This is a genomic window from Pseudomonas sp. GW821-FHT09E12, assembly GCF_059416085.1.
This window is the reverse complement of sequence record NZ_JBWKOM010000009.1, coordinates 164,742-221,521: the sequence shown is the minus strand read 5'-3', so window position 1 is coordinate 221,521 and position 56,780 is coordinate 164,742. Positions and strand designations below refer to the sequence as shown.

53 protein-coding genes (2 of these 53 cut by a window edge) are annotated in these 56,780 nt (G+C 62.5%); 21 read left to right on the top strand and 32 right to left on the bottom strand.

The features are described 5' to 3' along the window. On the bottom strand, positions 1-161 hold the 5' end (the start) of the coding sequence (gene ribF / locus AC07PQ_RS25115; protein ID WP_007924736.1) for a bifunctional riboflavin kinase/FAD synthetase. Its footprint begins 784 nt before the window's first position; 161 of the gene's 945 nt are visible here — the first part of the coding sequence; it begins with the start codon at positions 159-161; its stop codon lies beyond the left edge, outside the window. A gap of 129 nt (positions 162-290) precedes the next feature. Further along, positions 291-1,829 (bottom strand): murein biosynthesis integral membrane protein MurJ, encoded by a 1,539-nt coding sequence (gene murJ / locus AC07PQ_RS25110; RefSeq protein ID WP_009045707.1) that lies wholly within the window; start codon positions 1,827-1,829, stop codon positions 291-293. A gap of 253 nt (positions 1,830-2,082) precedes the next feature. Here murJ and rpsT point away from each other — a divergent pair, with 253 nt between their 5' ends. Then, a complete protein-coding gene (gene rpsT / locus AC07PQ_RS25105) occupies positions 2,083-2,361 on the top strand; it encodes a 30S ribosomal protein S20 (RefSeq protein WP_007924739.1) in 279 nt (92 codons plus the stop codon). A gap of 152 nt (positions 2,362-2,513) precedes the next feature. On the opposite strand, the gene AC07PQ_RS25100 is transcribed toward rpsT, so the two are convergent. The 5 genes from AC07PQ_RS25100 to rplU all read right to left on the bottom strand — a co-directional run bounded on the left by AC07PQ_RS25100 (position 2,514) and on the right by rplU (position 6,252). Next, positions 2,514-2,978, bottom strand: coding sequence for a CreA family protein (locus AC07PQ_RS25100; protein ID WP_007924741.1), 465 nt, complete (start codon positions 2,976-2,978; stop codon positions 2,514-2,516). 10 nt (positions 2,979-2,988) lie between these two features. Continuing rightward, positions 2,989-4,107, bottom strand: a complete 1,119-nt coding sequence (gene proB, locus AC07PQ_RS25095; protein WP_493186526.1) for a glutamate 5-kinase — start codon at positions 4,105-4,107, stop codon at positions 2,989-2,991. A 121-nt stretch (positions 4,108-4,228) separates the two neighbouring features. Next, complete coding sequence (gene cgtA / locus AC07PQ_RS25090; RefSeq protein WP_493186527.1) at positions 4,229-5,452, bottom strand: Obg family GTPase CgtA; 1,224 nt, start codon at positions 5,450-5,452, stop codon at positions 4,229-4,231. Positions 5,453-5,647: 195 nt separating this feature from the next. Beyond that, positions 5,648-5,905 carry a 50S ribosomal protein L27 gene (gene rpmA, locus AC07PQ_RS25085; RefSeq protein ID WP_003228360.1) on the bottom strand — a complete coding sequence of 86 codons (258 nt, stop codon included), beginning with the start codon at positions 5,903-5,905 and terminating at the stop codon, positions 5,648-5,650. A gap of 35 nt (positions 5,906-5,940) precedes the next feature. After that, the gene (rplU, locus tag AC07PQ_RS25080; RefSeq protein ID WP_007924746.1) at positions 5,941-6,252 is read right to left on the bottom strand and encodes a 50S ribosomal protein L21; all 312 of its coding nucleotides are present in this window, start codon (positions 6,250-6,252) and stop codon (positions 5,941-5,943) included. Positions 6,253-6,493: 241 nt separating this feature from the next. Between rplU and AC07PQ_RS25075 the strand changes: the two genes are divergently transcribed. From AC07PQ_RS25075 to AC07PQ_RS25065, 3 genes are all read left to right on the top strand, one after another. Further along, a complete protein-coding gene (locus AC07PQ_RS25075; protein ID WP_007924747.1) occupies positions 6,494-7,462 on the top strand; it encodes a polyprenyl synthetase family protein in 969 nt (322 codons plus the stop codon). A 150-nt stretch (positions 7,463-7,612) separates the two neighbouring features. After that, positions 7,613-7,954, top strand: a complete 342-nt coding sequence (locus AC07PQ_RS25070) for a zinc ribbon domain-containing protein YjdM (protein WP_007924748.1) — start codon at positions 7,613-7,615, stop codon at positions 7,952-7,954. Between the two features lie 207 nt (positions 7,955-8,161). Then, positions 8,162-8,434 (top strand): PA4570 family protein, encoded by a 273-nt coding sequence (locus tag AC07PQ_RS25065; RefSeq protein ID WP_007924750.1) that lies wholly within the window; start codon positions 8,162-8,164, stop codon positions 8,432-8,434. 98 nt (positions 8,435-8,532) lie between these two features. Here AC07PQ_RS25065 and bamJ read toward each other — a convergent pair whose 3' ends face one another. From bamJ to AC07PQ_RS25050, 3 genes are all read right to left on the bottom strand, one after another. Then, complete coding sequence (gene bamJ / locus AC07PQ_RS25060) at positions 8,533-9,150, bottom strand: BamJ family beta-barrel-assembly machinery protein (protein ID WP_007924751.1); 618 nt, start codon at positions 9,148-9,150, stop codon at positions 8,533-8,535. 131 nt (positions 9,151-9,281) lie between these two features. Beyond that, the gene (locus AC07PQ_RS25055) at positions 9,282-9,584 is read right to left on the bottom strand and encodes a DUF6482 family protein (RefSeq protein WP_009045713.1); all 303 of its coding nucleotides are present in this window, start codon (positions 9,582-9,584) and stop codon (positions 9,282-9,284) included. Between the two features lie 135 nt (positions 9,585-9,719). Next, the gene (locus tag AC07PQ_RS25050; RefSeq protein ID WP_007924753.1) at positions 9,720-10,208 is read right to left on the bottom strand and encodes a TIGR00645 family protein; all 489 of its coding nucleotides are present in this window, start codon (positions 10,206-10,208) and stop codon (positions 9,720-9,722) included. A 159-nt stretch (positions 10,209-10,367) separates the two neighbouring features. Here AC07PQ_RS25050 and AC07PQ_RS25045 point away from each other — a divergent pair, with 159 nt between their 5' ends. After that, entirely contained in the window at positions 10,368-12,200 is a 1,833-nt protein-coding gene (locus AC07PQ_RS25045) for a hypothetical protein (protein ID WP_493186528.1), read from the top strand. A gap of 32 nt (positions 12,201-12,232) precedes the next feature. On the opposite strand, the gene AC07PQ_RS25040 is transcribed toward AC07PQ_RS25045, so the two are convergent. Continuing rightward, entirely contained in the window at positions 12,233-12,544 is a 312-nt protein-coding gene (locus AC07PQ_RS25040; protein WP_007924756.1) for a PA4575 family protein, read from the bottom strand. A 210-nt stretch (positions 12,545-12,754) separates the two neighbouring features. Further along, a complete protein-coding gene (locus AC07PQ_RS25035; RefSeq protein WP_007924759.1) occupies positions 12,755-15,193 on the bottom strand; it encodes a Lon protease family protein in 2,439 nt (812 codons plus the stop codon). A 273-nt stretch (positions 15,194-15,466) separates the two neighbouring features. On the opposite strand from AC07PQ_RS25035, the gene AC07PQ_RS25030 reads away from it, so the two are divergent. The 4 genes from AC07PQ_RS25030 (at position 15,467) to AC07PQ_RS25015 (ending at position 18,921) form a co-directional block, all read left to right on the top strand. Continuing rightward, positions 15,467-15,955: a DUF3015 domain-containing protein gene (locus AC07PQ_RS25030; protein ID WP_007924760.1), complete on the top strand. Its 489-nt coding sequence runs from the start codon at positions 15,467-15,469 to the stop codon at positions 15,953-15,955. A gap of 94 nt (positions 15,956-16,049) precedes the next feature. Next, the gene (locus AC07PQ_RS25025; protein ID WP_493186529.1) at positions 16,050-17,903 is read left to right on the top strand and encodes a DUF7840 domain-containing protein; all 1,854 of its coding nucleotides are present in this window, start codon (positions 16,050-16,052) and stop codon (positions 17,901-17,903) included. 94 nt (positions 17,904-17,997) lie between these two features. After that, a complete protein-coding gene (locus tag AC07PQ_RS25020; RefSeq protein WP_009045718.1) occupies positions 17,998-18,354 on the top strand; it encodes a hypothetical protein in 357 nt (118 codons plus the stop codon). Positions 18,355-18,426: 72 nt separating this feature from the next. Next, the gene (locus AC07PQ_RS25015; RefSeq protein ID WP_007924763.1) at positions 18,427-18,921 is read left to right on the top strand and encodes a GreA/GreB family elongation factor; all 495 of its coding nucleotides are present in this window, start codon (positions 18,427-18,429) and stop codon (positions 18,919-18,921) included. Here the strand turns inward: AC07PQ_RS25015 and gdhA are convergent. Both gdhA and ettA read right to left on the bottom strand, forming a co-directional pair. Continuing rightward, a complete protein-coding gene (gene gdhA / locus AC07PQ_RS25010; protein WP_274304684.1) occupies positions 18,918-20,255 on the bottom strand; it encodes an NADP-specific glutamate dehydrogenase in 1,338 nt (445 codons plus the stop codon). The two genes, AC07PQ_RS25015 and gdhA, sit on opposite strands and share 4 nt — an antisense overlap. 260 nt (positions 20,256-20,515) lie before the next feature. Continuing rightward, a complete protein-coding gene (gene ettA, locus AC07PQ_RS25005) occupies positions 20,516-22,180 on the bottom strand; it encodes an energy-dependent translational throttle protein EttA (protein ID WP_007924767.1) in 1,665 nt (554 codons plus the stop codon). A 285-nt stretch (positions 22,181-22,465) separates the two neighbouring features. Between ettA and AC07PQ_RS25000 the strand changes: the two genes are divergently transcribed. From AC07PQ_RS25000 to AC07PQ_RS24980, 5 genes are all read left to right on the top strand, one after another. Further along, positions 22,466-26,305, top strand: coding sequence for a sensor domain-containing protein (locus tag AC07PQ_RS25000; RefSeq protein ID WP_493186530.1), 3,840 nt, complete (start codon positions 22,466-22,468; stop codon positions 26,303-26,305). A gap of 237 nt (positions 26,306-26,542) precedes the next feature. Then, positions 26,543-27,796, top strand: coding sequence for a serine hydroxymethyltransferase (glyA, locus tag AC07PQ_RS24995; RefSeq protein WP_007924771.1), 1,254 nt, complete (start codon positions 26,543-26,545; stop codon positions 27,794-27,796). A gap of 356 nt (positions 27,797-28,152) precedes the next feature. Further along, positions 28,153-29,466, top strand: coding sequence for a C4-dicarboxylate transporter DctA (locus tag AC07PQ_RS24990; protein WP_007930043.1), 1,314 nt, complete (start codon positions 28,153-28,155; stop codon positions 29,464-29,466). 83 nt (positions 29,467-29,549) lie between these two features. Continuing rightward, entirely contained in the window at positions 29,550-30,254 is a 705-nt protein-coding gene (locus tag AC07PQ_RS24985) for a FadR/GntR family transcriptional regulator (protein WP_007930042.1), read from the top strand. A gap of 44 nt (positions 30,255-30,298) precedes the next feature. Beyond that, positions 30,299-31,009: a GntR family transcriptional regulator gene (locus tag AC07PQ_RS24980; protein ID WP_492571860.1), complete on the top strand. Its 711-nt coding sequence runs from the start codon at positions 30,299-30,301 to the stop codon at positions 31,007-31,009. 81 nt (positions 31,010-31,090) lie between these two features. Here the strand turns inward: AC07PQ_RS24980 and yjiA are convergent, their stop codons facing one another. The 3 genes from yjiA to AC07PQ_RS24965 all read right to left on the bottom strand — a co-directional run bounded on the left by yjiA (position 31,091) and on the right by AC07PQ_RS24965 (position 34,493). Continuing rightward, positions 31,091-32,062, bottom strand: coding sequence for a GTPase (gene yjiA / locus AC07PQ_RS24975; protein WP_053262749.1), 972 nt, complete (start codon positions 32,060-32,062; stop codon positions 31,091-31,093). A gap of 151 nt (positions 32,063-32,213) precedes the next feature. Continuing rightward, a complete protein-coding gene (locus AC07PQ_RS24970) occupies positions 32,214-32,411 on the bottom strand; it encodes a YbdD/YjiX family protein (RefSeq protein WP_007930039.1) in 198 nt (65 codons plus the stop codon). Positions 32,412-32,426: 15 nt separating this feature from the next. After that, positions 32,427-34,493: a carbon starvation CstA family protein gene (locus AC07PQ_RS24965; protein ID WP_007930038.1), complete on the bottom strand. Its 2,067-nt coding sequence runs from the start codon at positions 34,491-34,493 to the stop codon at positions 32,427-32,429. Between the two features lie 209 nt (positions 34,494-34,702). On the opposite strand from AC07PQ_RS24965, the gene AC07PQ_RS24960 reads away from it, so the two are divergent. Then, positions 34,703-35,164, top strand: coding sequence for a methyltransferase family protein (locus AC07PQ_RS24960; RefSeq protein WP_007930037.1), 462 nt, complete (start codon positions 34,703-34,705; stop codon positions 35,162-35,164). A gap of 53 nt (positions 35,165-35,217) precedes the next feature. After that, entirely contained in the window at positions 35,218-35,586 is a 369-nt protein-coding gene (locus AC07PQ_RS24955) for a PilZ domain-containing protein (RefSeq protein ID WP_007930036.1), read from the top strand. A 25-nt stretch (positions 35,587-35,611) separates the two neighbouring features. On the opposite strand, the gene AC07PQ_RS24950 is transcribed toward AC07PQ_RS24955, so the two are convergent. The 4 genes from AC07PQ_RS24950 to katB all read right to left on the bottom strand — a co-directional run bounded on the left by AC07PQ_RS24950 (position 35,612) and on the right by katB (position 40,063). Then, positions 35,612-36,340: a hypothetical protein gene (locus AC07PQ_RS24950; protein ID WP_493186531.1), complete on the bottom strand. Its 729-nt coding sequence runs from the start codon at positions 36,338-36,340 to the stop codon at positions 35,612-35,614. Between the two features lie 29 nt (positions 36,341-36,369). After that, entirely contained in the window at positions 36,370-37,737 is a 1,368-nt protein-coding gene (radA, locus tag AC07PQ_RS24945; RefSeq protein WP_007930034.1) for a DNA repair protein RadA, read from the bottom strand. 46 nt (positions 37,738-37,783) lie between these two features. After that, positions 37,784-38,332 (bottom strand): ankyrin repeat domain-containing protein, encoded by a 549-nt coding sequence (locus tag AC07PQ_RS24940; RefSeq protein WP_493186532.1) that lies wholly within the window; start codon positions 38,330-38,332, stop codon positions 37,784-37,786. Between the two features lie 189 nt (positions 38,333-38,521). After that, a complete protein-coding gene (katB, locus tag AC07PQ_RS24935) occupies positions 38,522-40,063 on the bottom strand; it encodes a catalase KatB (protein WP_493186533.1) in 1,542 nt (513 codons plus the stop codon). A 286-nt stretch (positions 40,064-40,349) separates the two neighbouring features. On the opposite strand from katB, the gene mscL reads away from it, so the two are divergent. After that, on the top strand, positions 40,350-40,763 hold the full coding sequence (mscL, locus tag AC07PQ_RS24930) for a large-conductance mechanosensitive channel protein MscL (protein ID WP_007930031.1): 414 nt from the start codon (positions 40,350-40,352) through the stop codon (positions 40,761-40,763). A 53-nt stretch (positions 40,764-40,816) separates the two neighbouring features. On the opposite strand, the gene AC07PQ_RS24925 is transcribed toward mscL, so the two are convergent. Beyond that, positions 40,817-41,593: a ferredoxin--NADP reductase gene (locus AC07PQ_RS24925; RefSeq protein ID WP_493186534.1), complete on the bottom strand. Its 777-nt coding sequence runs from the start codon at positions 41,591-41,593 to the stop codon at positions 40,817-40,819. A 228-nt stretch (positions 41,594-41,821) separates the two neighbouring features. On the opposite strand from AC07PQ_RS24925, the gene AC07PQ_RS24920 reads away from it, so the two are divergent. Continuing rightward, positions 41,822-42,946, top strand: coding sequence for a methyltransferase (locus AC07PQ_RS24920; RefSeq protein ID WP_493186535.1), 1,125 nt, complete (start codon positions 41,822-41,824; stop codon positions 42,944-42,946). A gap of 212 nt (positions 42,947-43,158) precedes the next feature. Here AC07PQ_RS24920 and AC07PQ_RS24915 read toward each other — a convergent pair whose 3' ends face one another. The 3 genes from AC07PQ_RS24915 to AC07PQ_RS24905 form a co-directional block, all read right to left on the bottom strand. Continuing rightward, positions 43,159-43,326, bottom strand: coding sequence for a DUF2474 domain-containing protein (locus AC07PQ_RS24915; protein ID WP_023969448.1), 168 nt, complete (start codon positions 43,324-43,326; stop codon positions 43,159-43,161). A gap of 91 nt (positions 43,327-43,417) precedes the next feature. Further along, a complete protein-coding gene (gene cydB, locus AC07PQ_RS24910; RefSeq protein ID WP_053262756.1) occupies positions 43,418-44,425 on the bottom strand; it encodes a cytochrome d ubiquinol oxidase subunit II in 1,008 nt (335 codons plus the stop codon). Positions 44,426-44,428: 3 nt separating this feature from the next. After that, positions 44,429-45,865, bottom strand: coding sequence for a cytochrome ubiquinol oxidase subunit I (locus AC07PQ_RS24905; RefSeq protein WP_493186536.1), 1,437 nt, complete (start codon positions 45,863-45,865; stop codon positions 44,429-44,431). Between the two features lie 501 nt (positions 45,866-46,366). Between AC07PQ_RS24905 and AC07PQ_RS24900 the strand changes: the two genes are divergently transcribed. Next, positions 46,367-47,620, top strand: a complete 1,254-nt coding sequence (locus AC07PQ_RS24900; protein WP_493186537.1) for an MFS transporter — start codon at positions 46,367-46,369, stop codon at positions 47,618-47,620. Between the two features lie 22 nt (positions 47,621-47,642). Here AC07PQ_RS24900 and AC07PQ_RS24895 read toward each other — a convergent pair whose 3' ends face one another. From AC07PQ_RS24895 to AC07PQ_RS24885, 3 genes are all read right to left on the bottom strand, one after another. Then, a complete protein-coding gene (locus tag AC07PQ_RS24895) occupies positions 47,643-47,939 on the bottom strand; it encodes a hypothetical protein (RefSeq protein WP_007930022.1) in 297 nt (98 codons plus the stop codon). 322 nt (positions 47,940-48,261) lie between these two features. Then, positions 48,262-48,813, bottom strand: coding sequence for a DJ-1 family glyoxalase III (locus tag AC07PQ_RS24890; RefSeq protein ID WP_493186538.1), 552 nt, complete (start codon positions 48,811-48,813; stop codon positions 48,262-48,264). Positions 48,814-48,882: 69 nt separating this feature from the next. Next, positions 48,883-49,332, bottom strand: coding sequence for a DUF4879 domain-containing protein (locus AC07PQ_RS24885; protein ID WP_037035572.1), 450 nt, complete (start codon positions 49,330-49,332; stop codon positions 48,883-48,885). A 206-nt stretch (positions 49,333-49,538) separates the two neighbouring features. Between AC07PQ_RS24885 and AC07PQ_RS24880 the strand changes: the two genes are divergently transcribed. Continuing rightward, positions 49,539-50,834, top strand: coding sequence for an NCS2 family permease (locus AC07PQ_RS24880; RefSeq protein ID WP_007930015.1), 1,296 nt, complete (start codon positions 49,539-49,541; stop codon positions 50,832-50,834). Continuing rightward, positions 50,831-51,910: a tRNA (uridine(54)-C5)-methyltransferase TrmA gene (gene trmA / locus AC07PQ_RS24875; protein ID WP_493186539.1), complete on the top strand. Its 1,080-nt coding sequence runs from the start codon at positions 50,831-50,833 to the stop codon at positions 51,908-51,910. Before AC07PQ_RS24880 ends, trmA begins: the two co-directional genes overlap by 4 nt. 172 nt (positions 51,911-52,082) lie before the next feature. On the opposite strand, the gene AC07PQ_RS24870 is transcribed toward trmA, so the two are convergent. The 4 genes from AC07PQ_RS24870 to AC07PQ_RS24855 all read right to left on the bottom strand — a co-directional run. Further along, positions 52,083-53,426, bottom strand: a complete 1,344-nt coding sequence (locus AC07PQ_RS24870; RefSeq protein WP_493186540.1) for a TolC family outer membrane protein — start codon at positions 53,424-53,426, stop codon at positions 52,083-52,085. Further along, a complete protein-coding gene (locus AC07PQ_RS24865) occupies positions 53,423-54,775 on the bottom strand; it encodes an HlyD family type I secretion periplasmic adaptor subunit (protein WP_007928859.1) in 1,353 nt (450 codons plus the stop codon). Before AC07PQ_RS24865 ends, AC07PQ_RS24870 begins: the two co-directional genes overlap by 4 nt. Further along, entirely contained in the window at positions 54,772-56,559 is a 1,788-nt protein-coding gene (locus AC07PQ_RS24860; protein WP_493186541.1) for a type I secretion system permease/ATPase, read from the bottom strand. Before AC07PQ_RS24860 ends, AC07PQ_RS24865 begins: the two co-directional genes overlap by 4 nt. A 218-nt stretch (positions 56,560-56,777) precedes the next feature. Continuing rightward, on the bottom strand, positions 56,778-56,780 hold the 3' end of the coding sequence (locus tag AC07PQ_RS24855) for a heme acquisition protein HasA (protein ID WP_007928863.1). It continues 618 nt past the right edge of the window; only the last 3 of its 621 coding nucleotides appear in the window; the start codon falls outside the window, past its right edge; the stop codon is at positions 56,778-56,780.

The window sequence follows — 56,780 nt, the reverse complement described above, 5'->3', positions numbered from 1 at the left end:
AATATCACCACGCAGCTGGGCACGCCCAACTCAAGCGCACGCTCACGCAGCCGGCCCAGGATAGCCTGGTGGCCACGGTGAACACCGTCGAAGTTGCCAATAGTGGCGACACAGCCCCGATGCTGGGGGCGCAGGTTGTGGAGGCCTCGGACCAGCTGCATAACGCGCTTCTTGCTCATAAAGTGGTCGATTATAACCACACCCGACGGCCGGTGACAGGCAACAGCACGCGCCAAAGTGATCGAACCGACAAAACCACTGCCTCGCCGGCGTCCAAGTGCCTCAGGACCTCAGTGCAACGCCTTGCGATTGAAGTCGCGCAGACGGAAGCCGAACAACGCCAGCATGCCGAAATAGGCCACCACGCCCGCCACCACCAGCACACCCAGACGCAGGAAGCGTGCGAGCATATTCCCCTGATCCCAGGCCGGCATGAACTGCATCAGCCCCAGCAACACCGCCGACATCACGCTCACCGCGACGACCAGCTTGAGGGCAAACTTGCCCCAGCCAGGTTGCGGCAGGAACATCTGCTGCTTGCGCAGCTGATAGAACAGCAAACCCGCGTTGATACAGGCCCCGGCGCTGATCGCCAGCGCCAGGCCCGCATGTTTCAGCGGGCCGATGAACGCCAGGTTCAGCAGTTGCGTGACGATCAGGGTGAAAATCGCAATTTTCACCGGGGTACGGATGTTTTGCTGGGCATAGAAACCCGGTGCCAGCACCTTGATCACAATGATCGCGAGCAAACCGACCGAATACGCGACCAGCGCACGCTGGGTCATCGAGGCGTCGAAGGCGCTGAACTGGCCGTACTGGAACAGCGACACCGTCAATGGCTCCGCCAGAATCCCCAGGGCCAGCGCGCAAGGCAGCACCAGCATGAAGCACAGGCGCAGGCCCCAATCGAGAATCCGCGAATATTCATGCCGATCCTTGTTGGCGTAAGTCTTGGCCAGCGTCGGCAGCAGGATCGTGCCCAGCGCCACTCCCAGAACCCCCGAAGGCAGCTCCATCAGGCGATCCGCGTAATACATCCAGGACACCGAGCCAGCCACCAGGAACGAGGCGAAGATGGTATTGATGATCAGCGAGATCTGGCTCACCGAGACCCCGAGAATGGCCGGCAGCATCTGCTTCAGCACCCGCCAGACCCCAGTGTCGCGCAGGTTCAGGCGCGGTAGCACGAGCATGCCGATCTTTTTCAGGTGCGGCAGCTGATACAGCAACTGCGCCAGGCCACCCGCCAGAACCGCCCAGCCCAGGGCCATGACTGGCGGATCGAAATAAGGTGTCAGGAATACCGAGAAGACGATCATGGCGACGTTCAGCAACGTCGGCACGAACGCCGGGACCGAAAAGCGGTTCCAGGTATTGAGGATCGCCCCCGCCAGAGAGGACAACGAGATCAGCAATATATAAGGAAAGGTCACGCGCAACAGATCGGTGGTCAGCGTGAATTTTTCCGGGGTGTCGACAAAACCTGGCGCCGTCGCCCAGATCACCCAGGGCGCGGCGATGATCCCCAGCGCCGTCACCAGCGCCAGCACCAGGGTCAGCAGGCCGGACACATAGGCAATAAAGGTCCGGGTCGCCTCCTCACCCTGCTGGCTTTTGTATTCCGCCAGGATCGGCACAAAGGCCTGGGAAAAAGCCCCCTCGGCAAAGATGCGACGCAGCAGGTTGGGCAGCTTGAAGGCGATGAAAAAGGCGTCCGTCGCCATTCCGGCGCCGAATGTACGCGCAATGATGGTATCGCGCACGAACCCCAGAACCCGGGAAAGCATGGTGATAGAGCTGACAGCGGCCAACGACTTGAGCAGGTTCATGGAAAGGTTTTTTGCCTGTAGATAAACAGCAGGCGAACAATGCGCCCACTTGTGCGATACTCCGCGCCGCAACAGCACAGAGCCAAAGCTCGCGAGTTTACAGGTCAAGCGCCGGAAATAAATATCCCGCCTCTTCAGATCCAACCACTCAGCGGAACGCATCACCTGCCCTTGACAAGCCTTCAACTCATCGGCATGATTCGCGGCCTATTTTGTTTGCTATTTCCCAAAAAGTCTTTCGAGGAGCTCGACGGTGGCCAACTCACCTTCCGCCAAAAAACGTGCAAAACAGGCTGAGAAGCGTCGCAGCCACAACGCCAGCCTGCGTTCCATGGTTCGTACCTACATCAAGAATGTAGTTAAGGCCATCGACGCAAAAGACGCTGAAAAAGCGCAAGCTGCTTATGTTCTGGCCGTGCCAGTTATCGACCGCATGGCCGATAAAGGCATCATCCACAAGAACAAAGCTGCTCGCCATAAAGGTCGTCTGAATGGCCACATCAAGGCTCTGAACCTTGCTGCTGCAGCCTAAGCGACACGCTTGTTAAAAAACCGACCTCAGGGTCGGTTTTTTATTGCCTGCGATTTACTGCCTTGACCAGCAAACCACTATCGCCAGTAATCGAACATCGACCGGCAGCCCCCACAGGGAATAACCACTGCAGGAGCCAGCCCTAAAGACCGTTACGGAGTCTGCGCCCAAGGCAGGATCGGAATCGCCGTCACCGCATTCTGCGGACTGCCCTCGATCAACCGATCGCTATAGACCAGGTACACCAGGGTATTGCGCTTCTTGTCGAGGAAACGCACCACCTGCATGGTCTTGAACACCAGCGAAGTGCGCTCCTTGAATACCTCTTCGCCATCCTTGAGCTCACCCTTGAAGCTGATCGGGCCGACCTGACGACAGGCAATGGAGGCTTCGGCGCGATCTTCCGCCAGACCCAACCCACCCTTCACGCCACCGGTCTTGGCGCGCGACAGGTAGCAGGTCACGCCCTCCACCTTCGGATCGTCGAAGGCCTCGACCACAATGCGGTCATTAGGCCCGACAAATTTGAACACCGTCGACACCTGGCCGATTTCTTCAGCGCAGGCCAGCAGCGGCATCGCCAACAGCAACCCCAACAACCCTTTTGCTACACGCATTGGTTTTTCCTTAGACCAGAATCAGGTTGTCACGGTGAACCAGCTCGGGCTCAGCCATGTACCCCAACAAACCGACAATCGCATCAGAGGACTGACCGATGATTTTTTGCGCTTCCAGGGCGCTGTAGTTGGCCAGGCCGCGGGCGATTTCACGCCCGTCCGGCGCCACGCATACCACCATCTCGCCACGACGGAAGCTGCCCTGAACCAGCTTGACCCCCACCGGCAGCAAGCTTTTGTTGCCTTGGGACAAGGCCGACACCGCACCATCGTCCAACACCAGGGTGCCACGGGTTTGCAGGTGCCCAGCCAGCCATTGCTTGCGCGCCGCCAGCATGCCGCGCTCAGGCGACAGCAAGGTCCCCAGGCGCTCACCCGCCTTGAGACGATCCAGCACACGCTCCAGACGCCCACCGACAATGATGGTGTGCGCCCCGGAACGGGCTGCCAGACGCGCCGCGCGCAGCTTGGTCTGCATACCGCCACGCCCCAGCGCGCCACCCGTGCCACCCGCCACTGCGTCCAGCGCCGGATCGTCGGCACGCGCCTCGTAAATCAGCTGAGCATCGGGATTATTACGGGGGTCCGCATCGAACATGCCGTCGCGATCCGTGAGAATCACCAGCAGATCGGCCTCGACCAGGTTGGCCACCAGGGCCGCCAGGGTGTCGTTGTCGCCGAAGCGGATCTCATCGGTAACCACGGTGTCGTTTTCATTGATGACCGGAATCACCTTGAGCTCGACCAGCGCACGCAAGGTGCTGCGGGCATTGAGGTAACGCTTGCGGTCGGACAGGTCGTCATGGGTCAGCAGAATCTGCGCGGTGTGCAAGCCGTGCTCGGCAAAGCTCGACTCCCAGGCCTGCACCAGGCCCATCTGGCCAATGGCCGCGGCCGCCTGCAGCTCATGCATCGCACTCGGTCGTGCGGTCCAGCCCAGGCGGCTCATGCCGGCCGCGACCGCGCCGGAGGAAACCAATACCAGCTCGACACCGGCCCCATGCAAGGCCACCATCTGCTCGACCCAGACACCCATTGCCGCGCGATCCAGCCCTTTGCCGTCCGCCGTCAGCAGCGCACTGCCGATCTTCACGACCCAGCGCTGCGCACCTGTCACCTTACTCCGCATCTTCTTCAACCTTAGCTTGAGAGCCACGCGACCGAGCGCGCCCATAAAGTTATTCGTGGCTACGTTTCCCGGATACTAAAACGCCGCTCAGTGAGCGGCGCTTGTAGTTTACTGCAACGAATCAGTCGCGGACGTAAATGATTTCCGGACCATCTTCGTCATCCACATCTTCCTCATCCCAATCATCGTCGCCGATGTCGTGCACGCTCTTCACGCCGCTGCGGCGCAGGGCACGCTGGTCGTCCAGAGCCTGCAACTGGGCACGCGCCTCGTCCTCGATACGCTGATCGAGCTCAGCCAATTCGTCGGCGTAGGCCGGGTCGGCCGCCAGACGATCGGCACGATCTTCCAGATACCGCATGATGTCGCGACTCAGGCGCTCGGTACCGTCTTTGGAAATAGCCGAGATCACGTACACCGGACCGGTCCACCCCAGGCGATCGACGATCTCCTTGACCCGCGCCTCATGCTCTTCCTCGAGGATCTGGTCGCATTTGTTCAGCACCAGCCAGCGATCACGCTCAGCCAGGGACGGGCTGAACTTGGTCAGCTCATTGACGATCACTTCCGCCGCATCGGCCGGACTGCTTTCATCCAGTGGCGCCATGTCCACGAGATGCAACAGCAGACGAGTGCGCGCCAGGTGCTTGAGGAAACGGATCCCCAGGCCCGCACCATCCGAAGCGCCTTCGATCAGACCCGGAATGTCGGCGATCACGAAGCTCTTCCAGCGGTCGACACTGACCACGCCCAGGTTCGGCACCAAGGTCGTGAACGGATAGTCAGCCACTTTCGGCTTGGCCGCGGACACCGAGCGAATGAAGGTGCTCTTACCGGCATTCGGCAAGCCCAGCAGACCAACGTCCGCCAGCACTTTCAGCTCCAGCTTGAGGTCACGCTGCTCACCCGGCTTGCCCGGCGTGGTCTGGCGCGGCGCGCGGTTGGTACTGGACTTGAAACGGGTGTTACCCAGACCGTGCCAGCCGCCCTGCACCACCAGCAAACGCTGACCAGCCTTGGTCAGGTCACCGATCACTTCCTGGGTCCCGGCGTCGATCACCGTGGTGCCGACCGGTACGCGCAGCTCGAGATCCTCACCCTTCTTGCCAGTGCAATCGGTACTGCCGCCATTGGAGCCGCGCTCGGCATCGAAATGACGGGTGTAGCGGTAGTCCACCAGGGTATTGAGGTTTTCGTCGGCGATCATGTAGATCGAGCCGCCATCGCCACCATCACCACCGTTCGGACCACCGTTTTCGATGAACTTTTCCCGACGGAAACTCATGCAGCCATTGCCGCCGTCGCCAGCTTTTACTCGGATCGAAACTTCATCAACGAACTTCATAACAAAACGCCTCTCGCCGCACGGGCGAGCCGAAAAACACTAAGACATAAGACTCTTGCAAAAATGAGCGCAGCGACCCCGATCAACGGCCGTAACATCCAGCGCTGGCAGCCCATACAAACAGTTTTGCAAGAGACTCACCCCACAAACGAAAAAGCCCCGTCGCGAGACAGGGCTTTTCCAGCGATCGCGCAATTAAGCCGCGACGACGCTCACGTAACGACGACCGAAGGCGCCTTTTACTTCAAACTTGATCACGCCTTCGATTTTCGCGAAGAGGGTGTGATCCTTACCCATGCCAACGCCGTAGCCAGCGTGGAATTGGGTGCCGCGCTGACGCACGATGATGTTGCCGGCCTTGATGACCTGGCCGCCATACATCTTCACGCCAAGGCGTTTGGCTTCTGAGTCGCGACCGTTACGGGTACTACCACCAGCTTTTTTGTGTGCCATGAGTTCAATTCTCCTAGTGAGGAATTAGGCTGAAATTAAGCCTGAATACCGGTGATTTTGATCTCGGTGAACCACTGGCGGTGGCCCATACGCTTCATGTGGTGCTTACGGCGACGGAACTTGATGATGCGGACTTTATCGTGACGACCTTGGGAGATCACTTCAGCCTTGACGGTTGCGCCAGCAACAACAGGTGCGCCGATGTTCACGTCGTCGCCATTGGCAACCAACAGAACGCGGTCAAAAGTCACGGATTCGCCAGTGGCGATTTCCAGTTTTTCGATCTTCAGGTATTCACCTTCAGCGACCTTGTATTGCTTACCGCCGGTAACGATTACTGCGTACATGGTATTTCTCCGATAATCCTGCTCACCCAGCTCTTTATAAGAAGAGGTATTGGCTGGCATGGCTGCATGGGGCTGGAACGGCCCAAGTGCAATTGCGTAAGGCAGGTGCTGCCCAGGAAGTTCAGGGTGCGCGATTGTACGCAAGCTGTCTTGGCGATGCAAGGGGCCGTCCATCGCGCCTTGACAGCCCCGGACGTGGGTCCTAGCATGCCGCGCAACCCTTCTGGAGCACCTGTCGCTGATGCAACCCCAAGCTTTCTACCGCGCGGTGGCGGACGATTTTAGCGCCGTCGACGGCATCATCAAGAAGCAGCTGACCTCCCGAGTGCCGCTGGTATCGAAAATCGGCGACTACATTACCTCGGCCGGGGGTAAACGCCTGCGTCCTTTATTGGTGCTGCTGTGTGGCAAGGCCCTGGGTCGCGAAGGCGACGACCTGCGCCTGCTGGCCGCCACCATCGAATTCCTGCACACCGCCACCCTGCTGCATGACGACGTGGTCGACATGTCCGGCATGCGCCGCGGCCGCTCGACCGCCAACGCCATGTGGGGCAACGCCCCGAGCGTGCTGGTGGGCGACTTCCTGTACTCGCGCTCCTTCGAGATGATGGTCGAGCTGGGCTCGATGCCGGTGATGAAAATCCTTTCGCAGGCCACCCGCATCATCGCCGAAGGCGAAGTGCTGCAGCTGTCGAAAGTCCGTGATGCCAGCACCACCGAAGAAACCTACATGGAAGTCATCCGCGGCAAGACTGCGATGCTCTTCGAGGCCTCGACCCACAGCGCCGCCGCCCTGGCCGGCGCCACCGAAGAGCAGAGCGAAGCCCTGCGCACCTTCGGCGATCACCTGGGCGTGGCCTTCCAACTGGTGGACGACCTGCTCGACTACCGTGGTGACGCACAAACCCTGGGCAAGAACGTCGGCGACGACCTGGCCGAAGGCAAGCCGACCCTGCCGCTGATCTACACCATGCGCGAAGGCACGCCGGAACAGGCTGCCCTGGTGCGCCAGGCGATCCAGAAAGGCGGTATCGAAGACCTGGAAAGCATCCGCGCTGCCGTGGAGGCCTCCGGTTCCCTGGACTACACCGCGCAACTGGCCCGCGACTATGTCGCTCGCGCCATTGCCTGCCTGGAAGCCCTGCCGCCGAGCGAATACCGCGACGCGCTGGTGGAACTGAGCGAATTCGCCGTAGCCCGCACCCACTAAGATCCGACTGCACACAAGCCCGCTCCTGCCCTGCGCAGGAGCGGGCTTGTTCGTGATGCTTTCCCCCTCGATCCCCCGCTATACCCCTTCCCCAAGCAAAACCCTATATAATGTGCGCTTTTTTAGCCTTCCTGAATCCGAGGAGCCTTAGTGAGCACGCTGCCACCCTGCCCGAAATGCAATTCCGAATACACCTATGAAGACGGCGCCCAACTGGTCTGCCCGGAATGCGCCCACGAATGGTCCGCCAACGGCGAAGCCGAGGCCGCATCCGATGAAACCGTGAAAAAGGACTCGGTCGGTAACGTCCTGCAAGACGGCGACACCATCACCGTGATCAAGGACCTCAAGGTCAAGGGCACCTCGCTGGTGGTCAAGGTCGGCACCAAGGTCAAGAACATCCGCCTGTGCGATGGCGACCACGACATCGACTGCAAGATCGACGGTATCGGCCCGATGAAGCTCAAGTCCGAGTTCGTCCGCAAGGTCTGATATTCCGGCTATCGCCCCGTGCCAGGCACGGGGTGAAGCCCTCCCCGCTCCCGCTAGGCTCCCCTCATTTCCCGCTAAATATCAAAAGGCCAGCCCTTTTGACCCACAATAATTTCCACACAGAAAAAAGCAGAAACCGCCAATAGGTACTTGCTATTCATTGAATAAGAATTATTCTCATTGAAACCCATCAAGGAGATGAGACCCATGACTTATTTGATCGACGCATGGCTGGACCGCCCACACCCTTACCTGAGAATCCTGCATCGGGAAACCGGGGAAGTCTGTGCGGTACTGGAAGAAGAAGCCTTGAACGAGCTGCAGGATCAGGGCGACCTGGACCTCAACGGCCTGAGTTCCAGCGAACCAGTGGTGCTCAAGGAACTGGTGCGCAACCTGTTTCTGTTCTGCTATGCACGGGCCTTGCGCCCTACTGGAACAGCCGAAGGGCAAGGCCTGAGCGCAAAAATACGTCTATGACCCCACCTGACCCCTCTGCCAAGGCAAGCCTTCTCGCGATCCCTACACCGCAAACACGGCGTATGGATCGCGAGCAAGCTCAACCCGGCAGCTGAGGCTTACAGAACGTCGAGCAACTCGACGTCAAACACCAGAACGCTGTGCGGCGGGATGCTGCCAACGCCTTGCGCGCCGTAAGCCAGCTCGCTCGGCACGTACAGACGCCATTTGCTACCGGCATTCATCAGTTGCAGCGCCTCGGTCCAGCCAGCGATCACGCCGCCGACCGGGAATTCCGCAGGCTGGCCGCGCTCGTAGGAACTGTCGAACACGGTGCCGTCGATCAGGGTGCCGTGGTAGTGGGTACGCACGCTGTCTTCACGGGATGGCTTGGCGCCTTCGCCCTGGGTCAGCACTTCGAACTGCAGGCCGGAGGCCAGAGTGGTGATGCCTTCACGCTTGGCGTTTTCAGCCAGGAAAGCCAGGCCCGCACCAGCAGCGGCTTCAGCCTTGGCAGCGGCTTCGGCCTGCATGATTTCGCGGATCACCTTGAAGCTGGCGGACATTTCTTCCTGGCCTACACGGCTAGGCTTGCCGGCGAACGCGTCGGTCAGGCCAGCCAGGATGGCGTCCAGGCTCACGCCCGGTGGCGGGTTGTCACGCAGCTGGTCGCCCAGCTGACGGCCGATACCGTAGCTGACGCGGGTTTCGTCGGTGGACAGATTTACTTCGGACATGACACTGCTCCGCTGTGCGGACGGCTCGGAAATCCGCCGTGCGGACACAGCGCATCCCGGGACGCCCGGAACCAAAAGGGCGAGCAGACTAGCACAGATGCCATGGCGATGATGAACGTGCGTCCCGCCTGTCAGGCCGAGCGGACGGCGAGGGGCACCCGCAGGCTGTCATCGGTACCGGCCGAGAGGCCACACATCTCGTCATGCACTGAGGCATGGATCAGGTTGAAGGGCAGCTTGGGAAAGGCGTGCAACACTTCCCGGGCATGCTCCACCGAACGCAGATGCAACATCTGACCGTGGGCATCGCTCAACGGATAGGCCGCCCCATGCATCCGCGCCTCGAGCAGATAGATGCCGCCTTCGAGGGAGATCAGGTTCAGCTCGTCGATTTTTCCGGCGACGGCATAAGCATTCAACTCGTGCAGGTTCATGAGTGCACCTCGCGCAGTTCAAGCCCGTGACCTTTACAGGGATATGCCTCGGCCGGTAAAAGCACAAGCCACAAACGACGCCGCCCGTCCGTTTCACAACGGCCGGGCGGCGCGGCTACAGCGGTGACCAGGCGATCAGTGCTTGGTCAGCTTGTCCAGGTAGCCCATGGCGAAGGCCGAAATCACAAAGGTCATGTGGATGATCACGTACCACATCAGGTACTGCGGCTCGATGTTCTTCGCATCCATGAATACCCGCAGCAGATGGATCGAGGAGATCGCCACAATGGACGCGGCCACCTTCATCTTCAGAGAGGAGGAGTCCATCTTGCCCAGCCAGTTGAGCTTTTCCTTGTCCTCGTCGATGTCCAGCTGGGACACGAAGTTCTCGTAGCCGGAGATCATCACCATCACCAACAGGCCACCGACCAGCGCCATGTCGATCAACGACAGCAGCACCAGGATCAGATCGGACTCGGCCATGCTGAACACGTTGGGAATGACGTGGAAGACTTCCTGGAAGAACTTCAGGGCCAGGGCCAGCAGCCCCAACGACAGACCAAAGTAGATCGGCGCCAGCAGCCAGCGCGAGGCGTACATTGCATTCTCGATAAAACGTTCCATTGAATCTCACACAGGTCTGAAAACGGCGGCGAGTATATCAGCCGGCCAAAAGCCCATAAACCGCAACCAAATCCATTACCTGCGCGTCTGCCAAAGCGTTTTCTGCTAGTGTCGGAATCACGTGAACAGCTCAATGACATCGGACAGGAAGCCTGGAGAATGGATTTGCGATTGCCTTTGGCGGGTACCGGCCTGTGTATCGCGGTACTGCTCAGCAGCGGCTGCTCGCCCAGCGACGAGAAGCAGCAAGTCAGCCTGGAACAGAAAACCGCACAGTTCGAACAATCCCTGGACGCTATCCAGGACCCCAAGCTCAAGGACGCCATCGCCGATCTGGGCGGTTCGCTGTTACTGCTCGAACGCGCGCAACTGCGGCTCCAGAACAAGTCCATCGAGACCGAATACGGCGATGACGCCCTGGCCCTGCTCAAGCACTACCCCAGCCCGCAGGCGCTGGTCGACACCTACCTCAACGGCCTGTTCGTACTACGCAAGACCTCCAATTCCGACTACCTGACCGACCTGCAGCCGGTGTTTCCCTTCAGCTTCAACATGCCGGCGCAATTCCCCTTCCCCCACGGCCTGGAATGGCAATCCGTAACCCTGAGCAACGGCAAGGTCATCGCCTTCCAACCCGAATGGTCGGAAACCGATCCCGGCATCCAGTTGAGCCCGTCCAGCTCCAACCTGACCAACCCGGATGACCTGACGGTGACCTACCCGTTCATCGAAGGCCTGGAAGTCGAAAACAAGAACCAGCCCCAACCCGTGACGCTGCAAGGCAAGGCCGAAGTGATCGCGCCACACCAGGTCCTCACCTTCGAACTGGGCAAGGCCGATATCGGCAAGCAACGCAGCGACAAGAATGTCAGCGTGAAACTGCTGTCCCTGGACAAGAACAGCGCCGAAATCGAGTTGACCAACAGCGCCCCATTGTCGCCCGAACTCAGCGAGACGCCGCTCAACCCATTGCTGGTGCAGGCACGGGACACTACCGGGCAGATCCTTTCGCGCTCCGGGTCGATCAACGAAAACAGCCAACAGATCGCCTTCTACACCAAACAGCTCAGCGAAATGCAGAGGCAGAAGGCCTGGAGCCAAGCGTTCGAGCAGCAGCTCGAAAATGAGCGCAAAGCCTTCGAGCGCGAGCAGCACAGCCATTACACCAAGGTGTATTTCAACGGCCTGATCGACAAGCTCGAAGTCAATGTGCTGGACTTCTCCGCAGCCACCATCACTCGCAAAGACCTCAATCTGCCGGTGCGACGCTTCGACCCTCTGACCACCGACAGCAAGATCCAGCCCCTGCCCATGCCGGTAGTGGTGTATGACGATCAGGCACCGAACTACCTCAAGGGCGCCAATCTCGACCAAGAAACCTTGAAGAAAAGCGTGGTCGTTCATCAATCCACCGAAGACGCCAGCGCGGCGCGGATCGAGTTCGACCACCCGAGAACCTTCAATGACGAGTTGCTGGGCACGTCCTTTTCCACCGGCGACAGCCCCGTGACCTTCTTCACCCAGAACGAAAACGGCAAACGCGGCGAGCCCATCGAACTGCCATCGGAGGCAGTCGAGGTCGATCCGATGCGCAGCTCGATCACTTACGACCTGACCCTGTTCCCGGAAACCCCGGCTTACGCCGTCGGTGCGATCCCGCTGTTCCTGGCCAGCATCGAGAAGAAAGCCCTGCCCGTCAGCCAACTACCCAAAGGCCTGGAGCTGCGGGGCAATGCGCTGATCGTCGACCAGCGCCTGTTCCCGGCCGAGGCCTGGCGTTTCTACGCCAAGGAAGCCAGCGGCCAGTACCTGAAGGAGATTCTTGCAGTCAGCCATGAGGCGCCGGCAAACGGCCCGGCCTTGTTCGACGTGCATTACTTCTATGGACAGCCCACCGAGCTGGAAACCTACCAGCGCAGCGAACTCAATACCGTCGAATATGGCTTTGAGGTCAAGCTCGACAAGCTGGAGAACCCACCACCCGCCGAGTAGGACTCAGCGGTAGGGATTAATGGGAGATTGCGTCAATGGCGGCAGCGTTCGCCATTGATCTGCCGTAGTTGCGCCTGAAGGTGCAGGCACCAGATCTGCGGATCGTCGGCCAGCTCATAACCATGGGTGGTCAGGCTTTCGACGATGGAATCAAGGATGGATTCAGCCACGCTGGGACCGCAGAAAGGTCCCTGGGCCTTGATGGCCGAAGGTTGCTCGCCAGCCATTCCGGCCGCGAACAGTAGGGTCCACATTCCGTTATCTCCCGCCAGCGGGCGGATACTGCATTCGATACGGGTGACCAGGCCAAGACACTGGCGGGTAAGGCAGAGGTTGCGCGACATGGCGGCGACCCTCGGTAGATCCGGTATTCAGCCCTCATGTGAAGACTGTTTCGATCCAGTGACGACTGTCGTTCTCCTTGCCTGAGAATAGGAAGAAAAGCCTGAGAAGCAAAGTTGACCGGCTGAACAGGCGCCGAATGGTCTATTCACGAAAGTTGACGCCAGCGGACCGGCGCCGCGACGAAGGCCAAGCCCTCGCCGCGGCAAGGCTCATGCCGGCTTGGTTTGCGCCAATGCCTCTTGCGCCTGCTCTTTTTCCGCTTCCTTGAGGTCCTCCTCGCTGACCATTTCAGCGATGACCCGCAGGCGCTCCACCACCCGCGCGTTGACGCTGCCTTCCGGGAACTGGCCATCCGCATCCGGCTCGCCCGCGGGCTCGCCGACCAGCAGGCTCAGGGCCTCGTCAGCCTGGCGCACGGCATACACATGGAATTGCCCGGCGCGGACCGCCGCCAGCACCTTCTCATCGAGCATCAGGGTGGCGACGTTGGCGTGAGGAATGATCGCACCTTGCTCGCCCGTCAGGCCCCGAGCTTCGCAGAGGCGGAAGAAGCCTTCGATCTTCTCGTTGACCCCGCCAACCGCCTGCACTTCGCCGAACTGGTTGATCGATCCGGTAATGGCAAAACATTGCTTGAGCGGGGTTTTCGACAAGGCCGAGATCAGCGTGCATGCCTCGCCCAGCGACGCACTGTCGCCATCGACGTAACCGTAGGATTGCTCCAGCGCGATGCTTGCCGAGATCGCCAGGGGGAATTCCTGGGCGTAACGACTGCCCAGGTAGCCGGTGAGAATCATCACGCCCTTGGAGTGAATCGGCTGGCCGAGATTGACCTCGCGCTCGATGTCGACGATACCGCTGCCCCCCGGGTAGACCGTGGCGGAAATCCGCGCCGGCACGCCAAAGGCCGAGTCGCCCACTTCCAGCACCGTCAGCCCGTTGCACTTGCCCACGGCGGCGCCATCGGTGTCGATCAGAATGATCCCCGCCAGCATGTCGTCGAGAATCCGCGCCGAAACCCGCCCGGTACGGGTGGCCTTGGCTTTGAGCGCCCGTTCGATGTGCCCGGCATCGGTCATCTCGTCCGAGGCCAGGTGACGGATGAAGTCCGCCTCGCTGACCAGCTGGAACAGATCGCCAATACGCGCTGACAAGCGCCCCTGGTGCTCCGCCAGCCGGGCGCTGTAGGTTGCCAGACGCGCCACCGCATCCGCGGTCAGCGGCGCCATGCCTTCTTCGGAGGTGCGGGTTTTCAGCAACTGGGCGAACTGTTCGAGGCTCTCGTCCACCATCGGGATGTCTTCGTCGAAGTCCACCAGTACGCGGAACATTTCCTGGAAGTCCGGATCCAGGTCCTGCAGCGTGTAGTACAGCTGGCGGGCACCAATGATCACGACCTTGACCTGCAACGGGATGTGTTGCGGGGTCAGGGTCACGGTGGCCAGGCGCCCCAGTTCGCCCAGCGGCGACTCCATCTTCAGCTTGCGCGATTGCAGGGCCCGCTTGAGGGCATCCCAGACAAAGGGTTCGCTGAGCATCTTCTCGGCTTCGAGAATCAGGAAACCGCCATTGGCCCGATGCAGGGCACCCGGACGCAACTGCCGGTAAGTGGTGTAGAGCGCGCCCTGGTCGGTGCTGTATTCGATGCGACCAAACAGGTTGTCGTAGGTCGGGTGCGGCTCGAACACCACCGGCGCGCCGCCACTGGCCGGGTGACCGACCACCAGGCTCGGGCCGTACTGTTCTTCCAGCAGCTTGCGGGCCACTGCGTCGGTCTTGCTGTCGTCCACCAGTTGCTCGACCACAGTCTTGAGCAGGTACACCTGCATGGCTTGCAGGTAACCGCATACACCGGCGTTTTCCGCGTACTTCTCGGACAGCGGCGCCAGCAGCGGCTGCAAGGCCAGGGTGATGGTTTCTTCGTTGAGGTGACGCAGCTGGTTGCTCGACTCGCGCTTCCACTGCGGCAGGCTCGCCAGTTCTTCGTTGAGGCGCTCTTCCAGGGCGGAAATGTCCTCATGGAAACGCTCGCGATCGGCTTCGGGCAATTGCGCGAACTCGGCCTCGTCCAGCGCCTTGCCGTCGAGCATCGGGGTGAAGGCGATATTGCTGCTGTCGCGGTACAGCGCGACGTCCTTCTCCAGCGCCAGGCGCTCGATAACGTCGAGGGCACGGTCGTAACGCTGGTTGAACGCGCGGTCGATGGCGCTTTTCTTCTGTTGATAGGACGGATGCTCGAAGACCGCCGGAAAGGTCGCCAGCAAATTGTCGATCAGGCCGTTGATGTCACTGATGAACGCACCCGCGGCCCCCGAAGGCAGCTCCAGCGCGCGTGGCTCGCGCGGCTCATCGAAATTGTTGACGTAGACCCAGTCGGACGGGGTCTGCAGACGTTTGCCTTCAGCCTTCAGGTAGCGTTTGACGAAAGAGAAGCGGCCAGTGCCGGGCTCGCCCATGACAAAGACGTTGTAACCGGGGCGTGGCATGGCCACACCGAACTGCAAGGCTTCGACCGCACGTTCCTGGCCAAGCACACCGCGAAAGGGCTCCAAATCATTGGTGGTCGAGAAGCTGAACTGTTCAGCGGAAAACGGACGGGTCAGCGCTTCGGGCGCTAGACGCAAGCTGGCAGCAACAGGATCAGGCATCGGGCTTCCTTACATCAGGCGGGGCAGATGGGGCATTCTGGCGCCGGGTACAGCGGCTGGCAAGGCGCGACGCAGCGAAAGCGCGGGCAAATCCCCGGCCCCACGCAGACAGCATAAAAACCGTCTATTTCAAGGAATGTCATGCAAAAAAACACGGAACCCTTGGAATCTGCCTAAACTCCAAGCTGCGCGGCTGGACTAATAACCGGCCCACTGGCGCCGACATGGGCCAGAACCCTTGTCCATTGGTTTGCACATAAAGAGAACAAAGCTATGAAACGGATTCTTCTCGGTACTCTCTTCACCGCTGTTTCCATCAATGCAATGGCCCAAGCGCCAGGCGGTCCGGATTGTGGGTGGGGCAACCTGCTGTTCGAAGGACAGCGCGGCACTCCGGCTCACTTCCTGGCCTCCACCACCAACGGCACCTCCGGTAACGCGACCTTCGGTATGACTTCCGGCACCAACGGCTGCTCGACCAACAGCGCGCTGACTTACGGCGGCAAATCCTGGTTTGCCATGAATGGCATGATGAACGAGCTCTCCGAAGACATGGCCAAAGGTGAAGGCGAAGCGCTGACCACCTACGCCGTGGTCCTGGGCGTCGCTCCTGAAGACCGCGCGCACTTCGCCGCGGTCACCCACGAGCACTTCCAGCAGATCTTCAGCAAAGCCGATGTGACCGCGGAAGATGTGCACACCAACACCCTGGCCGTGCTGAAAAGCGATGCACGCCTGGCCAAGTACGCCACCCCGGCTTAATCTCGACCCGCCCGCTCTTCTCGGGGAGCGGGCTTTTGTTTTTCGGACATGACCCCTCCCGGGTCTTTGTTTTTTCCGACTCAAGTTGCCCACCATGCTCAAACGCCTTGCCTCCCTGGCGCTCTGTGTCTGCGCCCCGCTGTCCGCCGCGCCACAAATCGACCACTCACGTTTGCAGCAACTGGCCAGCGATCCGTTCTGGATTTCCCTTGGCCACTACGAAACCGCCAAGCTCGGTGGCTGGCGCAGCTATGTCAGCGACCCGAAGTTTTTCCTCGCCAAAGACGGTGCCGAACACCCCGACGCCGAACTCAAGGCCACCCTTGACGCGCTCTACGCCCCCGCCAGCAGCGGCAACCAGCATGCTCAATGCGTGTACCCCGCCCGCACCCGCTGGCTCAAGGCCCAGCTGCGCCTGAGCGATCTGCCGGCGGTGGACTGCAATGAGTTCAACCAGTGGTTCAAGGACGTCTCGCCCCACAGCACGGTGATGATTTTCCCGGCGGCCTACCTGAACAGCCCGTCGTCGATGTTCGGCCATACCCTGCTGCGCATCGACCAGGCCGACGTCCAAAGCAACCACACCGCCCTGCTCAGCTACGCGATCAACTTCGGCGCCTATATCGAAGGCTCGGACAACAGCATTCTCTATGCCTGGAAAGGCCTGATGGGCGGCTATCCCGGCCTGTTCGCCCTGGTGCCCTACCAGGAAAAGCTCTCGGAGTACCGCAGCCTGGAAAACCGCGACCTGTGGGAATACCGGCTGAACCTGACCCAGGCCGAAACCGAACGCATGGTCGAGCACGTCTGGGAACTGAAGCAGATCAAGTTCGACTACTTCTTCTTCGACGAGAACTGCTCCTACCGCTTGCTCGAGCTGCTGCAGGTCGCCCGTCCGAGCCTGCGCCTGACCGGGCAATTCCCGCTGACGGCGATTCCTACCGACACCGTCAAGGCGGTGAAGGAAGCCGGCCTGGTGGAGAAGATCGAATATCGTCCGTCCCGCGAACGTGAGCTGCTCGAGCGCGCCAAGCCGCTGAGCAGCGACGAACAGCAATGGGTGCTGAAGGTCAGCGCCGACCAGCAACAGTTGCAGGAGCCGGCCTTCAAGGCCCTGCCACGAGACCGCCAGGCGTTGATCATCGATGCGGCCTATCGCCTTGAGCGCTACCGGGCCAACGGTCAAGAGCGCGATCCGCAACGGGCGCAGCGCAGTTTCGAGCTGTTGCGGGCGATCAACCGCAACCCGCCGCCCGAACTGTCCATCGAACGCCCTGGCCTGCCGGAAGACGGCCATGAATCGCGCACCTGGCAGGTCGGCGTGGGCACCCGCGGCGACCAGGCCTTTGGCGAATACGGGCTGCGCATGGCCTATCACGACCTCAATGACAACGCCGAAGGTTTCCCCCTGGGCGCACAGATCGAAATCCTGCAGATGAAGCTGCGCCAGTACGAAGGCAACAATTGGCAGCTACAGCAACTGGACCTGGCGACCATTCGTTCGCTGACGCCGCGTAACGAACTGCTGCAACCCTGGTCCTGGCAGGTCACCGGCGGCCTGGAGCGGGTGCCGGGCAAACACGACGATGAAACCCTGGTCAGCCATGTCAACGGTGGCGGTGGCGGCACCTGGCAGCTCAGCGAGAACATGCTCGGCTTCGCCCTGGGCACCGTGCGCGTCGAGCACAACGCCGATTTCGCCGGTTTCATCACCCCGGCGGCCGGCTTCAACACCGGCCTGCTGTGGAAAAACCCGTTGGGCAATTTCAGCGTCGAAGCCAAGGGCGATTACTTCACCAATGGCGAGGTGCGTCGCAGCCTGAGCCTCAACCAGCAATGGGAGCTGTCGCGCAACCTGGGCCTGCGCCTGAGCGCCCAGCGCGAGTTCAGCCACTTGGCCACGGCGGAAAACGAGGTGATGCTGGAACTGAAGTGGTACCACTACTGACGCCCGGTAGCATTCTCACCGTGCTTTCACAGACCACTGACGAATCCCCTTCTAGACTTTCTCTATCAGCCGTTGAACGGCGTGGGAGTCAGAGATGTGGCGGTATGCGGTAGTGGCAGCGTTGCTGGCGTTGATGACCGGTTGCGAGACGACCCACGAGCAGTTGCTCAAGCAGGGTTATCCGCCGGCCTTCGCCGACGGCTTCGATGATGGCTGCGCCAGCGGTCGCCAGGCCGCCGGGGCGATCAACGGCGAATTTCGCAAGAACGTGCCGCGCTACCTCAAGGACCCGCAATACGCCGAAGGCTGGAGCGACGGCTTTCGCCAGTGCCAGGCCATGCTGGAAAACCAGGACCGCAACGATTATCGGGAACGTCACTGGGACGAACGCGAACGCGCCTGGCAAGAAGAAAAAGACCGCGACGCCGCGCGAGCCTATCGCTCACAGTAAGTCGCTTTCAGGCATGGCCAGAAACCAAAAGGCTGCGACCATGGCCCACACCTCCATTACGGGAAAACGCCCATGAGCCGAGCCTTCGTCAATGAGGAACTGACTGCCGCCCAGGCCGACCAACCCGTGGAACGGCAGATCAGCGCGCAGCCCAACTACGTCACCCCGCAGGGCCTGAGCGAACTGCAGGCCAAGGTCGCGTTCCTACAAACCCGGCACAACGAACAATCGGCGCTGGGCGACCAGGCGGACCCACAGCAGCTGGCCGATATCGAACGCGACCTGCGCTACTTCAACCAGCGCCTGCAAAGCGCCCAGGTGGTTCCCCAGGCGACATCGCGGTCGAAAGTGCAGATCGGCAGCCGGGTCATCTTCGCCGACGAGCACGGCACCGAGCAGTGTGTGCAACTGGTGGGAGAGGATCAGGCCGATGTCGCCAAGGGCCTGATCAATTGGGGCTCGCCGCTGGGCCGGGCGCTGCTGGGCACCCAGCTTGGCGATGAAGTGCTGTGGCAGCGGCCGGCGGGCGATCAGTTGATCGAGGTGATCCGCATCGACCCGGCTTAAACCACGCCCTGGGCCAGCATGGCATCGGCGACCTTGACGAAGCCGGCGATGTTGGCCCCTTTGACGTAGTTGATCCGGCCGTTTTCTTCGCCGTAATGCACGCAGGCGTGGTGGATCGACTGCATGATGCCGTGCAGCTTGCTGTCCACCTCGCCGGCGCTCCACAGCAGGCGCATGGCGTTCTGCGACATCTCCAGCCCGCTGACCGCCACGCCACCGGCGTTGGACGCCTTGCCCGGGGCGAACAGAATGCCGGCCTCGATAAAGATATCCACAGCCTCCAGGGTGGTCGGCATGTTCGCCCCTTCAGCCACGCACATGCAGCCGTTGCGCAGCAGCGTGCGTGCCGACTCGGCGTCCAGTTCGTTCTGGGTGGCGCACGGCAGCGCGATGTCGCACGGCAACTCCCAGGGGTGCTGTCCGGCAAGGAACTCGAGGTTGAACCGCGTCGCCAGCTCGCTGATGCGCCCGCGCTTGACGTTCTTCAGCTCCAGCACCGCCTGCCATTGCTCCTCGGTCAGCCCGGCCTCGCAGTACAGCGTGCCTTCGGAGTCCGACAGGGAGATCACCTTGCCGCCCAGGTCCATGACCTTGCGCGCGGCGTATTGCGCCACGTTGCCGGAGCCGGAAATCGCCACGCGCTTGCCCTCCACCCGCTCGTCACGGCGCTTGAGCATTTCTTCGGCGAAGTACACGCAGCCAAAGCCGGTAGCCTCCGGACGGATCAGGCTGCCGCCGTAACTCATGCCCTTGCCGGTCAGCACCGAAGTGAACTGATTGCTCAGGCGCTTGTACTGGCCGAACAGGAAGCCGATTTCCCGGGCGCCCACGCCGATATCCCCCGCCGGCACGTCCACGTCCGAACCGATATGGCGATACAGCTCGCTCATGAAGGCCTGGCAGAAGCGCATCACCTCGGCGTCGCTCTTGCCCTTCGGATCGAAGTCCGAGCCGCCTTTGCCGCCGCCCATGGGCAGCGAAGTCAGGGAGTTCTTGAAGGTCTGCTCGAAGGCGAGGAATTTCAGCACCCCCAGATTGACCGAAGGGTGGAAGCGCAAACCGCCCTTGTACGGGCCGATAGCGCTGTTCATCTGGATGCGGAACCCGCGATTGACCTGGACCTTGCCCTGATCGTCGACCCACGACACACGAAACACCACCGCCCGCTCCGGCTCACAGATGCGCTCGAGAATGCCCGAGGTCAGGTAATGCGGATTGGCCTCCAGGAACGGCCACAGGCTGCGCAGCACCTCTTCCACCGCCTGGTGGAATTCAGGCTGGTCCGGGTCGCGTTTTTTCAAGCGGGCGAGGAAGTCTTCGACGGATTCGATCATGGGAAAGTCTCGGCAAATTTATTGTCGTTAACGCAGATTTGCCCGGGACTTTAGCAACTCGAACAGCACCATGACAGAGCAAAATGTCGCAGTTATGAATTTAAATGGTGCAATTGATATAAATTTTTCGCCATTTTCAGCATTTCACGCACCATTCAGGGGATCCGAATCACCAATAACGCCCCATGTTGGCGAACCCAAAAAACAGGCAAAAAAAACGGAGCCCGAAGGCTCCGTTTCTTTCAAGCAACTTGCCCGGATCAGGCCAGTTTCTTGTAACGCACGCGGTGCGGTTGGGCTGCCGCGTCGCCGAGGCGCTTCTTGCGATCGGCTTCGTACTCGGTGTAGTTGCCTTCGAAGAACACCGCTTGCGAGTCGTCTTCGTACGCCAGGATGTGGGTCGCGACACGGTCAAGGAACCACCGGTCGTGGGAGATCACAATGGCGGCGCCCGGGAAGTCCAGCAGGGCTTCTTCCAGGGAACGCAGGGTTTCGACGTCGAGGTCGTTGGACGGTTCGTCGAGCAGCAGGACGTTGCCGCCCTCTTTCAGGGTCAGGGCCAGGTGCAGGCGGCCACGCTCACCACCGGACAGGTCCTTGACGAACTTCTGCTGGTCGCCGCCCTTGAAGTTGAAGCGACCGACGTAGGTACGCGACGGGATCTCGTAGCTGCCGATGCGGATCTGGTCGGAACCGTCGGAGATCTGCTGGAACACAGTCTTGCTGCCGTCCAGGTCTTCGCGGCTCTGGTCGACGCAAGCCAGCTGCACGGTTTCGCCGACTTCGATGCTGCCCGAGTCCGGCGTTTCCTTGCCCATCAGCATACGGAACAGGGTGGACTTACCGGCGCCGTTACCGCCGATCACGCCGACGATGGCGCCTTTTGGCATGGAGAACGACAGGTTGTCGATCAGCACGCGATCGCCGTAGCCCTTGGTGACGTTCTTGAACTCAATGACCTTGTCGCCCAGGCGCGGACCGGCCGGGATGTAGATCTCGTTGGTCTCGCTGCGCTTCTGGAATTCCTGCGATTGCATTTCTTCGAAGCGGGCCAGACGGGCCTTGGATTTCGATTGGCGAGCCTTGGCGCCCTTGCGCACCCACTCCAGCTCTTCCTTCATGGCCTTTTCATGGGCCGACTGCTGCTTGGATTCCTGGGCCAGACGATCGGACTTGGCTTCCAGCCAGCCCGAATAGTTGCCCTCGTAAGGAATACCGGCGCCGCGGTCGAGCTCGAGAATCCAGCCGGCGACGTTGTCCAGGAAGTAACGGTCGTGCGTGATCGCAACCACGGTGCCCGGGAAATCATGGAGGAAGTGTTCCAGCCAGGCCACGGAATCGGCGTCCAGGTGGTTGGTCGGTTCGTCGAGCAGCAGCATGTCCGGAGCGGACAGCAGCAGGCGGCACAGGGCCACGCGACGCTTTTCACCACCGGACAGGTGTTCGACCTTGGCGTCCCAGGCCGGCAGGCGCAGCGCATCGGCGGCGACTTCCAGCTGGCGCTCCAGGTTGTGGCCATCGCTGGCCTGCAGGATCGCTTCGAGCTTGGCCTGTTCGGCGGCCAGCTTGTCGAAGTCGGCATCCGGATCGGCGTAGGCCGCGTAGACCTCGTCCAGGCGCGCCTGGGCGTCCTTGATCACGCTGACCGCTTCCTCGACCACTTCACGCACGGTCTTGGTCGGATCCAGCTGAGGCTCCTGAGGCAGATAGCCGATGTTCAGCTCGGGCATCGGACGGGCTTCGCCCTCGAACTCGGTGTCGACGCCGGCCATGATTTTCAGCAGGGTGGACTTACCCGAACCGTTGAGGCCCAGCACGCCGATCTTGGCGCCCGGGAAGAACGACAGAGAGATGTTTTTCAGGATTTCCCGCTTCGGCGGAACAACTTTTCCCAGCCGATGCATGGTGAAGACGTATTGAGCCATGATGAACCTAGCGTCAGTGACTGATGAATGGAGAGCGGGCGAAGCCCGGGCCAGGCCATGCGCGGCGCCGGCATTTGATCGTGATCAATGCCTGCGTACGGAAAAAGCCTGATTGTCTGGAGCTGGAGCGCTCCCGCGTAACCGGCAAAGCTACCTCAATGGCCGGGCAAGGTCCAGCCAGCCGGGACTGGCACTTTGCCACAACTCAAGGCATGCTAGCCGCCCTTCGGGCGTCCGGCTTATAGTGCACGTCGCGCCAGTCCAGCCAAACCGCAGGATCACAGTTTGTCCAATGCCACTCCGCCCTTTTCCCTGCGCGCACCTGCACCTGCGTCCGGCTCGCCCCTGCGCGGCACCCTGAAAGGCGTGCTGGCGACCCTGGTCCTGCTGCTGCTCGCCCTGCTGTTCTGGCAACTGCTCGACCAACTGCAACAGACCCGCAAAGACCAGCGTCAACACGCGATCGACTACAACGCCGACCTGGCCGAGCACATCAGCCTCAACCTGGCACTCAATGCGCAGATCGCCCTCAACCTGCTGCCAATCGTCGAGCCGCCCCAGAATGCCGAACAGCAACAACTGCTGCTGAAAAGGCTGCAGCTGTCCCTGCCCGACCTGCAAAGCATCGCGCTGCTGGATGCCAAGGGCCAGCTCATCAACGACAGTGGCGCCGACGGCCAGGACGCCGCATGGCTCGCCGAGCTGACCAGCCGCAGCCGCGGCCAGCGCTACTACTACAGCAACGCCACCAACGGCGCGCTGGTACAGCTGCTGTTGCACCAGCCCAGCGGCGCCCTCAAGAGTTACTGGGTGCTGCGCCTGGCACCGTCTTTCGTCCAGTCCCTGGAGCCCAGTCCCGACCAGGGTTTTCACCCGACCTGGGTCATTGAAAACCGCCTGAACCAGAAAACCCTCAGCCGCGACGACGGCAGCAACACCCCGGTGAGCACCGACGACATAGCCAACAGCGTGCTGGTCGCGCCACTGGGCAATAGCGACTGGCAATTGCGCGGCCTGTTCGACGATCGCGCGGTGATCGAGCAACTGTTGCCGGCGTTTATCGCCAAGTGCCTGCTGGGGCTGGCGTTTTCCCTGCTGCCGGTGATCGCGTTGCTGAACATGCGCCGCCGCCAGCGTCAGTTGCACGAAGGGCGTCGGCGCTATCAGGATATTTTCGAAGGCACCGGGGTCGCTCTCTGTGTCCTGGATATCTCCGGGCTGCCGGCGTTTCTCGACAAGGCGCAACTGCACGACAGCGAACAGCTCAAGGCCTGGCTGGAGCACAGCCCACAGCAGCGCCAGCTGCTGCTTGAAGAACTGCGCGTCACCGAGGTCAATCAGGTGGCCCTGCGGCTGCTCAACGTCGACTCCTGCGAGCAGGCCTGGAAACTGCTGATCGAAGGCAGCCCGCTCCACAACAGCGCCATCGGCAACCAGCTGCTGGAGACCGTGATCAACCAGCACAAACAGCTGGAGCTGGAAATCCGCCTCAGCGACGCCCAGGGCCACGACCAGCATCTGTGGCTGGTACTGCGCCTGCCGGAAGACCCCTGCGACTATCGCGCGGTGATCCTCAGCATCAGCGACATCACCAGCCGCAAGCTCATCGAGCTGTCGCTGCTGGAGCGCGAGGGTTTCTGGTCGGATGTGGTGCGCACCGTGCCGGACCACCTGTATGTGCAGGACGTCATCAGCCAGCGGATGATCTTCAGCAACCATCACCTAGGCCAGACCCTCGGCTACAACAAGACCGAACTGCACCAGATGGGCGAGTATTTCTGGGAAATCCTCCTGCACCCGGAAGACGCCGACCTCTATCACCGCCTGCGCCAGGAACAGCGGCATGCCGGCTACCTGCAGTTGCTGCAGTGCCACTTGCGCTTTCGCCACCGCAGCGGCCAATGGCGCTGTTTCGACATCCGCGAACAGGCCCTGGCGCGGGACAAGTACGATCAGGTCACGCGCATCATCGGCGTGGCCAAGGACATCACCGACCAGATCGAGGCCAGCGAATCCCTGCGCGACAGCGAACGACGCTATCGCATGCTCGCCGAAAGCATCAGCGACGTGATTTTCTCCACCGACAGTAAGATGGCCCTCAACTATGTCAGCCCCTCGGTGCAGTCGGTACTGGGTTATGACGTGGAGTGGATCTTCCAGAACGGCTGGCAATCGACCATCGCCAACCCGCAGCAACTGACCGGCATCTACGCCCTGATGGAGCGGGTCAGCAAGGCCCTGGACAAGCCCGAGCAACTGGCACGCCTGCGTAACCAGGTGCAGACCCAGTTGTTCCTGTTCGACTGCCTGCGGGCCGACGGGCGCAAGATTCCGATCGAGTTGCGCCTGGTGCTGGTGTGGGACGAACACGGCGCTTTCGAAGGCGTGCTCGGGGTCGGCCGCGATATCAGCCAGCAGCGTCGCGCGGAAAAAGACTTGCGCATGGCGGCCACGGTATTCGAGCACTCGACCTCGGCGATCCTGATCACCGACCCGGCGGGCTACATCGTCCAGGCCAACGAGGCGTTCAGCCGGGTCAGTGGCTACGCGGTGTCCCAGGTGCTCGACCAGTTGCCGAACATGCTCACCGTCGACGAACAGCAGGAAGCCCACCTGCGCTATGTGCTCAAGCAGCTGCACCAGCACAGCACCTGGGAAGGCGAGGTCTGGCTCAAGCGTCGCAACGGCGAGCACTATCCGGCCTGGGTCGGCATCACCGCGGTACTCGATGACGAAGGCGACCTGGCCAGCTACGTATGCTTCTTCACCGACATCAGCGAACGCAAGGCCAGCGAACAGCGCATTCACCGCCTGGCCTACTACGACGCCCTGACCCACCTGCCCAACCGCACCCTGTTCCAGGACCGCCTGCACACCGCCCTGCAATCGGCGGAGCGGCAGAAGTCCTGGGTGGTGCTGATGTTCCTCGACCTGGACCGTTTCAAGCCGATCAACGACTCCCTGGGCCACGCCGCGGGCGACCGGATGCTCAAGGAGATGGCCACCCGCCTGCTCGATTGCGTCGACGATGACGACACCGTGGCGCGCATGGGCGGCGATGAGTTCACCCTGCTCCTGCAACCGCGGAGCAGCCGCGAGATCGCCCTGAACCGGGCGATCCACGTTGCCGAACAGATTCTTGCCAGCCTGGTGAAGCCGTTCGTGCTCGAAGGCCGTGAGTTCTTCGTCACCGCCAGTATCGGCATCGCCCTGAGCCCGCAGGACGGCAACGAACTGAGCCAGCTGATGAAAAACGCCGACACCGCGATGTACCACGCCAAGGAGCGCGGCAAGAACAACTTCCAGTTCTACCAGGCCGACATGAACGCCAGCGCCCTGGAACGCCTGGAGCTGGAAAGCGACCTGCGCCACGCCCTGGAACAGCAGGAATTCATTCTCTACTACCAGCCGCAGTTCAGCGGCGACGGCAAGCGCCTGACCGGCGCCGAGGCCCTGCTGCGCTGGCGCCATCCGCGACGCGGGCTGGTACCGCCGGGGGACTTCATCCCGGTGCTCGAAGAACTGGGGCTGGTGGTGGATGTCGGCGACTGGGTTATCAGCGAAGCCTGTCGCCAGCTCAAGGCCTGGCACCAGGCCAAGGTCCGGGTGCCGAAGGTCTCGGTGAACATCTCGGCCCGGCAATTCTCCGATGGCCAACTGGGCATGCGGATCGCCACCATCCTCAAGGACACCGGCCTGCCGCCAGCCTGCCTGGAGCTGGAGCTGACCGAAAGTATCCTGATGCGCGAAGTCAGCGAGGCGATGCAGATCCTCGACGGGCTGAAGAACCTCGGCCTGAGCATCGCAGTCGACGACTTCGGCACCGGTTATTCATCGCTGAACTACCTCAAGCAATTCCCCATCGATGTCTTGAAGATCGACCGCACCTTCGTCGACGGCCTGCCGTCCGGCGAGCAGGACGCGCAGATCGCCCGCGCCATCATCGCCATGGCCCACAGCCTGAACCTGGCAGTGATCGCCGAGGGGGTGGAAACCCATGAGCAATTGGACTTCCTGCGCGAGCACGGCTGCGACGAAGTCCAGGGTTACCTGTTCGGCCGGCCGATGCCGGCCAACAGCTTCGAAGGGCAGTTCAGCAACGACGCGCTGTTCATGTTCGATTGACCCCGGGTATCGCCTTCCCTGTAGCCGCTGCCGCAGGCTGCGATAAGGCCGAAGGCCTTCTGGCCTCAAGAGCACGACCACTGCGTGGTCGATCGCAGCCTGCGGCAGCGGCTACAGGACTCAGCCTGGGCAGCTCATGAACACCACTTGTCTGCGACATGATGTCCTTTCATATGCCATCTAAAACCCGTTGGGTTAGAATGCCCCCCTTTTCTGCCCCGATCCTTGAGGACCGCCATGTTCAGCCGTGATTTGACTATTGCCAAGTACGACGCCGATCTCTTTGCCGCCATGGAGCAAGAAGCTCAGCGCCAGGAAGAGCACATTGAGCTGATCGCTTCGGAAAACTACACCAGCCCTGCGGTGATGGAAGCTCAAGGCTCGGTGCTGACCAACAAATACGCCGAAGGTTACCCAGGCAAGCGTTACTACGGCGGCTGCGAATACGTCGACGTGGTTGAGCAGCTGGCCATCGACCGTGCCAAGGAGCTGTTCGGCGCCGACTACGCCAACGTTCAGCCGCACGCCGGCTCGCAAGCCAACGCCGCCGTTTACCTGGCGCTGCTGTCGGCTGGCGACACCATCCTGGGTATGAGCCTGGCCCACGGCGGTCACCTGACCCACGGCGCCAGCGTTTCCTCCTCCGGCAAGCTGTACAACGCCATCCAGTACGGCATCGATGCCAACGGCCTGATCGACTACGATGAAGTCGAGCGCCTGGCGGTCGAGCACAAGCCGAAGATGATCGTGGCCGGCTTCTCTGCCTACTCGCAGGTCCTGGACTTCCCACGCTTCCGCGCAATCGCCGACAAGGTCGGTGCCTATCTCTTTGTTGATATGGCTCACGTTGCGGGACTGGTCGCCGCTGGCGTCTACCCGAACCCGGTGCCTTTCGCCGACGTGGTAACCACCACCACCCACAAGACCCTGCGCGGTCCACGTGGCGGCCTGATCCTGGCGCGCGCCAACGCCGACATCGAGAAGAAGCTGAACTCCGCGGTATTCCCGGGCGCCCAGGGTGGCCCGCTGGAGCACGTGATTGCCGCCAAGGCCATCTGCTTCAAGGAAGCGCTGCAACCTGAGTTCAAGGCCTACCAGCAACAAGTGGTGAAGAACGCCCAGGCCATGGCCGGCGTGTTCATCGAGCGCGGTTTCGACGTGGTTTCCGGCGGTACGCAGAACCACCTGTTCCTGCTGTCGCTGATCAAGCAGGAAATCTCCGGTAAAGACGCCGATGCCGCCCTGGGCAAGGCCTTCATCACCGTGAACAAGAACTCCGTGCCAAACGACCCACGCTCCCCGTTCGTTACCTCCGGCCTGCGCTTCGGTACTCCGGCTGTGACCACTCGCGGCTTCAAGGAAGCCGAGTGCAAGGAACTGGCGGGCTGGATCTGCGACATCCTGGCTGACCTGAATAACGAAGCGGTGATCGACGCCGTTCGTGAGAAAGTCAAAGCCATCTGCAAGAAGCTGCCGGTATACGGCGCTTAATTAGCAGAGCGTTACCTGAAAAGCCCGGCCTTCGCGCCGGGCTTTTTTTCGGCCGCGAATTGTCTGGCCCGGGGCCTGTAGCCGCTGCCGCAGGCTGCGATCGGCCGGCACGGCCGCGACACTCTGAAGATCGCAGGAAGGCCTTCGGCCTTATCGCAGCCTACGGCAGCGGCGCTACAGGACCAGCACCACTGGTCAGACCGGTCATGCCAATTTTCGGATTTACCCTTGTATTCGCGGGAAACTCAGGCATAGACTGCGCCTGCACTGGACATACCGGTAAGACCACAATAATTAAGTCCCGAATCTGATGCGCTCCGCGCACGGCAGCCGGGACACCGACCAGGATTCCCCTCATGCTCAGATGGTGCTCGCGTTCGATTTTCCTCCAGGTAGTCCTCGGACTGATGCTCGGCATCGTGTGCGGACTGACACTCCCCGAATACTCCTCGCAACTCAAGCCACTGGGCGACGCCTTTATCAAGCTGATCAAGATGCTGATCGGCCTGATCGTCTTCTGCGTGGTGGTCAGCGGCATCTCCGGCGCCGGCGACCTGAAAAAGGTCGGACGCATCGGGCTCAAATCCGTCATCTACTTCGAAGTCCTGACCACCATCGCCCTGGTGATCGGCCTGGTCTTCGCCTTCACCACCGGCATCGGCAGCGGCGCCAATATCCATCTGGAACAGCTGTCCGCCGCCGATATGAGCGACATCGCCCAGCGCAGCCAGCACATGCACGGCACCTCCGAGTTCCTGATGGGGCTGATCCCCAACTCGGTACTGGGCGCCTTCGCCGAAAACAACATCCTGCAGGTGCTGCTGTTCTCCGTGCTGTTCGGCAGCGCGCTGAACCTGGTGGGCGAAGCCGCTTCCGGCATCTCGCGGCTGATCAACGAACTCAGCCATATCATCTTCCGCATCATGGGCATGATCGTGCGCCTGGCGCCGATCGGCGTGTTCGGCGCCATCGCCTTCACCACCAGCAAATACGGCCTGGACTCGCTGCAGCACCTGGGCAGCCTGGTGGGCCTGTTCTACCTGACCTGCTTCGCCTTCGTGGCGGTGATTCTCGGGCTGGTCATGCGCTGTTCCGGCCTGCGCATGCTGCCGTTCCTCAAATACCTGCGCGAAGAGCTGCTGATCGTCCTCGGCACCGCCTCCTCCGACGCCGTACTGCCACAGATCATGCGCAAACTGGAGCACCTGGGCATCGGCAGTTCCACGGTCGGCCTGGTCATCCCGACGGGTTATTCGTTCAACCTCGACGGGTTCTCGATCTACCTGACCCTGGCCATCGTCTTCATCGCCAATGCCACCGGTACGCCGTTGTCGATGTCCGACCTGCTGACCATCCTGCTGGTATCGCTGATCACCTCCAAAGGCGCCCACGGGATTCCCGGTTCGGCGCTGGTAATCCTGGCCGCCACCCTGACGGCGATCCCGGCCATCCCGGTGGTGGGCCTGGTGCTGGTGCTGGCGGTGGACTGGTTCATGGGCATCGGCCGGGCGCTGACCAACCTGATCGGCAACTGCGTCGCCACCGTGGCGATCGCCCGCTGGGAAAAAGACATCGATATTCAACGGGCCAACAAAGTCCTGAGCGGCCAGCAGGGCTATGGTTTCCAACCGCGCAAGCCGCTGCCCGGCGCGCAGCAGCAGGAGTTCTGAGGCATGCCTTGTGCCTCTCGCCGGCAGGCACAACAATCAGCGCCTGCCATGGGCCTCATCCGCCATATTCCAGGGAGTGAACAGTGATCACCTCGTCAACGGTTGTAAATTCAGTGGTAGAAAAGCTGCGGGCGGCCTTGGCCCGTGGCCAATGGCGCTCCGGCGACATGCTGCCGGGACAACGTGAATTGGCCGAGCAACTGGGCATCAGCCGCCCGAGCCTGCGCGAGGCGGTGACTGTTCTGGAAACCCTGGGCCTGGTGCGCTCCATGCCCGGCAAAGGCGTGGTGGTGCTGGAGGCCAGCCTCAACGAACAACCGGCCAGCGACAGCGGCGTGGCGGGCGCCAGCCTCGAGGATGTGCTGCAACTGCGCTACACCCTCGAGCCGTTCATCGTCGGCCTGGTGGCGCAGTCCATCAGCAGCAAGGAAGTGGGCCAGTTGCGCCTGACCCTGATGGACATGCGCGAGGCCCTGGACGCCAACGACAGCGAAGCCGGGATGAACGCCTACATCGCCTTCCATGAAGAGCTGTTCACCCTGACCTCCAACCCGATCTTCCAGAACGTGGTGCAGCAGACCAGCAACGCCCTCAAGCAGAGCGCTGAGATCCTGCGCAACTCGCCGGAGCACCTGGCCGAACGCCTGGAAGAAAACGAAGCGGTGGTCCGGGCGATCCGCAACAAGAACAGCGCGCTGGCCAGTGCCGAAATGCGCCGGCACATCCTCAGGGAAGGCCAGCGCATGGGCATCGAGCTGAACATCCCGGACGACCATCTGGGCAACTAAGCCGCACAACACTTTCGTATCGGTAACCGGACTGGAGACAGGCCATGGCCAGCTACGCCTTGAACAAACTTGCATTCCCCCTCCCCGCTGCCCTGCCACGGCGCCGCAGCGGCGAGAAAAAACTGCTGGTCGACGATGTCTATCCGCAGATTTTCGATGCCATTCTCGAACAACGCATCGCCCCCGCCAGCCGGTTCACCGAGGACAGCCTCGGCGAAGTGTTCGGGGTCAGTCGCAGCATCATTCGCCAGGTCCTGGCGCGCTTGTCCCATCAACAGGTGATCATCCTGCGGCCCAACCACCGGCCTCAGGTGGCGGCTCCGGACCACGAGCAAACGCGACAGATCCTGCACGCCCGACGCCTGACGGAAATCACCCTGGTCAGGCTCGCCTGCCAGCAACCGGTACCGCGCAACCTCAAGCGTCTGCGGGAGCTGATCGCCGCTGAGCGCGATTGCATCGACCGCGGCTTGCGTGGCCCAGCGATCCGCCTGTCCGGCGAGTTCCACCTGCAATTGGCCGAGGTGGCCGGCAACGCGCCGCTGGCGCATTTCCTCGGCAGCCTGGTGCCGCTGACGTCACTGGCGATTGCCCACCATGAAACCCGCGCCTGCAGCCATTGCGCCTGGCAGGAGCACGCGGCGATTGTCGATGCCATCGAAGACGGTGACGTAAAGGCCGCGGTCGCCTTGATGACCGGGCACCTGGCTCACCTGGAGGAAAGGTTGCTCAAGGCCAGCGCGGTTCCACAGTAACCGGCGTTTCGCGAGCACGCTCGCTCCTGCAGACCGGAGCGGGCTTGTTCGCGATGACCTCGTGGCAAATGTGTAACGAAACTACTGCGCCGCCATCCGGGCGAATCCGGCACGGATCTTTTCTTCCGGCAGATCGTCGGCAATGAACACAATCACGCTCTCGCGCGCCTCGCCTTCGGCCCATTCGGTATCCCAGTCGAAACCGTACAGCTTGAGCACGCCCTGGAACACCAGGCGCCGTGGCTCGCCGGCAATGTTCAGCACGCCCTTGTAGCGCAGTAGCTGCTTGCCGTGTTCTTCCAGCAGTTCGTTCATGAACTCGCTGAGCCGGTCGATATCCAGCGGCGCGTCGGTGCGCAGCACCAGGCTGGAAATACGATCGATGGAAGGCGCCTTGCTCACCGGACGCAGGCTGACACCGCCGCCCAGGTCGGCATTCAGGTTGAAGCCTCGCACATCCAGCAGTTCGGCCAAATCGATGCGCCCATGCTCGACCACACGGATCGGCGCACGGCGGTTGATCCGGGTCAGGCGCTCGCTCAGCGCATTGAAGGTCTGCTCGTCCACCAGGTCGCGCTTGCTCACCAGCAGACGGTCGGCGAAGCCGATCTGGGCCTGGGCGATGGTCTGGGTCAAGTGGTGCTCGGCGTGCTTGGCGTCCACCAGGGTGATGATGCCGTCGAGGATATAGCGCTCGCGCAGCTCTTCGTCGATGAAGAAGGTCTGGGCCACGGGCGCGGGGTCGGCCAGCCCGGTGCATTCGATCACCAGCCGGTCGAAGGCGATCTCGCCGCTGTCCAGCCGTTCCAGCAACAGGTACAGCGCCTTGGTCAGATCGGTGTGGATGGTGCAGCAGACGCAGCCATTGGACAGCGTCATCACTTGCACCGGCTCGTCGCCCAGCAACTGGGTGTCGATACCGGCATCGCTGAATTCGTTTTCGATCACGGCGATTTTCAGACCGTGTTCGGCCTTGAGCAGGTGGCGCAGCAAGGTGGTCTTGCCGGCGCCGAGGAAACCGCTGAGAACGGTGACGGGGATTGGAGAGGACAAAAGCGGTTCTCCTGAAAAAATGGGAACGCAAAAACAACTGTAGGAGCGAGCTTGCTCGCGAAGAACTCAAGGACACCATGTGCGTTCAGAATGAACTCGGCGTCTTTACGTTTTTCGCGAGCACGCTCGCTCCTACAGAGGGACTAACGAATCAACAGCATTTGGGCCCGGCTTTGCCGCCGTACCGTGCTTCCTGGCGTTCCCGGAAGAACGCCTCGTACGACATCACCGGCTTGTCCGGGTGCTTGGTCTGCATATGCTCGACGTAGTTGTCGTAGTCGGGCATGCCGACCATCAGGCGCGCGGCCTGACCGAGGTATTTACCGAGGCGACTCAGGTCATTGAACACGATTGCAGTCCTCGATCAAGCATCTGGCAGTGCATGGAATGGCGATTCTTTATCCGTGCGTTCTTTTTTACCCCAGGCGGAAATACCCACCTTGAGGGCGTAGAACAGGATGCTGAATACCACCAGCAGGAACAGCACCGTCAGCGTGGCGTTGGTGTAGGCGTTGAAGATCACGTGCTGCATCTGCGTGATGTCCTTGGCCGGCGCGAGGATCTGACCATTGGCCAGGGCATCGCTGTACTTCTTGGCCAGGGCCAGGAAACCGACTGCCGGGTTGGCGTCGAACAGCTTGATGAGGCCCGCGGTGGTGGTGCAGATCAGCAGCCAGGCGGCTGGCAGCAAGGTCACCCAGATGTAGCGTTGACGCTTCATCTTGATCAGCACCACGGTGCCGAGCATCAGCGCGATACCCGCCAGCATCTGGTTGGAGATGCCGAACAGCGGCCACAGGGTGTTGATACCACCCAGCGGATCGATCACGCCCTGGTACAGCAGGTAACCCCAAAGGGCCACACAGCCGGCGGTGGCGATCAGGTTGGCGGTCCAGGACTCGGTGCGTTTCAGTGCCGGCACGAAGGAACCCAGCAGGTCCTGCAGCATGAAACGACCGGCACGGGTACCGGCGTCCACCGCGGTCAGGATAAATAGCGCTTCGAACAGGATCGCGAAGTGGTACCAGAACGCCATGGTGTTCTCGCCCGGCAGCACCGTGTGCAGGATCTGCGCGATACCGACCGCCAGGGTCGGCGCACCGCCGGCACGGGCCAGGATGGTGGTTTCACCGATGTCCTTGGCCACCGCTTGCAGGGCGTCCGGAGTGATGGCGAAGCCCCAGCTGCTGACCGTCTGCGCCACAGTGACCACGTCACCGCCGACGATGGCCGCCGGGCTGTTCATGGCGAAGTACACGCCAGGCTCGATCACCGAAGCGGCAACCATCGCCATGATGGCCACGAAGGACTCCATCAGCATGCCGCCGTAACCGATGTAACGGGCGTTGGTTTCGTTATCCAGCAGCTTCGGCGTGGTCCCGGAAGAGATCAGCGCGTGGAAGCCGGACACCGCGCCACAGGCGATGGTGATGAACAGGAACGGGAACAGGCCGCCTTTCCAGACCGGGCCGGTGCCGTCGGTGAACTGGGTCAGCGCCGGCATCTTCAGCTCGGGCATGGTGATCAGGATGCCGATCGCCAGGGCGATGATGGTGCCGATCTTGAGGAAGGTCGACAGGTAGTCGCGAGGTGCCAGGATCAGCCATACCGGCAGCACCGCGGCGACGAAACCGTAGCCGATCAGCATCCAGGTGATCTGTACGCCGGTGAAGGTGAAGGCCTTGGACCACACGGGATCCGCGGCAATCTGGCCCCCCAGCCAGATCGAGCCCAGCAGCAGGAGCACGCCGATGATGGAGATTTCACCGATGCGGCCCGGGCGGATGTAGCGCATGTAGACACCCATGAACATCGCGATCGGGATGGTCGCCATCACCGTGAAGATGCCCCACGGGCTTTCGGCCAGGGCCTTGACCACGATCAGCGCCAGCACCGCGAGGATGATGATCATGATCAGGAAGCAGCCGAACAGCGCGATGGTCCCCGGGATCCGGCCCATTTCCTCACGGACCATGTCGCCCAGGGAACGGCCGTTGCGCCGGGTGGACATGAACAGGACCATGAAGTCCTGCACCGCCCCCGCCAGCACCACCCCGGCAATCAGCCAGAGCGTGCCGGGCAGGTAGCCCATCTGCGCCGCCAGTACCGGACCCACCAGCGGGCCCGCGCCGGCGATGGCCGCGAAGTGGTGACCGAAGAGAATGTGCTTGTTGGTCGGAACGTAGTCCAGACCGTCGTTGTTGAGCACGGCGGGGGTGGCCCGGCGCGCATCGAGCTGCATCACGTTGTTAGCGATGAACAGGCTGTAGTAACGGTATGCGACCAGATAGATGGCCACGGCAGCGACCACGATCCACAAGGCGTTGATCGCCTCGCCGCGGCGCAATGCCACTACGCCGAGGGCGCACGCTCCTACGATTGCCAGCACCAGCCAGGGTAAGTGGCGTAGCGGGCTATTATTATTTTTCATTTTATTATTCCAGCCAGGGTGGACAAGAAAGACAGCCATCCGGAGTTTAGCGCTACTGGCCCCAAAGGCCACCCCCCACGTTGGTCTAGAGCGTCCTTTTGAGTTTTTTCCTAGGTTTTGCACCGCCTCGGTGCAACCGTTCCCGGAGCACTGAACCACCCGAGCGAAAAAGCGGTCGCACCTGTAAGGACTCGTCGTCTGGAGTGCCCATGCCCGCGCCGCCCAATAGACCGCCGTTGTCACCACCGCTGCTGTATCTGCTGTTCCTGGTGGCGGCGCTGTCGCTTGCCGACGGTGTGCCCTTGCCGGTCCCGGTCAACGGCTGGCTGCGCACCCTGGCCCTGCTGTTGATTATCGGCGGCCAGGGCCTGTCGTTCTGGGCGATGTGGCGTCTCAGGCAACGGCACACCACCACCAGCAATGCCGGCGAACCCCGGCGCCTGCTGTGCGATGGCCCGTTCGCAATCTCGCGCAACCCCATCAATCTCGGCGACACCCTGGGTTACTGCGCCATCGCCCTGTTGCTCGGCAGCCTGTGGCCGTGGCTGCTGTTGCCGCTGCTGATTTACCTGATGAACCTGACGGTGATCCGGCCGGACGAGCACCATCTGCTGGAGTTGTTCGGCGACCGCTACCGTGACTATTGCCGCAAGGTGCGCCGCTGGCTGTAGCGGGTTGGGCAAACCCGGGTCTATAGTCATTTCACCATGCAGAGGGGCTGCTCATGAGCGAACACCATTCCGATCGTCGCCGTTTCAAACGCATCGCCTTCGATGCCCGTACCGAACTGAGCCAGGGCCCTTATCGCTGGTCCGTGCAGTTGGTCGATCTCTCGCTCAGGGGCATGCTGATCCAGCGCCCCGATCCCTGGCTGGGGGACGAAAGCCAGCCGTTCGAAGCCGATATCCATTTGAGCGATGACGCCGAAGTACGCATGGACGTGCGACTGGCGCACGACGATCACGGTCAGTTGGGCTTCGTCTGCCTACATATAGACCTGGAGTCGATCGAACATCTGCGCCGGCTGATCGAACTGAATCTCGCCGACCCGCAGGAGCTGGAGCGCGAGCTGGGGGCGCTGCTGGAGGTTTGAGCGCCCGCCTCTTCCCGTCAGCCGTTCAGGGGAATGCCGAGGGCTCGGGAAATTCGCTTTCCATATCCCAATAACCGGGCTGTTGCCGACTGGCGGCGGTCCACTGCCCGTCCACCCAGCGATAAATCCGGTAGGTGGTCACAAAATCGTCACCCTCGCTGGCAGGCGCCGAAGACACCTGGGCGATCGACTCGGTAGCCCCCGATGCCGATGGAAGGATCTGCCAGGCCGCCTTGCCGGTCTGGGCCATCGCCAGCGGGCGCTGCTCCCCGTTTTCGTCCCGATACAGTACGGGCTCCAAGCGGCTTTGCGTCGGCGCCAGGATCTGCGTGGCCGGGCCGCTATAGCTGCCCATTGGGGCCGTCTGATCGACGGTGAGGAAAAATGCCGGGTATGGCAGGCCACTGAGCGGTACCTTCTCCACCTTCGCCAGCGGGTAGCCCAGGGACTGCTCGGCCAGCACTTCGCCAACCTCCGACACCAGGCGCACCCGAGCCTCCAGCTGCGGCTGGTGCTCGCTGTCCGTCGACTCGTCGAAGGTTTCCTCGTCCAGGCCACTGCCCCAGCTCTGCGCATGCAATTGCGCGGTGATGCGCCGGTCTTCCAGGACCTCGAGCACCGTGCCGTCGCCGACCAGCAATTCCTGGGCAATCCGATAGCCGTGCGGCGCATCTTCCTGGCTGGCCACAGCCAGGCCGCTTACCCACAACAGCGTAAAACCAAGGGCGCCAAGGCCCGCTCCTGTCATCTGCATCAACTGCTTCCTTTCAGTGGCACAAGGGGTCATTCGAACAGCGCATCCAGCGCCTGCTCCAGACGGGTTACCGCAATGATTCGCAAGCCCGGCGGTGGCTCTTTAGGGGCATTGCCCTTGGGCACGATGGCCCGTTTGAAGCCGTGCTTGGCCGCTTCCTTGAGGCGCTCCTGGCCGCTCGGCACCGGGCGCACTTCACCAGACAGGCCGACTTCGCCGAACACCAGCAAGTCGTGGGGCAAGGGCCGATTGCGCAGGCTCGACATTACCGCCGCCATCAGCGCCAGGTCGGAGGCGGTTTCCAGCACCTTGACCCCGCCGACGACGTTGAGGAACACGTCCTGATCGTGGGTCGGAATGCCGCCGTGGCGGTGCAGTACCGCCAGCAGCATCGCCAGGCGGTTCTGGTCCAGGCCCAGGGTAACCCGCCGCGGGTTGGCCAGGTGGCTGTCATCCACCAGCGCCTGGACTTCCACCAGCATCGGCCGGGTGCCTTCCCAGGTAGCCATGACCACACTGCCCGGGACTTCTTCCTGGGCACGGGTGAGAAAGATCGCCGAAGGATTGGAAACTTCTTTCAGGCCGCGGTCGGTCATGCCAAATACGCCCAGTTCGTTGACCGCGCCGAAACGGTTCTTCACCGCCCGCAGCAAGCGCAGGCGGCCGTCGGATTCACCTTCGAAATACAGCACGGTGTCGACCATGTGCTCGAGGACCCGCGGCCCGGCCAGCGCACCCTCCTTGGTCACATGGCCCACCAGGAAGATCGCCGTGCCGCTCTGCTTGGCGTAACGCACCAGCAGCGCCGCGCTCTCGCGCACCTGGGAAACACCGCCGGGGGCCGATTGCAGCTGCTCGGTGAAGATGGTCTGGATCGAGTCGATCACCATGACCTTGGGCTTCTCCTGCCGGGCCGTGGCGATGATGGTTTCGATACAGGTTTCGGTCATCACCCGCAGCTGGTCCTGGGGCAGGCCCAGGCGCCGGGCGCGCATCGCCACCTGTTGCTGCGATTCCTCGCCGGTGACGTAGAGCGCCGGCATGCGGGTGGCGATGTTGCACAAGGTCTGTAACAAAATGGTCGACTTGCCGATCCCCGGGTCGCCGCCGATCAGCACCACCGAACCGTCGACCAGGCCGCCGCCGAGCACCCGGTCCAGTTCGCCGGAAGCCGTGGAAAAACGCGGGATCTCTTCGACGCTGACCTCGGCCAGGGTCTTGATCTGCGCCTGCTGCCCGGCCCAGCCGGTACGACCGCTGGGGGCCGCGGCACCGCCGCTTTCCACCATGGTTTCGGTCAGGGTGTTCCAGGCCCCGCATTCGCCGCACTGGCCGGCCCATTTGGGAAAGGTTGCGCCGCACTCGGTGCAGCCGTACATGCGCTTGGCCTTGGCCATCTGATCCCCCGGGCAAAAACCGCGATGATAGCTCAGCTGGAGCGGATCAGCGCGGCGCCACCGTGCGGATTTCGCCCTCGGCCAGACGCGTGGCACTGTTGCCCAGCGAGTCCTCGGCATTCAGGTCGGCGCCCTTGGTCGCCAGGGCGTCGAGCAGCTCCACCCGTTTGAACAGCCCGGCGTACATCGCCGCCGTCTGGCCGGCGCCGTTGCGCTGGTCGGGGTTGCAGTCGGTGGCCAGCAGGCGCCGGGCGATCTTCACTTCGCCCTTGAAGATGGCGCCCATCAGCGCCGTGTTGCCCCTTTTATCCTGCACGCAGGCGTCGGCACCGGCGGCCAGCAAACGCTCCACCGCCGGCCCCTGGCCGTGATATGCCGCGAGGATCAGGGCGGTGTAGCCCTTCTCGTCCTGGGTATCGAGGGAATAACCGGCCTCGATAAAGGTATTGAGCATATCGACGTCGCCGCGACGGGCCGCATCGAAGTAGTAATTCTCTAGTTGGACCTTGACCGCCACCGGGTCCGCGGGGGCCGGCTGCTGCGCATGAGCGCCCAGCGAGCAGGCGGCCAGCAGCAGCGAAATGAACAGGCGCATGGTGCGACTCCCTTGTCTCAAAGATTCTGTAGGAGCGAGGCTTGCCCGCAATGACTTCAACCGGGGCAAATACGCTCGTCAGTTAGAACGCCATCACCGGTATTGGAGCCGCTTTGCGGCCTTTCGCGGGCAAGCCTCGCGCCTATATAAAGAGGAAGCGTCACGCCAGGGGCGTGACGCGGGGTGGGATCAATCCGACAGCTTGGCGGCCAGGGCCTTGACCCGGGCCAGGTCGCCCTTGGCCACCTTGGTCACGCCAGTGCCGTACTCCGGATCGGCCTTGTAGAGGAACGACAGCATGATGTGCTTGCTCTCGTCATCGGTGGTCGCCAGGGAACCGCCGAAGTTCTCGATCAGGTCCTGACGCTCCTTCTGGCTCAGCGAACGATACAGATCGCCGGCCTGCTTGAAGTTCTGCTCGCGCTGGATCTTCGCCTGCTGGGTGCTGCCACTCAGCGCCAGCTGGCTGTAACGCGCGCTTTGCGGCTCTTCACGCGGCATCAGGCGGCTCGGCTGGTAGTTCACGCCGGTGCTGGTGCTGCCGCTGTTCATCGCGCCGTCCTGGTTGCCATTGTTCACCGCGACTTTCGGCGCGTTGATCGGCAATTGCAGGGCGTTGGCGCCCAGGCGGTACATCTGGGTATCGGCATAGGAGAACACCCGGCCTTGCAGCAGGCGGTCTTCCGACGGCTCGATGCCCGGCACCAGGTTGGCCGGAGCCATAGCCACCTGTTCGGTTTCCTGGAACACGTTGGCCGGGTTGCGGTTGAGCACCATCTGCCCGACCTTGCGCTCAGGCACGCCCGGCCAGATCTTGGTGGCATCCAGCGGGTCGAAATCGAACTTGGCCAGATCTTCCGGCTTCAGGACCTGGACATACAGGTCCCATTTCGGGAAGTCGCCCTTGTTGATATGCGTCACCAGGTCATTGGTCATATGGCTGTAATCGCGCCCCTGCACCTCGACCACTTGTTTGGGATCGAGGTTGTTGATGCCCTGCAAACTCTTCCAGTGAAACTTCACGTAATGCACTTCGCCCTTGGCATTCACCAACTTGTAGGCGTGCACACCGTTACCGTCCATTTCCCGGTAACTGGCCGGAGTACCGGAATTGGAATACAGCTCGGTCAGGGTCCGGGTGGCTTCCGGAACATGGGAGAAGAAATCGAAGCGCCGGGAATCGTCATCCAGGTTGGTGCGCGGATCAGGTTTGAATGCATGCACCATGTCCGGGAATTTGATCGCGTCGCGAATAAAGAAAGTCGGGAAGTTGTTGCCGACCAAGTCCCAGTTACCATCGGCGGTATAGAACTTGGTAGCAAAACCACGCGGGTCACGCAGGGTTTCCGGCGAATGGTTGCCATGCACTACCGCGGAAAAACGTACGAATACCGGTGTTACCTGGCCGGCGGCGAATACCTTGGCCTTGGTCAGGTCGCTCAGGCTGTCGGTCACGGTGAAGGAACCATGGGCACCGGTACCACGGGCATGCACCACCCGCTCTGGAATGCGCTCGCGATCGAAACGCTGGAGCTTCTGGATCAACTGCACATCCTGCAGCAATACCGGTCCGGTAGCGCCCGCGGTCTGCGAGTTCTGGTTATCGCCCACCGCGGCCCCGTTGTCGCGGGTCAGAGTGGCGGCCTGTACGGAAAGAGAAAGCATACTGGCGGCGAGTACGCCCAATACGCGTCGTTGGGAAAAACTCCCAAGGCCAATGATCATGGTCATGTTTTATTCCTCTGGTTTTAATCGAACGCATCCAGGTGCGCCTGTCAGAGGCTAGTGACCAAAGAGTCGAACTCTAAATAGAAAGGTCGCAACAGTCTGATTGAAAAAATATTCTGGTATGTAAGAGCAAGCGCAGGTATTTCGCGCGCGATTGATGGCACTTTGTAAACTATTTGCCGTTAACTCGGTCGATAACTGCGAACGCTGTAAGCAGTTGTTGCAAGCAAGATGCCTTGTGCTGAATTACACTGCGTTCACCAACCTCATCTGTAACAAGGAATAACCTATGGGCGTGCTAAGTGAGTTCAAGGCCTTCGCGGTCAAAGGTAATGTGGTCGACATGGCCGTCGGTATTATCATCGGCGCCGCATTCGGCAAGATCGTCTCGTCATTTGTTGGCGATGTAGTCATGCCGCCAATCGGCTTGCTGATCGGTGGGGTGGACTTCAGTGATCTGGCGATCACGCTCAAGGAAGCTGTCGGCGAGACGCCGGCCGTGGTGCTGGCCTATGGCAAATTCATCCAGAGCCTGATCGACTTCATCATCGTTGCCTTTGCCATCTTCATGGGTGTGAAGGCGATCAACCGCCTGAAGCGCGAAGAGGCCGTGGCGCCAACCCTGCCGCCGGTTCCGACCAAGGAAGAAGAGCTGCTGGGCGAGATCCGCGACCTGCTCAAGGCGCAGAACAACAAGCCCTGAGGCTTCTGCCGCAACAAAACGGCGCCCCCTGCAAGTCAGGCGGCGCCATTTTTTTACCAGTAGTTTTCCACCGCCACCTGCCCGGGCCGCCGGGTCAGGCTCAGGTGCATGTCCCGTTGTTTGAGCAAGGCGCGGGTGTCGTCGATCATCTGCGGGTTGCCGCAGAGCATCACTCGCGAGTGCTCGGCGCTCAGGGGCATGCCAGCGATACGTTCCAGTTCGCCACTCTCGATCAGATGGGTGATCCGCCCGTTGAGGCTGCCCGGATGCTGTTCACGGGTCACCGTGGTGATGACTTGCAGCTTGTGGGCAACTTCCGCCAGATAATCGCGCTGTTTCAGCTCGGCCAGCAATTGCTGATAAGCCAGTTCCTTGGCTTCGCGCACGCTGTAGACCAGGATAATCCGCTCGAATTTCTCCCAGACTTCGAAGTCCTGCAGGATCGAAACAAAAGGCGCGATCCCGGTGCCGGTGGACAGCAGCCAGAGGTCGCGACCATCGACGAAACGGTCCAGGGTCAGATAACCGAACGCCTGCCGGTCCACCATCAGGGTATCGCCCTCCCCCAGCCGGCTCAGCTCGCTGGTGAACTCGCCGCCAGGCACGACGATGGAGAAGAACTCGAGAAACTCGTCGAAGGGCGAAGACACCATGGAGTACGCGCGCCACACCGTGCTGCCATCGGCCTTGGTCACCCCCAGGCGGGCGAATTGCCCGGCGCGAAAGCGAAAACCCGCGTCCCGCGTGGCGCGCAGGGTAAACAGGCTGGGAGTCAGGGGCTGGACGTCGAGCAAGGTCTGGCGCGTGTATTTTTCTGCACTGGCAGTCATGGCAGGCTCCAATAAGCGAATGCCCTTAGTGTCCCGCAAAGCGCGCGGCAGAAACACCGGCGGTTTGTAATGGCATAGAGCGCGGGCAATCGAGCGCAAAAAAACGTACCATTGGCCCCCTCTTCGGGCACCTGCCACGCGGCCTGCGCGCCACCTGCCCGAACGGTCCAGCCCGCATCGCGCCCCTCCCGCCGGCAGGACATTCACCGATTACCAAGAGTCCGTCCCATGCCCCTGCTCGAAAGCTCCTTCGCCCAGCTCGACCTGATCCGCCAGCCCGAACAACAGAACGAGCCCCTGCAAGCTTTCGACGCAGCGGACGAGTACTTGCTCAATCACCTGGCCGAACAGCAGCCGACGGCGGACACCCGGGTGCTGGTGCTCAACGACAGCTTCGGCGCGCTGGCGGCCAGCCTGGTCGGACGCGTACAGGTGCACAGCAGCGGCGATTCGTTTCTCGGCGCACTGGCGCTGGAGAAAAACCTGGTGCGCAATGGCCTGCCATTCGACGCCGTAACAGTGGTACCGGCCAGCGAGCCGTTGACCGGGCCGTTCGACCGCGTACTGATCCGCGTGCCCAAGACCCTGGCCCTGCTGGAAGAACAGCTGATCCGCCTGCAAGGCCAACTGGCCCCGGGCGCCCAGGTGGTGGCGGCGGCGATGGTCAAGCACCTGCCACGGGCCGCCGGCGACCTGCTGGAACGCTATATCGGCCCGGTACAGGCTTCGCTGGCGGTGAAAAAAGCCCGTTTACTGATCGCCACCCCGGAGGCGAAAACCCCGGCGGTTTCGCCCTACCCGACCCGCTACAAGCTCGACGAGCCCGCCATCGAGCTGCTCAACCACGCCAACGTGTTCTGCCGCGAAGGCCTGGACATCGGCACCCGCGCCTTCCTCCCGCACCTGCCGAAAAACCTCGGCAAGGCCCGGGTCGCGGACCTGGGGTGCGGCAACGGCGTGCTGGCCATCGCCAGCGCCCTGCACAACCCCGATGCCCATTACACCCTGGTGGACGAATCCTTCATGGCCGTGCAATCGGCCCTGGAGAACTGGCGCGCGACCCTGGGCGAGCGCGAAGTGACCGTGCGCGCTGGCGATGGCCTGGCCGGCCAGGAACCGCAGTCGCTGGACGTGGTGCTGTGCAACCCGCCCTTCCACCAGCAACAGGTGGTCGGCGACTTCCTCGCCTGGCGCATGTTCCAGCAGGCCCGCGAAGCCCTGGTGGTGGGCGGCGCGCTGTACATCGTCGGCAACCGCCACCTGGGTTATCACAGCAAGCTGGCGCGGCTGTTCCGCGGCGTCGAGCAAGTGGCCGCCACGCCCAAGTTCGTGATCCTCAAAGCCCGCAAATAATCCCCCTCTCTGTAGGAGCGAAGCTTGCTCGCGATACGTGCCACGCGGAATGCCTGAAGCACTGCGTTATCGTTCATCGCGAGCAATCGAGCGTCGACCGGCTGCTCCTACGGAAGAAAAGCTTGGCAATCGCGCAGGCAAAAAAAACCCTCCAGAGGAGGGCTATAAAACCGTGCCGCAAGGCAACGGGATGGGATGAGCGGTAGTAAAAATCAGTGTGTGGTCAAGCCCGCGGCGTTCATGAACATGCGCATCAGGCTGGCGACGATAAACAGCGCCAGCACGCTGCCGACCCAGATCCCGGCGAGCCAGCCCAGGCGCTGCCAGAGCGGTTTCTTCTCGGCTTCTTCGATTTCCTGCAACGTGGGTTTACCAGCCATCATCGAATACTCCTCTCGGAATGGAGACGATGGCGTCGCTCGGGGCGCCATCGCGAGCAGGTCCGCTCCCGCGCGGGGAGCGGCGCATTGACTAGTGGTAGCCGTCTTCGTGGGTGACCTTGCCGCGAAACACGTAGTAGCTCCAGAAGGTGTAACCCAGGATGAACGGGATGATGAACAGCGTGCCCACCAGCATGAAGCCCTGGCTTTGCGGCGGCGCGGCGGCGTCCCAGATCGAGATCGACGGCGGCACGATGTTCGGCCACAGGCTGATGCCCAGGCCGCTGTAGCCGAGGAAGATCAGCACCAGGGTCAGCAGGAACGGCGTGTAGTGAGCATTGCGGGCCACCGCGCGCAGCAGGCCGTACATGGTCACCAGCACCAGGATCGGCACCGGCAGGAACCAGAACAGATTCGGCAGGGTGAACCAGCGCGAAGCGATTTCCGGGTGGGCCAGCGGCGTCCAGATACTGACGACACCGATCACCGCCAGCAGCACGAAAGCCAACGGCCGCGCCAGGTCATGCATCTGCTCCTGCAGCTTGCCTTCGGTCTTCATGATCAGCCAGGTGCAGCCGAGCAAGGCATAGGCCACCACCAGCGCGACACCGCAGAACAGGGTGAACGGCGTGAACCAGTCCAGCGAACCGCCGGCGTACTGGCGGTCGACCACCGGCAGGCCATCGATGAAGGCGCCCAGCGCCAGGCCCTGGAAGAAGGTCGCCGCCACCGAACCGCCGATGAACGCCTTGTCCCAGATGTGGCGCTTGGCTTCCTTGGCCTTGAAGCGGAACTCGAAGGCCACGCCGCGGAAGATCAGGCCGATAAGCATCAGGATCAGCGGCATGTACAGCGCCGAAAGCACCACCGAATAGGCCAGCGGGAAGGCGCCGAACAGCGCGGCACCGCCCAGCACCAGCCAGGTTTCGTTGCCGTCCCAGACCGGGGCGACGGTGTTCATCATCACGTCACGGTCGCGGGAGTCCTTGACGAACGGGAAGAGAATCCCGATCCCCAGGTCGAACCCGTCCATGACCACGTACATCATGATGCCGAAGATGATGATCACGGCCCAGATCAGCGGAAGATCGATACCCATGACTCAATTCCCCTTGTTCAGGCTGGTGCCGTTGTCTTCGGCATCGTCGTCGGCGGCCGACAGCGGACGGGCCGGCGTGCGTTTCTGGCCAGGACCACCGTGGCTGACTTCCGCGCCTTCGTTGGTCTTCGGCCCTTTGCGCACCAGGCGCATCATGTAGCCGATACCGACCCCGAACAGCGAGAAATACACCACGACAAACAGCGCCAGGGTGATGCTCATCTGCATCAGGCTATGCCCGGACGAAGCGTCCGCGGTACGCATCAGCCCGTAGACCACCCACGGCTGGCGACCGATCTCGGTGGTGAACCAGCCGGCGAGGATCGCGATCAGGCCGGATGGGCCCATCCACAGCGCCAGGTAGAGGAACGCACGATTCTCGTAGATGCGGTCACGCTTGCGCAGCCACAGGCTCCACAGGCCGGTAAGGATCATCAGCATGCCCAGGCCGACCATGATCCGGAACGACCAGAACACGATGGTCGAATTCGGCCGGTCTTCCGGCGGGAATTCCTTGAGCGCCGGCACCTGTTTGTCCAGCGAGTGAGTGAGGATGAGGCTGCCCAGATACGGGATCTCGACGGCGAACTTGGTCTTTTCTTCCTTCATATCCGGCCAGCCGAACAGGATCAGCGGGGTCGGCTCGTTACCGACGTTTTCCCAGTGACCTTCGATCGCGGCGATTTTCGCCGGCTGGTGCTTGAGGGTGTTGAGGCCGTGGAAGTCACCGATCACGGCCTGGATCGGCGCGACGATCAGGGCCATCCACATGGCCATCGACAGCATGCGGCGGATCGCCGGGTTATCGCGGCCGCGCAGCAGGTGCCAGGCAGCGGACGAACCGACGAAGAACGCGGTGGCGACAAAGGCGGCCGTGGCCATGTGCGCCAGGCGGTACGGGAACGACGGGTTGAACACCACCGCCAGCCAGTCCACTGGAATCACTCGGCCGTCGACGATTTCGTAGCCTTGCGGGGTCTGCATCCAGCTGTTGGACGAGAGAATCCAGAAGGTCGAAATCAGCGTACCGATGGCCACCATTACGGTGGCGAAGAAGTGCAGCTTGCGCCCGACCCGGTTCCAGCCGAACAGCATCACGCCGAGGAAGCCGGCTTCGAGGAAGAATGCGGTGAGCACTTCATAGGTCAGCAGCGGCCCGGTAACGGAGCCGGCAAAATCGGAGAACCGGCTCCAGTTGGTGCCGAACTGGTAGGCCATGACCAGGCCCGAGACCACCCCCATGCCAAAGTTGACGGCGAAGATCTTCGACCAGAAGTGGTACAGGTCACGGTAGGTATCGTCGCGGGTCTTGAGCCACAAACCTTCGAGCACCGCCAGGTAGCTCGCCAGACCGATGGTGATGGCGGGGAACAGGATGTGGAACGAGATGGTGAACGCGAACTGAATTCGGGCGAGATCTAGTGCCTCCAAACCGAACATAAGCTTTCCTCTGTCAGGTAATACCGGCTGCCGGCTGGAGGCCTGCACCCACTGCCCCCACGGATCTGGAGTGTGGCGAATTCGAATTCGTTCTTTTTAAACCCATCGCAACGCAGGGAGTCTGGCCATCTGGCCACCAGACCCAACCTTGGAAAAGGTTTTGATCTGGATCAATCAACGCTGAAAGAGTAGTCGCATTTTCGCCGTTGGTTTGTGTGGTCTTTTGTCGCGTGACAGGTTGCCTCACCACGTCAAGTACGGGGTTTCCCCGAAGTTTTGCTCTCCCTGTAGCCGCTGCCGCAGGATGCGATCGACCGGAACGGTCGTGGCGATTTCTGCTCCGTCGAAGGTCCTTCGGCCCTTATCGCAGCCTGCGGCAGCGGCTACAGGGATTGGGTTATTTCGAATGAACGAGATAGATGCGAGGCTAAGGATTCTGCAACTATTGGTTACATCTTGGTGATAACCTCGCCCTACTCCACGCCCAGACCTGCCTTTCAGATGCCCAGCCAAGACCCTCTGCTGCTTCGCCATCACCGTCCGTTCATGGCTTTCTGGCTGGCGCGGATCTTCACCGCCAGCGGCTTCCAGATGCTCACCGTGGCCATCGGCTGGAACCTCTACCAACTGACCGGCAACGTGCTCGACCTGGGCCTGGTCGGGCTGGTGGAGTTCGCACCACGGGTGCTGTTCATGCTGCACACCGGGCATGTGGCGGACCGCTATGACCGGCGCAAGGTGGCAGCCATCTGCCAGTCGCTGCAGGCGCTGATCGCCCTGTCCCTGGCCATCGGCAGCGCCACCCACAACGTCACTCGCGAGATGATCTTCATCCTCGCCTTCCTGCTGGGCGCCGCCCGTTCCTTCGAGATGCCGACCACCCAGGCGCTGCTGCCGAGCATCGTGCCCAGCGCGCTGTTCCCCCGCGCCGTGGCCGCCGCGCAGTCCGCCCAGCAATCGGCGACCATCGTCGCGCCGGCCCTCGGCGGCCTGCTCTACGCCTTTGGCAGCGTATGGGTTTATGGCCCGACCGTGCTGCTGTATGTGATCGCCTGCTGCCTGATGCTCAACCTGCCCGCGCGGCAGACGCCGCTGAACAAGGGCAAGGCCACCCTGGACTCGCTGCTCGCCGGGGTACGCTTCATTCGCAGCCGCCCGGACATTCTCGGGGCGATCTCCCTGGACCTGTTCGCCGTATTGCTGGGCGGCGCCACCGCCCTGCTGCCGGTGTTCGCCAAGGACATCCTGCTCACCGGCGCCTGGGGCCTGGGCCTGCTGCGCTCGGCGCCGGCGGTTGGGGCGCTGCTGATGTCGCTGTGGCTGGCGCGCTTTGCGGTCGACCGCCATGTCGGCCGGGTGATGTTCACCGCCGTCGGCGTGTTCGGCGTCGCCACCATTGCCTTCGGCCTGTCGACCTCGTTCTGGTTTTCGCTTGCGGTGCTGGTGGTGCTGGGCGCGGCGGACATGATCAGCATGGTGATCCGCGCCTCCTTCGTGCAACTGGAAACCCCGGACGAAATGCGCGGCCGGGTCAGCGCCGTCAACGGCCTGTTCATCGGCGCTTCCAACCAGCTCGGCGAGTTCGAGTCCGGGCTTACCGCCCACTGGTTCGGCACCGTGCCGGCGGTGGTCCTCGGCGGAGTCGGCACCCTGCTGGTGACCGGGGTGTGGATAAAACTGTTCCCGACCCTGGCCCGTCGCGATCGCATGCATGGGCCGGTGGAAGAACAAGCCAAGGCCGAAAGCCGCGCCTGACAGGCGCGGCCAGACTCAAGCGTCAGTGGCTGGGCTGCGCCTCATCGACCACTCGCCATTTTGCCGCCTCCAATAGATCGCACCCATCCCGGGTCAGCAGATAGAGCACATCGATGATGTGCGGTATGTCCTTCACATCGCCGTGGCTGAAGTTCAGACAGCACAGGGTTTCCAGCAGATTGGCAGCCGCACGCATACGTTGCTCCGCCGCTTCGTGAAGTGCCTCCGAGGAAGCGTTGGCGTTGATAAAGAAAACGCCTGGCCGGCTTATGTTGGATTTGAGCGGCACATAGTGAGCGGTAGTTTTCGGGGTATTCATCCTTAAATCCTTCTTTATGAATGACCGCCCCCAATCGTGACCAAACGATAGGTGGCGGACTGTGCACAGGTTGGTCAACCGGGAAAGAAGGCACCCGGCACACCCGAAGGTGTCCCGCGCACAGCCCACCATAAAGCGTGCGGGCATAGAAAAAATGCCCGCAATACCAGGGTGGCGCATGCGCCTTCTTAATTTCGGGTGACCAAACCCGTTCGCTGAATTGGCAGCGACGGCGAGAACTATAGGTGTGATCGGATGGGCTGTGCAAGGAGCGGCTAATTAGCCTTTGTTACCCGGTTTTGAGCGTCAGTCGCAGTCGCCCCTAAACCAGCAACTCCCCCTCCACCACCGTCCGCCGGCCCCTGCCGCACAGTTGTTCCACCAGGGTCAGGGCAAAACTCAGGGCCGCCCCCGAGCCTTGAGCGGTGATGCAGTTGCCATCCACCACCACCGGTTGGTCGACGAAGTTGCAGCCCGACAGCTGATGGCTGGCGCTGGGCAGGCAGGTCATGCGCCGCTGGCGCAGCACCCCGCAATTCTGCAAGGCCAGGGCCGGCGCTTCGGCGATGCCGGCGAACAGGCGCCCGGCGGCGGCCTGGTCCTTGACCAATTGCATCAGCGGTTGATGGGCCGCCAGGTGCTGCGCGCCGACAGCACCACCAGGCAGCACGATCAGGTCGAAGTTCTGGGCCAGCACATCCACCAGCATGCCGTCGGCGGTCATGCGGGTGCCGCGGGCGCAGGTGAGCATGCGCCGCCCTTCGATACTGGCCACCAGCACTTCGACTTGAGCACGGCGCAGCACATCGATCAGGGTCACGCTTTGCAGGTCGTCGACACCCTCGGCGAGGGGAATCAGGGCTCTAAAGGTCATGGGCTGTGTCCGCGGTAGGGTCTTTAAAGCTTAGTCAGCTTTAAAGCCCTCCGCGTTCGGACGCTGCCGTCACTTGATGTAGATCTGCGCGCTCATGCTGTTGCCCGGCGCGTTGAGCGAGGTGTTGCTGAAGGTGAAGGTGCCTTCCTGTTTGCCGGCCAGGTCGAAGGTATAGATGTAGCCGACGGTGATCCCGGAGTTGCCGCACGGCACCAGGCTGGAACCCTCTTCGCAGACCGCCGCGCGCGTGCCGTTGACCTCGAAGCCGTCCAGCGCCACCCGGGGCTGGCGGCCATAGCCGATTTCCAGCACGTACACCTTGATGTTCGGGCCCTGATGATCGCAGGCGGTCTTGTCGCGTCCGTCCGACACATCCTCCAGGCCACAGGACTGCGACTCGACCTTGAGGATTTCCACCTGGCTCAAGGGTGGCGCGGAACGGGCCATGGCCGGCGCCGTGCCCAACCACAGGCTGCTGGCCACTACCGCCAAGGCCATCGTTTTTATCGTGCTGTGCATAAGTCCCCCCCAAAACGTCGGCGCAGTATGCCCCAGTCGCCACTCGGGCAAAACATCGCCGAGGATCGCAGCCATAGCCCTGCGCTGCTGGTATGATGCGCGGCTTTTTCCGACCCGCACAAAATCCCCGGACGCTTTTTTATGGTCTGTGCTTTGCTGTCTGGGTCGATACATTCACGGCGCCCTGCGCGCCACGGGGAGCAGACATGCTGGAAAGGCTGTTTCAACTCAAGGCACACAACACCAATGTGCGGACCGAGATTCTTGCGGGCCTCACGACCTTCCTGGCCATGGCCTACATTCTGTTCGTCAACCCGAGCATCCTCGGCGAGACCGGCATGGACAAGGGTGCGGTGTTCGTCGCCACCTGCCTGGCCGCCGCCATCGGCTCGACCGTGATGGGCCTGATCGCCAACTACCCGATCGCCCTGGCTCCAGGCATGGGCCTGAACGCCTTCTTCACCTACACCGTGGTCCTGCACATGGGCCATACCTGGCAAGTGGCGCTGGGCGCGGTGTTCATTTCGGCGGTGCTGTTCTTCCTGCTGTCGATCTTCAAGATCCGCGAATGGATCATCAACAGCATCCCGCTGCCGCTGCGCTCGGCGATCGCCGCCGGTATCGGCCTGTTCCTGGCGCTGATCGCCCTGCACAATGCCGGCATCGTGGTCGGCAACCCGGCGACCATGGTCGGCCTCGGTGATCTGAAGCAACCGGCGCCGATCCTCGCGACCCTGGGCTTCGCCCTGATCGTCGCCCTGGAAGCCCTGAAGGTCCGCGGCGCGGTCCTGATCGGCATCCTCTCGGTGACCATCGTCTCCATCGCCCTGGGCTTCACCCCGTTCGGCGGCGTGACCTCGATGCCGCCTTCGCTGGCGCCGACCTTCCTGCAACTGGACATCAAGGGCGCGCTGGACATCGGCCTGGTCAGCGTGATCTTCGCCTTCCTGTTCGTCGACCTGTTCGACAACTCCGGCACCCTGATCGGCGTCGCCAAGCGCGCCGGCCTGATGGGCAAGGACGGCCACATGCCGAAAATGGGCCGGGCCCTGATTGCCGACAGCACCGCGGCCATGGCCGGCTCCCTGCTGGGCACCTCGACCACCACCAGCTACATCGAATCAGCCGCGGGCGTCAGCGCCGGTGGCCGCACCGGCCTGACCGCCATCGTCGTGGCGATCCTGTTCCTCCTGGCGCTGTTCTTCTCGCCGCTGGCGGCCAGCGTCCCGGCCTTCGCCACCGCGCCGGCCCTGCTGTTCGTCGCAGTGCTGATGACGTCGGGCCTGGCGGAAATAGACTGGGACGACATCACCGTCGCCGCGCCGGTGGTGGTCACCGCCCTGGCCATGCCGTTCACCTACTCCATCGCCAACGGCATCGCCTTCGGCTTCATTGCCTGGACCGCGATCAAGCTGCTGTCGGGCCGCGCCCGTGAGCTGAACGCGCCGCTGGTGATCCTGTCGGTATTGTTTGTGATCAAGTTGGGTTGGTTCAACGCATGACTTTCGATTCCCAGGCTTACGCCACCCAGCTCGCCGACAAGGTCGCGCGCCTGCGTGAACTGCTGGCGCCGTTCGATGCCCCCGAGCCACAGGTCTTCGATTCGCCGCTGCAGCACTTCCGCCTGCGCGCGGAGTTCCGCCTGTGGCGCGAAGCCGGCGAGCGTCACTACGCGATGTTTTCCCAGGAAGACAAACGCACGCCGATCCTGATCGAAGAATTCCCCATCGCCAGCCTGCGCATCAATCAGCTGATGCCACAACTCAAGGCCGCCTGGCAAGCCAGCAGCGCCTTGAGCCACAAGCTGTTCCAGGTCGAGTTCCTCACCACCCTGGCCGGCGACGCGATGATCACCCTGTGTTATCACCGCCCGCTGGACGAGCACTGGCACGCCGCGGCGAGCCAGTTGGCGACCGACCTGAACGTCAGCGTCATTGGCCGTTCCAAGGGCAAGCGCGAAGTGATCGGCCACGATTACGTGGTGGAGAAACTCGAAGTCGGCGGCCGCACCTTCAGCTACCGCCAGCCCGAAGGCGCCTTCACCCAGCCCAACGGCACGGTCAACCAGAAGATGCTCAACTGGGCCTATGACGCCCTGGGCGATCGTCCGGACGACCTGCTGGAGCTGTACTGCGGCAACGGCAATTTCACCCTGCCCCTGGCCACCCGGGTGCGCAAGGTGCTGGCCACCGAGATCAGCAAGACTTCGGTCAACGCGGCCCTGAGCAACCTCAGCGAAAACGCGGTGGATAACGTCACCCTGGTGCGCCTGTCCGCCGAAGAGCTGACCGAAGCCTTGAACGAAGTGCGTCCGTTCCGTCGCCTGCAGGGCGTGGACCTGAAGAGCTACGAGTTCGGCAGTGTGTTCGTCGACCCGCCGCGCGCCGGCATGGACCCGGACACCTGTGAGCTGACCCGGCGCTTCGACAACATCCTGTACATCTCGTGCAACCCGGAAACCCTGGCGGCCAACATCGCCCAATTGCACGACACCCACCGCATCACCCGCTGCGCGATGTTCGACCAGTTCCCGTGGACCCACCACATGGAATCCGGGGTCTTGCTGACCCGGCGTTGAACCCGCCCCGCTGCACAGCAAACAGCCGTCCTCGTGACGGCTGTTTGCATTCCACGGTTTCCTGTAGCCGCTGCCGCAGGCTGCGATCGACCGGAACGGCCGTGGCGATCTTGAAATCGCTGAAGGTCCTGCGGACCTTATCGCAGCCTGCGGCAGCGGCTACAGAAGAGTGTCAGCTGACAGGGCGGAAGTACCCGGCCAGCTGCTGCAAGTCCTGTTCATTGAGCAGGCCGGCGTAGAACCTGAGCTGGACCCGCGCCAGCAGGTAGGCGTGCCGCGCATCGGCGAGGTCGCGCCGGGCGCTGAACAGCTGCTGCTCGGCATCCAGCACGTCGAGGTTGACCCGCTCGCCGCCGCGCACGCTTTTCAGGGTGGCCTGGACCAGGGCCTCGGCCGATTCGACCGCCATCTCATAGGCGCGGACCCGCGCCGCGCCGCTGGTGTTGAGGTTGAACTGCTTGCGCAGCTCGATCAGCACGTTGGCGGTCTGCGCATCCAGCTCGTATTGCGCCTGGGACAGCTGGCTGGCCGCCTGGCGGGTCGACGCCGACACCGAGCCGCCGGCGAACAGCGGCAGGCTGACCTGGATGCCGACGCTGTTGGTGTCGTACTTCTGGTTGTAGGTGCTTTCCGAATCCGAACGGGTCTGGCGGCTGCTGGCGTAGAGGCTGACCTTGGGCAGATGCCCGGCGCGCTTGCGCTCCACCTCATATTCCGCGGCCTGCAACGCGTGCTGCTGGGAGGCCAGTTCCGGGTTGTTGGCGACGGCCAGGTCGCGCCAGCTCTCGAAACGGTTGGGCTGCATGGGCTGGATATCGAACCGGCGGGCCAGCGGGTCGAGTTCGTCGACCCGCAACGGCTGGCCGACTATCGCTTCGAGCTCGCGCAGGGCGCTGTCCTGCAGGTCACGGGCCTCGATCTCCTCGGCCAGGGCCAGGCTCAAGCGCGCCTGGGTTTCCAGCACGTCGGTGCGGGTGCCTTCTCCGCCCTTGAGCAAACGCTGGTTGAGTTGCAGGCGCTCGGCATAGGCGCGCCGCTGGGCCTGGCTCAGTTCGATACGCTCCTGGGCCAGCAGGGCCTGGCTGTAGGCGCCCAACAGTCGCACCGCCAGTTCCTGGCTCTTGCTGCGAAAACGCTCGTCGGCGAACAGCGCCTGGGCCGCGCCCTGGCGAAAGCGCGCATAGGCTTCGTAATCCAGCAGCGGCTGCTGCAGGGTCAGGTTGGAGGCATAGCTGCGGTAGTCGCGATCGGTGGAAGAGTCCCCCAGGGGCGTGGCCTGGGTCACCTCGGATTGGTTGCGCGAGTTGTTGTAATTCCACGACAGGGTCGGCAACAGGGCGGCGCGGCCCAGCACGCGGTTCTCTTCGCCGGCGTCGCGCTCCTGGATCGCCGCCTGGAAAGTCGGATCGTTGCGCACCGCCAGCGCGTAAGCGTCCAGCAGCCCCAGGGCGTGGGCCGCGGGGGCGCACAGGCCATACAGGCTGGCCAGCAGCCAAGGGATAAGACGCCGGTTCATTCTTCCACCAGTGCCATGTGCGTGCGGTCCAGCAACGGCTTGAACAGGTAATTGAGCATCGAGCGCTCGCCGGTGCGCACAAAGGCTTCCACCGGCATGCCCGGGCGGATCTGCAAGCCGCGCAGTTGCTGCATGCCGTCGGCGCTGACCTCGGCACGCAAGGTGTAGTACGGCTCGTCGGTGCGCTCGTCCACCTGCCTGTCGGCCGACACCAGGGTCACCTGCCCGGCGACCCGCGGCGTGGTGCTCTGGCTGAAGGCCGAGAACATCAGTTCTACCGGCAACCCGGGGTGCACCTTGTCGATCATCTGCACCGGCACCCGCGCCTCCACCAGCAGCGGCTCGCCCTGGGGCACGATTTCCATCAGCGCCTGCCCCGGCTTGACCACCCCGCCCTCGGTGAACACCTCCAGCCCCACCACCACCCCGGCCGCCGGCGCGCGCACCAGGCTGTTGGCCAGCTCGAACTCGGCCGAGGCCAGGCGGTTGCGCAGGTCTTCGCTGCGGGTACGGGTTTCGGCCAGCTGGCTGCGCACCTCTTTCTGGAACTCCTCGGCCCGTTGGCGGATACGCAAGCGCATCTCGAGGATCTGCCGCTGCAACTGGCCGATGCGCCCGAAGTCCTCGGCGATCGAGCCGTCGATCTGCGCATACAGGCGCTCGCTGTCCAGCAGCCGGTTGCGCGGGATGTAGCCGTCGCGCGCGAGTTCGCGCAGCCCTTGCAGTTGTTCGTTCAAGGCGCTGCGCTGGAGCACCTTGCTCGCCTGGGAATCGCGGGTGCCGCGCAGTTGGGCCTCGGAGCCGGCGATGCTTTCGGCGATGCCCTGCTGCTCCATGGCCAGGGCCTGGGCGCGGCTGCTGAACAGCTGGCGTTGCAGGGCCATGGTGGCGGCCACTTCCGGGTCATCGGCCTGGGCCCGCAGTTCCGGGGCAAAGGCCAGGACCTGGCCACCATCGCGCTCGGCATTCAAGCGGGCCTCGCTGGCCAGGGAGCCGAGGAACTGGGTCCGCAGCGACTGCACCTGGGTGCGCAGCGGCAGCTCCTTGAGGCGAATCAACACCTGGCCGGCGCTGACCACTTCGCCGTCGCGCACCTCGATGCGCTCGATGATGCCGCCGCTGGGGTGCTGCACCGCCTTGCGATGCCCGGAGACCATGACCTTGCCGGCCACCGCCACGCCCTTGTCCAGGGGCGCCAGCGCGGCCCAGCCGAGGAAGCCAGCAAAGCCGCCAAGCACCAGCAGCCAGCCCAGGCGCGAATATTTCTTCTCGTCCAGGGCCAACAGGGTGCCCGGCGCGCGCTGGTGGTCGGCGGTCGGCAGGCGACCCAGGGGTTGTGCTTGGCTCATGCTTTTTTTCCTTCGCCGGCGGCGGCCACGCCCAGGCGATAACTGACATTCATGCTGGCCGCCGGGGTGCTCGCCGGCGTCACCGGGGCCGCGGCGGCCTTGGGCTTGTGCATCGTCTCCAGGACCCGCGTCGTCGGCCCGAAGGCCTGCAACTGGCCCTCGCGCAGGATCATCAACTGGTCGGTCAGGCTCAGCACGTTGGGCTTGTGGGTGATCAGCACCAGGGTCCGGCGCTGCTGCTTGAGCTGGGCAATCGCCTGCAACAGCGCCTGCTCGCCGGCCTCATCGAGGTTGGCGTTGGGCTCGTCGAGCACGATCAGCGCCGGCAGGCCATACAGCGCGCGGGCCAGGCCGATGCGCTGCTTCTGCCCCCCGGACAGCCCCGCCCCGCCCTCCCCCAGGCGCGTGTCATAGCCTTGCGGCAGTTGCAGGATCAGCTGATGCACCCCGGCCATCTGCGCCGCCGCCAGCACCTGGTCGGCATTCACCTCGCCGAAGCGCGCGATGTTCTCGGCGATGCTGCCGGCGAACAGCTGGATATCCTGGGGCAGGTAACCGATGTGCGGGCCGAGTTGCTGGCGGTCCCACTGGCTCAGTTCCGCGCCGTCGAGGCGGACCTTGCCGGCCAGCGGCGTCCAGGCCCCCACCAGCAGCCGCGCCAGGGTCGACTTGCCGCAACCCGAGGGGCCGATGACTCCCAGCACCTGCCCGGCCGGCAGGCTGAAACCCAGGTTGGCCAGGGCCGGACGGCGACTGCCGGGGGCGCAGGCGCTCAGTTGCTCGACGCTCAGTTCGCCCTTGGGCGTGGGCAGGCTCATACGCGCCGGGCGTGGCGGATTGGCCTGCAGCATCTCTGACAACCGCGCATAGGCCAGGCGCGCCGAACTCCACTGTTTCCATACGGCAATCAACTGGTCGATGGGGCTGAGCACCCGGCCCATCAGGATCGAACCGGCGATCATCATCCCCGGGGTGATTTCCCCCTGCACCGCCAGCAGCGCGCCAAGGCCCAGCACCAAGGATTGCAGGGCCAGGCGCACGCCCTTGGACCAGGCACTGATCAGCGCGGTCTTTTCACTGGCCAGGTTCTGCTGGGCGAGGAACGCCTGGTGCCCACCGAACCAGCGCGCGCGCAGCGCGGCAAGCATGCCCATGGCTTCGATGGCGTCGGCGTTGCGCAGGTTGGCCGTGGCCTGCTGGCTGGTGCTGATGGACAGCTGGCTGGCCTCGGCCAGCGGCGCTTGGCAGATCTGCTGGTTGATCCAGGCCAGGGCCACCAACAGCAGCGCGCCGCCCAGGGCCAGCAGGCCAAGCCAGGGGTGAAACATGAAGATCACCAGCAGGTAGACCGGAAACCACGGCGCGTCGAAAAACGCGAACAGCGCATTGCCGGTGGCGAACTGGCGCAGGGCCGTCAGGTCATTCAGGGCCTGGCCGGCGGCTTGCGGGCTGCCCTTGAGCTGGGCCTCGAAGGCCGCGTCGTAGACCCGCTGGTTCAGGCGCATGTCCATCTGCGTGCCCAGGCGGATCACCACCTGGCTGCGCACCCACTCCAGGGCGCCCATCAAGCCGAACAGGCCGACGATCATCAGCGTCAGCATCAACAGGGTCATCTGGTTGCCGGACGCCAGCACCCGGTCGTACACCTGCAGCATGTACAGCGCGGGCGCCAGCATCAGCAGGTTGATCACCGCCGAGAACAGGCCGATGTTGAAGAAGCCGCTTTTATAGGCGGCCAGGGCCGCCAGCGTCTCGGAACCGGCAAGTGGGTTCGGCCTGCTCATCGAGGTGTCCTGTTGGAAGTCGAGAAATACACCGCCACCCGCTCCGTCGGAGCGAGTCGGCAAGAGGCACGCCGCGCGCGTTGACAGCCATCGCGGCGCTCCCCAGAATTTGCCACCGCCGCCGCCCTGGCCTTCGAAAACTCGGGCGACGGGGGTGATTCAAGCGAACGAATGGAAGAGCGATCTTTCATTCGTTTTTTTATGCCTCAAGCGGCCATTCA

Coding starts and splice junctions, on each gene's coding strand:
- murJ (WP_009045707.1), bottom strand. CDS start 1,829: ATGAACCTGCTCAAGTCGTTGGCCGCTGTCAGCTCTATCACCATGCTT.
- AC07PQ_RS25100 (WP_007924741.1), bottom strand. CDS start 2,978: ATGCGTGTAGCAAAAGGGTTGTTGGGGTTGCTGTTGGCGATGCCGCTG.
- proB (WP_493186526.1), bottom strand. CDS start 4,107: ATGCGGAGTAAGGTGACAGGTGCGCAGCGCTGGGTCGTGAAGATCGGC.
- cgtA (WP_493186527.1), bottom strand. CDS start 5,452: ATGAAGTTCGTTGATGAAGTTTCGATCCGAGTAAAAGCTGGCGACGGC.
- rpmA (WP_003228360.1), bottom strand. CDS start 5,905: ATGGCACACAAAAAAGCTGGTGGTAGTACCCGTAACGGTCGCGACTCA.
- rplU (WP_007924746.1), bottom strand. CDS start 6,252: ATGTACGCAGTAATCGTTACCGGCGGTAAGCAATACAAGGTCGCTGAA.
- AC07PQ_RS25075 (WP_007924747.1), top strand. CDS start 6,494: ATGCAACCCCAAGCTTTCTACCGCGCGGTGGCGGACGATTTTAGCGCC.
- AC07PQ_RS25065 (WP_007924750.1), top strand. CDS start 8,162: ATGACTTATTTGATCGACGCATGGCTGGACCGCCCACACCCTTACCTG.
- bamJ (WP_007924751.1), bottom strand. CDS start 9,150: ATGTCCGAAGTAAATCTGTCCACCGACGAAACCCGCGTCAGCTACGGT.
- AC07PQ_RS25055 (WP_009045713.1), bottom strand. CDS start 9,584: ATGAACCTGCACGAGTTGAATGCTTATGCCGTCGCCGGAAAAATCGAC.
- AC07PQ_RS25050 (WP_007924753.1), bottom strand. CDS start 10,208: ATGGAACGTTTTATCGAGAATGCAATGTACGCCTCGCGCTGGCTGCTG.
- AC07PQ_RS25045 (WP_493186528.1), top strand. CDS start 10,368: ATGGATTTGCGATTGCCTTTGGCGGGTACCGGCCTGTGTATCGCGGTA.
- AC07PQ_RS25040 (WP_007924756.1), bottom strand. CDS start 12,544: ATGTCGCGCAACCTCTGCCTTACCCGCCAGTGTCTTGGCCTGGTCACC.
- AC07PQ_RS25035 (WP_007924759.1), bottom strand. CDS start 15,193: ATGCCTGATCCTGTTGCTGCCAGCTTGCGTCTAGCGCCCGAAGCGCTG.
- AC07PQ_RS25030 (WP_007924760.1), top strand. CDS start 15,467: ATGAAACGGATTCTTCTCGGTACTCTCTTCACCGCTGTTTCCATCAAT.
- AC07PQ_RS25025 (WP_493186529.1), top strand. CDS start 16,050: ATGCTCAAACGCCTTGCCTCCCTGGCGCTCTGTGTCTGCGCCCCGCTG.
- AC07PQ_RS25020 (WP_009045718.1), top strand. CDS start 17,998: ATGTGGCGGTATGCGGTAGTGGCAGCGTTGCTGGCGTTGATGACCGGT.
- AC07PQ_RS25015 (WP_007924763.1), top strand. CDS start 18,427: ATGAGCCGAGCCTTCGTCAATGAGGAACTGACTGCCGCCCAGGCCGAC.
- gdhA (WP_274304684.1), bottom strand. CDS start 20,255: ATGATCGAATCCGTCGAAGACTTCCTCGCCCGCTTGAAAAAACGCGAC.
- ettA (WP_007924767.1), bottom strand. CDS start 22,180: ATGGCTCAATACGTCTTCACCATGCATCGGCTGGGAAAAGTTGTTCCG.
- glyA (WP_007924771.1), top strand. CDS start 26,543: ATGTTCAGCCGTGATTTGACTATTGCCAAGTACGACGCCGATCTCTTT.
- AC07PQ_RS24990 (WP_007930043.1), top strand. CDS start 28,153: ATGCTCAGATGGTGCTCGCGTTCGATTTTCCTCCAGGTAGTCCTCGGA.
- AC07PQ_RS24980 (WP_492571860.1), top strand. CDS start 30,299: ATGGCCAGCTACGCCTTGAACAAACTTGCATTCCCCCTCCCCGCTGCC.
- AC07PQ_RS24965 (WP_007930038.1), bottom strand. CDS start 34,493: ATGAAAAATAATAATAGCCCGCTACGCCACTTACCCTGGCTGGTGCTG.
- AC07PQ_RS24960 (WP_007930037.1), top strand. CDS start 34,703: ATGCCCGCGCCGCCCAATAGACCGCCGTTGTCACCACCGCTGCTGTAT.
- AC07PQ_RS24955 (WP_007930036.1), top strand. CDS start 35,218: ATGAGCGAACACCATTCCGATCGTCGCCGTTTCAAACGCATCGCCTTC.
- AC07PQ_RS24950 (WP_493186531.1), bottom strand. CDS start 36,340: ATGCAGATGACAGGAGCGGGCCTTGGCGCCCTTGGTTTTACGCTGTTG.
- radA (WP_007930034.1), bottom strand. CDS start 37,737: ATGGCCAAGGCCAAGCGCATGTACGGCTGCACCGAGTGCGGCGCAACC.
- AC07PQ_RS24940 (WP_493186532.1), bottom strand. CDS start 38,332: ATGCGCCTGTTCATTTCGCTGCTGCTGGCCGCCTGCTCGCTGGGCGCT.
- katB (WP_493186533.1), bottom strand. CDS start 40,063: ATGACCATGATCATTGGCCTTGGGAGTTTTTCCCAACGACGCGTATTG.
- mscL (WP_007930031.1), top strand. CDS start 40,350: ATGGGCGTGCTAAGTGAGTTCAAGGCCTTCGCGGTCAAAGGTAATGTG.
- AC07PQ_RS24925 (WP_493186534.1), bottom strand. CDS start 41,593: ATGACTGCCAGTGCAGAAAAATACACGCGCCAGACCTTGCTCGACGTC.
- AC07PQ_RS24920 (WP_493186535.1), top strand. CDS start 41,822: ATGCCCCTGCTCGAAAGCTCCTTCGCCCAGCTCGACCTGATCCGCCAG.
- AC07PQ_RS24915 (WP_023969448.1), bottom strand. CDS start 43,326: ATGGCTGGTAAACCCACGTTGCAGGAAATCGAAGAAGCCGAGAAGAAA.
- cydB (WP_053262756.1), bottom strand. CDS start 44,425: ATGGGTATCGATCTTCCGCTGATCTGGGCCGTGATCATCATCTTCGGC.
- AC07PQ_RS24905 (WP_493186536.1), bottom strand. CDS start 45,865: ATGTTCGGTTTGGAGGCACTAGATCTCGCCCGAATTCAGTTCGCGTTC.
- AC07PQ_RS24900 (WP_493186537.1), top strand. CDS start 46,367: ATGCCCAGCCAAGACCCTCTGCTGCTTCGCCATCACCGTCCGTTCATG.
- AC07PQ_RS24895 (WP_007930022.1), bottom strand. CDS start 47,939: ATGAATACCCCGAAAACTACCGCTCACTATGTGCCGCTCAAATCCAAC.
- AC07PQ_RS24890 (WP_493186538.1), bottom strand. CDS start 48,813: ATGACCTTTAGAGCCCTGATTCCCCTCGCCGAGGGTGTCGACGACCTG.
- AC07PQ_RS24885 (WP_037035572.1), bottom strand. CDS start 49,332: ATGCACAGCACGATAAAAACGATGGCCTTGGCGGTAGTGGCCAGCAGC.
- AC07PQ_RS24880 (WP_007930015.1), top strand. CDS start 49,539: ATGCTGGAAAGGCTGTTTCAACTCAAGGCACACAACACCAATGTGCGG.
- trmA (WP_493186539.1), top strand. CDS start 50,831: ATGACTTTCGATTCCCAGGCTTACGCCACCCAGCTCGCCGACAAGGTC.
- AC07PQ_RS24870 (WP_493186540.1), bottom strand. CDS start 53,426: ATGAACCGGCGTCTTATCCCTTGGCTGCTGGCCAGCCTGTATGGCCTG.
- AC07PQ_RS24865 (WP_007928859.1), bottom strand. CDS start 54,775: ATGAGCCAAGCACAACCCCTGGGTCGCCTGCCGACCGCCGACCACCAG.
- AC07PQ_RS24860 (WP_493186541.1), bottom strand. CDS start 56,559: ATGAGCAGGCCGAACCCACTTGCCGGTTCCGAGACGCTGGCGGCCCTG.